We start from the raw sequence: 47231 nt of genomic DNA, 5'->3' as shown, positions 1-47231 counted from the left end.
TTTAAGTTTTGTGACTTAAAAATTTTTCAAAAAAATTTTTAAAAATAACTATTGACTTTCTTAGTTGGTCTATTAAAGTTATAAGCGTTAAGCGTGTATATAATTATTAATAATTATATCATACTTAAGTATTATTTTCCACTGTGCGTATTGACAAAAAGAAGATGAGTATATATAATGATAACTAAGTTATCATGGTTGGATTTTGTAGTAGGAAGAAGGTGAATGAGTGTTGAGTTTAAGTGGGTATGATGCTACTCATAGCAAAATTTTAGAAAGTGGTATAAAAAACTTTTTAAAAGATGGTTATGAGAAATCTAACTTAAGAAAGATTTGCAAAGAAGCTGGGGTAACTACAGGAGCTTTTTACCGTCATTTTGATGATAAGGAAAATTTGTTTACAAATTTGGTAGAACCTTTTGCAAGTCAGATTCTTGATATTTATAAAAATTATGAAGACAAAAGTCTTAAAACTTATGAATCTGATGAAGAGTTAAGTAAAAATAAGTTATTAGAAATACTGAAAATGAAAGAAGAAGCATCTGTAAAGTCCGTATCTTTCTTTTATGATAATAAAGATATTTTTGAGCTTTTGATTTTTTCTTCATATGGTACAAAATACGAGAACTTTATTGATGAAATTATAGGATTTGAAGATGAAAATCATAAAAAAATTTTAAATCTAATTTATAAGAATGGATATAGGAGCGTTATTACTGATGAGGGACTACATCTTATAAACCATGCTTACATTTATGCACTATCAGAATTAGTAGTACATTCTAATAGTAAGGAAGAAGCAGTTCATAATGCAAAGATTATAGCGGGATTTTTTAATGATGGTTGGAAAAAGATTAGGGGATTATAATCCTTAATTTTTTTAAAAATATGATAACTAAGTTATCATTTTATGGAGGTGGAAATTTTGAAAAAAGAAAATCAATTTAAAAAACTAATGAAATTGGCGAACAATCATAGGTCAAGTTTAAATCTGTCAGTGCTACTCGCAAGTCTTGGAGTTATTTTTGGAATACTTCCCTTTATAAGTGGAGGAAAAATTGCTGAAGGACTTATATCAAATGATACTGATAAAAATTACTATATCTTATGGTGTTTAACTGGACTACTAGGTTATGCTTTAAAAACTTTATTATATGCATGGTCTCTATCTATTTCCCACAAGGCTACTTTTTCTATACTTGCTGATATTAGGATAAAAATGATAGAGAAACTTCCTAAACTTTCTCTTGGAACAATAAGCGAAACTCCAAGTGGAGCTTTTAAGCAAAAAATAGTTGATCAGGTAGAAAGTATGGAGAGTCCACTTGCTCACATGTTCCCTGAAATGACAGCAAATTTACTAGGTCCTGTTTTTGTATTTTTATATCTTTTATTTGTAGACTGGAGAATGGGACTCTTATCCCTCGTATCATTTCCAATAGGTATGTTTTTTATGGCAAGTGTTTTTAAATCTTATGGAGATAATTTTGCTGGTGCGATGAAAATAGGAGGAGAAATGAATTCTTCTCTTGTAGAATACGTAAATGGGTTAGAAGTGATAAGGTCATATAATCAGACGGATAAAACTTATAAAAAAATCACCGACAAAGTTTATGCTAATGCTAAATATTATTATGACTGGATGACAAAAACTCAATTTGGAATGTCAATGTCAAAAGCAATCACCCCAACTACTCTTCTAGCTATACTTCCATTGGGATATATCTTTTATAAGAATGGATCTTTATCCTTAACAGGATATCTACTTTCCATAATTTTATCCTTTTCCTTACAAGGATTACTAAATACTATGATGAGATTTACAACTATAGGAGCTCAAGTAGGCACTTTAGTAGAAAATGTGGAGTCTGTTCTTAATTCGACTGAGCAAATTCACAGTGAAGAAAAAATTGTTATTAAAAATCATGATATAGAGCTTAATAATGTGAGTTTCGAGTACGAAGATGGTCAAGAAATTTTATCAGATATTTCCTTACAAATAAAAGAAGGAACTAAAAATGCTTTTGTAGGTTTGTCAGGTGGTGGAAAATCTACTATTGCAAAATTAATTGCAGGATTTTGGGATGTAAAGAAGGGTGTGATTAAGATGGGCGATATTCCTTATGAAAACATTCCTTTAGAAGAACTTTATGGTCAGGTTTCTTTTGTGTCCCAAGACAACTTTTTATTTGATGATACTATAAGGGAAAATATAAGAATGGGTGACCCTAAGGCGAGCGATAAAGAAGTTGAGGAGATATCAAAAAAAGCTGGCTGTCATGAATTTATATCTCATTTGGAAAATGCATATGAAACTAGGGTTGGAAAACAGGGAGAAAGTCTTTCTGGAGGCGAAAGGCAGCGAATCGTTATAGCTAGAGCAATGCTAAAAAACGCCCCTATAGTTATATTTGATGAAGCAACGGCCTATATGGATCCAGAAAATGAATATTTAATTCAAAATTCTTTAAATGAATTAATTAAAAATAAAACTGTAATCGTGATTGCACACAGATTATATACAATAAAAGATTCGGATAAGATTTTTGTAGTAAATAATGGAAAAATTGAAGACTCTGGTAAGCATGAAGATCTTCTAAATTCTTCAGAGACTTATAAGAAGCTTTGGAAAACAAGTATAGGAAAGGAGGATTAATATGTTAGAAACCTTAAGTAAAATTTGGAGGTTTTCAGCTAAGGAGAAGTCAAACTTAAATAAATCTTTAGTTATATCAGTAATTCATGCATTCTTTTATGTTTTGCAAATGGGAGCCGTTTATTTTATTTTGTTAAGTATTGTAAATAATGGAGAAAAATTAAGAACATCCTTAATGTCTTTTGCTATTATTCTTGCATCTATATTTGGACGAATGATAACAAATTATTACGCACAGTTAAGACAAACTCATGCAGGTTATTTTATGGTTGCAAATGCAAGAATTAAAATGACAGATAAGTTGAAAAAAATTCCAATGGGTTTACTAAATAATTCAAAAATGGAAAATATTTCAGGGATATTAACAACAGGGCTAAGCGAAACAGAAAACACTGTTCCTTCAATTCTCATAACCATGCTTACTGGATTTTTAACAGCCTTTGTTTTTACTATCATGGTTTTTATTTTTGATATTAGAATTGGGATTGTAGTTGCAATAGCAACATTAATATACCTTTATGTTAGTGATAGAATGCAAAAAGTTTCAGCTAAAGTTGCTCCCAAAAGAGCCAATGCCCAAATTAATTTATCTGATAGAGTTTTAGAACATATACAAGCCATGCCTGTTATTAAATCATTTAATTTAACGGGTAAGGGAGATAAAAACACAAGAGATGCTATTTTTGAGAGTAAAAAAACTAATTTAGAAGTAGAGAGAAGATTTACTCCTTTTACAATTTTTTCTTCTCTAATTTTAAATGTTGCATCATTTATATTGATGTATTTGGCTATTAGATTTTATTTTGATCAAACTATGAATTTAACAAACTCTTTGATGACATTGATTATGTCTTATATGATATTTTCTCAGATTCAGGAGGCAGGATCTTCAATGTCAGAGCTAAGAATAGTAGCAAGTTCTATTGATAAAGTTGATGATATTATGTCGCTTAGTGAGATGAAATCGAAGTCTGGTCTAAAGTTAACAAGTAAAAGAAATATTGAATTTAATAATGTTTCTTTTTCCTATGGAAATAAAAAAATAATCGATAAGGTATCTTTTAAAATTCCTGAAAAAACTACTGTGGCATTTATAGGACCATCAGGAGCTGGGAAAACAACCCTATCAAAGCTCATTGCTAGATTTTGGGATGTAGATAGTGGAGATATTACAATAGGTGGAGTAAATATAAAAGATATTAGTTTAGAAGAATTGATGGATAATATCTCCATAGTCTTTCAATCAGTATATCTTTTTAATGATACTATTGAAAACAATATAAAATTTGGAAATCCTAATGCAAGTCATGAGGAAGTCATAAATGCTGCAAAAAAAGCTGCGTGTCATGATTTTATTATGGCTTTGCCAAAGGGATATGACACAGTAATAGGAGAAGGGGGTGCTAATCTTTCGGGAGGTGAGAAACAAAGAATATCAATAGCAAGAGCAATTATTAAAGATGCACCAATTATAATTTTAGATGAGGCAACTGCAAATGTTGATCCAGAAAATGAGGACAAATTACAAATTGCGATTAACTCATTAATGAAAGAGAAGACGGTGATTATGATAGCCCATAAATTAAATACCATAAAAAACGCTGATCAAATCATCGTCTTAGAAAAGGGTCAAATTGTTCAAAAAGGTGAACATGATGAATTAATTAAAGAAGAAGGCATATATTCTGATTTCATTAAAATCAGAGAAAAAGCTGAAAATTGGAAAATTAAATAAGGAGGAGAAGATGAATTTAAAAAATATTGTAAAAATTGCTGTTTTTTCAGTTATAGGATTTGTGTTAACAATGGGACTTGGTTATGCTACAGGAGCTTTAGGTGTAATGCCTAGTTTATATTTGTCTTGTGCCTTTGCTACGATTGTAGTAGCACCAGTATTTGTAATTTTGGCAAGGAGTGTAAAGGTGAGGGGGACCGCATTTTTATATTTCTTTTTGATAGGACTATTCTACACTCTTATGGGGATGTGGCCTATTATAATTATAAATACCATTGCTGGAATATTAGCTGAACTTGTAGTGGGAAGTAGTGAAAATTATGATAGAGGCAATAGTAAGGTTGGTCTTGCTTTTGGAGCGGGTATGTTTGTATATTCACTTCATCCTATGATAATTGTGTTTTTCTTTTCAAAATCTAAGGCGATGCTTGAAATGATGGGAGCGGACTACTTTGACTTTTTAAGAAACTTTTACACACCTGCAAATATTGGAATTTGTTTTGTTATTTCCATAATTGCATCAATCATTGGTGCAAAATTTGGATCATATATCTATAATAAGTTTTTTGCTGGTAGGAATAAAAAAAGTGTTCTTGGTTAAAAGTAAAAAAGAGAAAAAGGAAGTAATTAGCCCAATTACTATAATTGGGCTAATTATAATCTTTTCTATAATACTCACAATAGGAGATGAAGCTTTTTATATTATATGTCTACTATTAAGCTTATTATCATTATCCATTTATTCACTAAAGTTAAGTTTTAAATTTACTTTATTTTTGATTGTAATTTTTATTTTAATAAGGATTTTAGAAAATTATTTGGGTGGTGTCTTTATTGGCTCGATATATCTCATGCTTAGAATTATATTTCTTTACGCTCCTATATTTATTATGGCAAGAGTCATGAGTCTATATTCGGCATCTTTTATTGTAGCTTCTTTTACTAATAGAGGAATGCCTACAAGCTTTGGACTTCCTATTGCTTTATTCTTTAGGTTTATACCTGAAATAAAAATAAGACTCCAAGAAATAAAAGATGGACAAAAGATAAGAGGATTTAAGACTAGTATATTTCACCCAATAAAGACTTTTGAGCTTTATTTTGTGCCTTTACTTTATAAATGTCTTGAAATAAGCGATGTATTAACCTGTTCAATTATTTTAAAGGGGATTGAAATAGATTGTAAAAAAACATCCATATATAATTTGCAATTTTCAAAATTTGATTATTTTATGTGGATTAGCACAGTTATTATGCTAGGAGCAAGTTTATGGAAAATGTGATTAGTGTTAATATTAAATCTTTTTCTTATGGAGAAAATGAGAATTTAAAAAATATTAAATTTAATATCAAAGATGGAGAGTTTATTGTATTAACAGGCAATTCTGGTTGTGGGAAGAGCACACTAATAAGAATAATTACGGGTCTTTTTCCAAGCTTTTATGAAGGAAAATTAGATGGAGAGGTTGAAATTTTAGGAAGAAATATAAATGAATATAAAAAAGGAGAACTTTCAAAAATTTTATCCATTGTTTTTCAAAATCCCAAAGATCAGTTTTTTTGTACAAATGTTTATGATGAAATTGCCTTAGGGGCAGAAAACTTGGGAATTAAAAGAGATTTGATTATAGAAAAGATAGAGTCTATAAGTAAATTGCTTAAAATAGAAAAACTGCTTGATAAATCTATTTTTTCACTATCAGGAGGAGAAAGACAGAGAGTAGCTATTGCTTCAGCTCTTATTCAAGATAGTAAAATTTTATTTTTTGATGAACCATCCTCTTCTCTAGATTATGCTTCTATTGAAAGCTTTAAAGAGATTTTAAAAGAATTAAAATCTATGGGTAAAACCATAATATTAGCCGAGCATAGACTTTATTATCTAAAAAACTTATTTGATAGAATTGTGTTTATGAAAGGTGCAACAATCAATGAAATTTTTACAAGAGAAAATTTTAATAATAATCTAGCCAAAGAATTAGGACTTAGGACTTTAGAAGAAAGAAACTTAAAAACTGAAAGAAATTTTTTTGAAAAAGATTCTGTAGAATTTTTTAATAATATATATGTAAGTGTTGGTAAGAAAAGCATTTTAGAAAACATTTCTTTTGATTTAAAGAAGGGAGAAGTTTTAGGAATACTTGGGAAAAATGGATCGGGTAAGACATCTCTATCAAGAATAATAACTGGACTTGTTGGAAAAAATCAAGATACAAGTATAGGTGTACGAGAAAAAGAAAGACTAAAAAATTCTTACCTAGTTCAGCAGGATGTAGATTCACAAATATTTTTAGATACAGTTGAAAATGAACTCCTGTCTATATCATCTGATAAAGAAGAAATTAAAAAACTTTTAAAGGAAATAAATCTCTGGGATAAAAGAACATCACATCCTCAAAAATTATCAGGAGGTCAGAAACAAAGGCTAGCTGTAATTACTGCTTTTCTATCAAATAGACGAGTAATCATATTAGATGAACCAACATCAGGACTTGATTATAAGAATATGGAAATCATGGCAAAGCTTATAAATGAGTATTCTAAAAAGAGTTCAATAGTTATTATAACTCATGATTTGGAATTTCTTTTTAAGTGTTGTAATTCTGCTTTAACTCTAGATAAAAATAATTATGATAGGTTTGTCTTATTTAATAATGAAGAAAAAATATTTGAATTTATTGAGCAAATGTAATATTTCAACTTATCATATATTAAAACAAGGAGAAAATAGACTTAAACATCGAAAGACGATATTTATATAATATATCTGTTAAAAATAATATAGCAAATCCAAAAAGAATCTTTATTAAAAATAGTTTCGTTCATTTTAGAGGACTAACCATGCCCAAGAGCAGGAGTCCTCCTTTTTTTGTCTGAAAACATAAAGACAAAAAAAGAATGGAGGAAACATAAATGACAAAAGAATATTACCTTTATGTTGGTGGGCAAAAAATCAAAGTAAGCGAACAGATATACAAAGTCTACTGGCAAGAAAGAGAACACGAAAAGTATTTAGAGCAGGTGGACAAGAAAAACCACTTGCTCTTTTTTTCGTCCCTAAATCATGATGGGAATTTCGAAGATAATCTAGAAGATAAAAATGTTGATGTTGAAAAAGTTGTAGCTACACAAATGATGATTGAAGCACTAAGAAATGCAATGTCAAAGTTAAATAAAGATGAACGGGAAATAATTGAAAGATTATATTTCAATGATGAAACACTTCGTGCAGTAGCAAAGGCTCAAAATATATCTCATCCTGCTTTAATAAAAAGACGAGATAAGATTTTAGAAAAACTAAAGAAATTTATAGAAGAGATATAATTTCTGGTTACCAAAGAGGGCAAATTTTCCTTTATAAAGTGAGGGGAGTTTTGTCCTCTTTCTATTTTAAAAGAAATTTAAACAATATTTGAACCATAACAATTAAATAGACCAAGACAAGACATTAATCATTTTTAGAGCGTGATAACCTATCCGCCAAGATCTTTCTGCTGAATAATTCGGCAAACAAGTACTGCTAAGCTAAAAGCAAGGGAAGAAGAAAGGGAGCGATAAGTAAGAGTTTGAATATAGGGAGGGATACCCTATTCGCTATGAAGAAAATGAGGATAATGATACTTCTAAGGTTGAAGCCGGCTCATCCTGAACAGAGGCGGAGGTGAGATTCCTATGTTGCTAATCCAAGGCACTTGTTAATGTCAAAAAACTTAAATTTACATAGGAGGTTATTATGAAAGCAATAAAAGTTTATAGCATTAGAGTTGCTATGCTCTGTAGACTTTATGAACCCAATTTAATAAAGGATAAAGAATTCACCAAAATAAAGACTAGAATAGAAAAAGATTACAAGAAAATTGATAGAAAACAATTAATTTTATGATGAAATAATACTGTAGAAAGACACAAAATGGGAAGGAGGTAAAATGAATACTAAAGTAAAATTAATAAAAGCTTCAAATACAGGAGCAAGAAATAGAAATGCACTAGATTTAGAATTAAAACGAGTTGCAGCATATTGTCGAGTTAGCACTGATAGTAAAGACCAACTTGAATCATATAAATCGCAAGTTGATTATTACACAAATCTAATAAAAAATAATAAGAACTGGACTTTAGCTGGTATATATGCAGATGAAGCAACAACAGGAACAACTGCTACTAAAAGAGCAGATTTCATGAGACTAATTAGCGATTGCCAAAATGGAGATATAGACATGATAATAACAAAATCTATATCAAGATTTGCTAGAAATACATTAGATACCTTAAAGTATGTAAGACTATTAAAGGAAAACAATGTTGGTGTAGTATTTGAAGAAGAAAATATAGATACTTTGACAATGGATGGAGAGTTACTATTAACAATATTAAGTTCAGTAGCTCAACAAGAAGTAGAAAATACCTCAGCCCATGTAAAAAAAGGACTAAAAATGAAAATGGAAAAAGGGGAGCTTATTGGCTTTCAAGGTTGCCTTGGATATGATTATGACCCTATAACAAAAAGCATCTCTATAAATGAAGAAGAAGCTAAAATTGTCAGATATATCTTTAAAAGATATTTAGAGGGCAATGGTGGCTCGGTCATTGGCAGGGAACTAGAAGAGCAAGGATATCTCACTCCTAGAGGTAAAACAAAATGGTCTGATACTACAGTGTTAGGAATAATTAAGAATGAAAAGTATATTGGCGATATACTAATGGGAAAGACCTTTACAGTTGATCCCATAACAAAAAGAAGATTAGCAAATTTTGGAGAATCTGATAAATATCACATTGAAAATCATCTTCCTAATTACTAGTTAAAGTTAAATCAAATTGTATTTTTTTTATTCAATTTATATCCTTATGTAAACTTTATTTGTATAAAAGGTTGACACTAACAAACAAATAGGATATTATACATGATAATAAAAAAGCAAGGAGGTCAAACATGTATTATAATCATTCAAATAACAAAATGATGGGTATGATGCACATGATGGATTCATGGGCAGGCTTTCTTGTACCCAAAAATTATTAATTTTGGGATTAGACCACGAGGAGCCTGATGGCTCCTTTTTTTATGGATTGTAGCTTTTTATGACATACAAAAAGAGATTAAGGAGCTTTAGATCTACCCTTTGGGATGAGCGAATGTATCTCCTTAATATTTAAAAATTAAAAAAAGAAAACATACATTTATTACCAAAAAATTATTAATAAATATTATATAAAAGACTTAAGGAGAAAATTATCATGACCAAAGAACTTAACCAAGTAAAATTTGAAACACTAGCCCTACATTCTAGACAAGAACAAGCAGACACTGCAACTGGGGCCCGTGCAGTTCCTATTTATCAGACTACTTCTTATGTATTTGAAGATACCGACCAAGCAACAGAACGTTTCGGACTTAAAGATGCGGGAAATATTTATGGAAGGTTGACTAATCCTACAGAAGAAGTTTTGGAAAAACGTCTTGCGGCCCTAGAAGGAGGAAGCTCCGCCTTGGCTGTTGCTAGTGGTGCAGCAGCTATAACTTATGTTTTTCAAGCATTGGCACAAAAAGGGGGACACATTGTATCAGCAAATACTATTTATGGAGGTACCTATAATTATCTATGCCATACTTTCCCTCTTTACGGAGTGGAAACTACCTTTGTAGATCCATCTCAATCGGAAAACTTTGAATCAGCAATCAAAGAGAATACAAAGCTTATATTTTTTGAAACTTTAGGCAATCCAAATAGCAATATAACAAATATTGAAGAAGTGGCTGCGATTGCCCATAAATATAATATTCCTCTAGTTATCGACAATACCTTTGCTACTCCTTACTTGCTTCGTCCTATAGATCACGGTGCAGATATTGTAGTTCACTCTGCTACTAAATTTATCGGTGGTCATGGGACTAGTTTAGGTGGCATAATTGTAGAAAGTGGAACTTTTGATTATACTTCTTATAATAAATTTAAAAATCTCTCTACACCTAACGAATCGTATCATGGAGTTTCCTTTACTAAAGATGCGGCACCAGCACCTTTGACCACATATATTCGTGCAATTCTCCTCAGAGACACAGGAGCATGCATATCTCCATTTAATGCTTTTTTACTTCTTCAAGGAGTAGAAACTCTATCTTTACGAGTAGAGCGCCATGTTGAAAATGCACTAAAAGTAGTATCCTATCTAGATAAGCACGAAAAAGTAGCTAAAGTAAATCATCCTTCTTTAAAAGATCATCCTGATTATGATCTTTACCAAAGATATTTTCCTCATGGGGCAGGTAGTATCTTTACTTTTGATATATATGGTGGAGAAGAAGAGGCGCGTACTTTTATTGATAATCTAAAAATATTTTCAAATTTAGCAAATGTAGCAGATGTAAAAAGTTTGGTAATCCATCCAGCTACTACAACTCACTCCCAATTAAGCGAACAAGATTTAGAGAGTCAGGGAATAGGTAAAGCAACTATACGTTTGTCTATAGGAACTGAGCATATTGATGATATCATTGGAGATATAGATCAAGCACTAGAAGCTATCTAGATATTAGAAAGTGAGATGTTTATAAACTTTGTTGGATTTAGTGATGTTGGAAATAAAAAAGCATCTAATTTATCTTTGATAATGTAGCATAGCTATGTCGCTTGGATGTGGGTATAGTTACATTGAAAAAATTATAAATTGTGGGAGGTTTCTATGGAATATAAAGAAATTAAATATTTCAAATGATAAAATTAGTGATTATAAAGTATTTAAAGGTATAAAACTATATTCTGAAATTTTTAAATCTGAAGATGAAAAGAAACTAATAAATAAAAGAGTATATATAACTCAAAAAGAAAATTATGTCTATTATGAAAGAACCGATATAAATTGGAACTATTGGTCAGATAAAACAAAATATGATTTAAGTTTTGACTTATCTGACATAAAACATGACATAATATTTAAAGTTTCGCCAGAACTAAATAATTTTTCAGAGTATTTAGATCAAGAAGTAATTAGAAAAATTGGGACTAAAGAAAAAAATGGAGAAATAGTAGAAATATTGGATATTTAATATATTATTCCGTATATTAATAATAGTAAAGTTTAAGACTTTAATCTATGAAAAAATAACAGATATAATAGATAGTTTGAAACGCCCCCATACACAAAGGCTATTTGTGTATGGGTATTTTTTTGTTTTCTTGCATGAAAGGAGAGTTCGTGAAAGAAAGTAAACTTAGCGAGGCTTTCTTTAAATATGTGACATTGAATATTTTAGGACAGATTTATACTCTTTTTGATACATTTTTTGTTTCTAAATCATTAGGTGCAGATGGATTAACTGCATTGAATTTAGCTTACCCTGTTTCTGTATACTTAATGGTATGGGGTTAATGCTTGGTATAGGTGGGGGGATTAAGTATTCTATATTTAAGAGTCGTGAAGATTATGAGGATGCAGATAAAATTTTTACAAATACTATTTATATTGTTATTATTTTTGGAATTTGGTTTGTTTTAATTGGACTGTTTTTCTCAAAAAAGTTGTGGCTTTATTGAAAGCAGATGAGTAAGTTTTTGATCTAGCATATACTTATGTAAAAGTTCTATTATTATTTGCTCCGTTTTTATAACTAATAATATTTTATAAGAAATGATGTTAATCCTAAATTATCAATGCTTATAATGATAATAGAGAGCTTATCAAATATTATTTTAGATTATATTTTTATTTTTACTATGAATAAGGGAATATTTGGAGCTATACTAGCGACTTGTTTTTCACTAATCATTCTCCTAATAATGGCGTTACATTATATATTTAAAAGGAAAAATAATTTTCATATACAGGATAAATTGGGTAAATAGCATTGTATAAAGGAAATAAAGGAGAAAAAATGCAAGATTTTATTTTTAATATATCAACTAAGATTTTATTTGGAAAAGATCAGCTTAAAAATCTGTCAGGAGAGATTAAAAATTATGGTAATAAGGTCCTATTAGTTTATGGGAGAAATAGCATAAAAAAAATTGGACTTTATGATGATATTATTAAACTATTTGAAAAAAGTTCAATCGAAATATTTGAACTTTCAGGTATAGTACCTAACCCAAGAATTGATAAAGTTCGTGAAGGTGCAAAAATTGTCAAAGAAAATGATGTTGATTTTATACTTGCAGTAGGTGGAGGATCAACTATTGATACTGCTAAGTTAATTGCAGTTTCTGCTAAAACTGATTCTGATCCTTGGGATATTGTCATAGGAAAAGAAAATCCTAAAGATGCAATTCCTCTAGCAAGTATATTAACTCTTGCTGCTACAGGTTCAGAGATGAATTCTGGTTCAGTAATTACAAATGAAGAAACTGGTCAAAAACTTGGCTGGGGATCAGAGTATGCTAGACCTAAATTTGCCCTCATAAATCCAGAATACACCTACAGTGTAAGTGAATATCAGACTGCTGCTGGTACTTGCGATATAATGAGCCATACAATGGAGAATTATTTTACACTAAATGATGGGGCTTATCTTGAAGATAGATTTGCTGAAAGTATCTTAAAAACTTGTATGAAATATGGTCCTATAGCTATTAAAGAACCTAATAATTATGAGGCACGTGCAAATCTTATCTGGGCAAATTCTTGGGCTATAAATGGTTTATTAAATGCTGGAAAATCTACAGCTTGGTCAGTACATCCCATGGAGCATGAACTTTCTGCATTAAGAGATATAACTCATGGAGTTGGTCTTGCAATACTTACTCCATACTGGTTAGAGTATTGCTTAGATAATGAAAGAAGTGAAAAAATCGCTGAATTTGGATATAATGTTTTTGATATAGAAAAAACAGAATCTACTTTTGAGGATGCGAAAAAGGCAATAGAATCTTTAAGAGAGTTTTTTATTTCATTAGGAATTCCTGAAAACTTACAAAAAGAGGGATTTAAGAAAGAAGATTTACCTATTATGGCAAGAAATTGTGTTAATAATAGACCAAAACCTGAAATAAATGGATTTAAAAACTTAAAAGAAGAAGATATTTTAAATATTTATAAAATGGCTTTTTGATGAAGGAATTTATGTTAGATTTAGAAAAAATAGCTAATGAGATAATTAATAAAGAAGATTCTGCTGAAAGTATAATTATATTTGATAATAAAACTGACCAATATATTGATTTTTCAAATGATAATGTATTTGATGTCAGGTCTATATCTAAAACAGTGTTAGCTTTAGCTTGTGGAATTTTAATAGAGAAATCTAATAATGATTTTAATGAAGAAACTTTAATTTATCCTATACTAAAAGATAAGATAAATCTTAGCAATACGAAGAATCTAAGGTATCTTAAAGAAGTAAAAATAAAGCATCTCTTAACTCATACTACAGGATACAGGGATTTAGTATTGATGAGTAAAAATATAGATCCTAAGGACTATGATGGTTTATTTGATTATATAATAAATTATCCAATATATTCTAAACCTGGTAGCTACTTTTTATATTCTAATGCAGGATTTTATTTATTAGCAGCAACAATGCAAGAATATTTGGGGTATAATCTTTTTGATTTTATAGATGAAAATTTATTTAATCAACTTAATATAAATGATGCTAAATGGGAAAGATATGGTGATTATCTAGCGGGAGCAACTAAGGTTAATCTTTGTGCTAATGATATGCTGAGCATAGGCAAATTATTAATAAATAATGGTAAATTCAACGGAAAACAAATTGTTAGTTGCAATTGGATAGAAAAAATGACAAGACCATTGTTTAAAAATCCTAATGAGACTAAAAGAAAATTTTTATCAGAAGATAATTATGGTTATGGTATCTGGATATCTGATAATGAAGTAGTATTTGCATCTGGAACTGGTGGACAGCTAATTGTTTTACTTAAAAAGTTAGGGATCTTAATAATAACAACAAACAGTGGGTCTGATAATAAAGGTTATGAGATTAAGGCTGATATTAATAAAATAATATCTATGATGTATGAAAGGAAATAAAATGAATTATGAACATATAAAAGAATATACCAAAATATATGAAGAACATCAAAAACTTTTAGAAGATCTTTCTAAATCCTTAAAAGACTTTAAAGATCATCAAAAAGAATTAGAAAAATTAGAGAAATATTATTATAGTGAAGATTTTATAAAAGATCATGATGCATCAAATAAAGGAGAAATTCCAGATGATATAAATCAAGGAATTTTAACTGAGGACGCTATATATGATTTACTAGGAGATAATTATTATATGGCGCGTGAGCTTTTAGATCTTGCAAATTATATGATTCAAGATAAGGATAATTAGTATGAGTGTAAAAACTCATACTATTTTTGTGCAAAAAAATAGAGAGTTAATAAACTCTCCATTTTAATTACTTGGTGCACCATCAGAGACTCGAACTCTGGACACCCTGATTAAGAGTCAGGTGCTCTACCAACTGAGCTAATGGTGCGAAGTGAATACTTATATAGTATACAACTTCATTTTGAACTTGTCAAATTAATATATTTGCCACATATGAACTATTTGATCACTTATCTCATCATATGTCCAAGGACGCATAGTATTTTTTACACTATTTGGATCATTTATAAGGAATTTTCCATCTTTATAAGAATCTATTACAAAAATATGACCAAATAGCGTAAAGTAACCCTTTTTTACTGAAACTATTATAGGACCATTTTTTAGAGCTTCTTTCATTTCATTTTCATCTAAGTTTATATCTTTAACAGCATAGTTATATTTTTGTGCTTCTTGAGAAAAAAATTTCCAAGCTATACCTTCACTTGTCATATAATTTTTTGCATCTTTTGCTATTATGTCAGGTGTTATATTAGGATCATCTTTTAATCTCGATAATACCATTGATACAGAAGTTGGACCACATCCAGATATACCTATGTTTCTATCTCCAAGATCTAAATAAGCCCATCTATTATCCCATTGTATGTAATAAGGAGTTTTTCGATTTAATTTTATAGATTCACCTGGGGTACTTATAAAGTCTGTTTCTCCATGATTCATATTATAAACGAATTCTATGGTGTCTGTGTCATTACCTGTAAGATAAGCTTCTACATTAGTTATATTGTAATAGTTATCATAAACCCATTTAGCTTTAGGGTCGGTAGCAGCTTGTTTCTCAACATTTTTAATTATTTCTTCTTTTACATCTGATTTTACTTTTGGAGTAAAATTTATATTTTCATTTTCTATTGCAGTATCTATATTTTTTACGATAGTTGATTTGTCTCGGTTTATAAAAGTATTTATCGCAAGTTCATTAATATCAGATATTATATTCATATTTTCTTGATCAATTAGTTCTTCATCATTACTTTTAAAGCTTGTTGAACAAGAAGTTAGAAGTAAAGTCAAAGGCACTAATAAAATTTGCTTTTTCATATCAATACTTTACTCAAACTTTGCTAAGCTTCAATAATCGTTTGGAGTGTTTTAAAATTAAGGTATATTTACAAGGTAATGTTTCTTGGCACCCATTATTAAAAAAATATCAAGGAGAAAAAATGAATAAAGACAAAAGTAAACTTACAAATGATACTAGATATCTAGTTGGATCAGCAGTAGTAGCTGCCTTGTATGCAGTATTAACCTTAGTTATTCCTATGCCGCAATATGGACCTATTCAATTTAGATTTTCGGAAATCTTAGTTTTATTGGTATTTTACAATAAAAGATTTATACCAGGTCTTGTTTTAGGATGTGCAATTGCAAATTTATTTAGCCCTATGGTATGGTTTGACTTAATATTTGGAACGCTTTCTTCTTATGTAGCTTTTAAACTTATGGAGAAAACAGATAAATTATTTATAGCATCTCTATTTCCAGTATTAATGGTATCTGTTCCTGCTATTGGAACATATATAATTTTAGATAATACTGGCGCTTTTATAACAATGCTATTTTCTTTTATGGCTAGTGAATTTATTATGGTAAGTATTATAGCTGTGATAACTTTTAAAATATTAGAAGATAATAAAGGATTTATGAAATATATTAAAGAGTTTTGATATATTTGAAAATAATACTTTTTGATGTGAATCTTTAAAACTGATAAGTACCATCTTGCTGTTTTTTACAGTAAAGATGGTACTTATTCATTATATTATATAAAAAAAGGGGGAGACTTTAAAGTCTATTGAGCTTATTAATGATACTCTCAATTTCTGCTAATTTTTCTTTAGCATCGTCGGGATCATTATTTTCTAAAGTTTCATATACACAATGGCTGAGGTGTGCTGATAATACATCTTTATTAATATTTTTAAGTATAGATATAGATGCCATAATTTGGTTACTTACATCTATACAATATCGATCATCTTCAACCATTTTTATTAAACCATCGATTTGTCCACCAACGGTTTTGAGCTTTCTTATTGTCTTTGCCTTATCAGCATGCATTATTTGTATTCAATACCCTTATATTCATATCCAGCATCTATGATTGCATTTTTTATAGCATCTTCATCTGCTGTGCCAAAATAATCTACAGTAGCATTGTTATTTTCAAGGCTTACGTCAACTTTTTCAACAAATGCTAATTCTTCAAGTGCTTTTGTTACATGAGCTTTACAGTGCTCACAGCTCATTCCATCTACATTAACTATTAATTTATTTGTTGTTGCCATTTTTTCTTCTCCTTTAATATATTCTTTATTTTCATTTGGTAGGTTTTCTATATTTTTATTAATACTTTTTTTATTTAATTTATCTATTGCCTCTTTATTTTTAAAATTAGGGCTAAATCCTTTAAGCCTTAAAGAGTTAAGGCAAACAAAGATAGATGACATACTCATTGCAAAAGCTGCAAACATTGGATTAAGCATTATTCCTTTTAAAGGATATAGCAATCCAGCAGCTACTGGAATTAGTATTATATTATAAAAGAAAGCCCAGAATAGATTTTGCTTTATAGTTTTAATTGTTGATTTAGAAAGTTCTAATGCACTTACTATATCGAGTAGTGAATTTCTCATTAGTACAACATCTGCAGAATCTATAGCGACATCTGTTCCATTTCCTATTGCAATACCTATATCACTTCTTGCAAGAGCAGGCGCATCATTAATACCATCACCTACCATGGTTACTTTTTTACCCATATCTTGCAATTGTTTTACAACTTTATCTTTATCTTGAGGTAGGACATCAGCAAATTTTTTATCAATACCTAAGTCAGATCTGATTGCTTCTGCTGTTTTTTCGTTATCTCCAGTTACCATAGTTACTTCATACCCTAGATTTTTAAGCTCATCTATGGCAACTTTTGAAGTTGCTTTTGGTAAGTCTTTAGCAGCTATTAGACCAATTACTTTATTTTCATCAGCAAAGTACATAGAAGTCTTGCCTTCATTTGCATAAGTATCAGCTATTTCAATATAGTTTTTAAGATCTATATTGTTTTCTTTCATTAGTCTTAAGTTACCTGCTAGGTATCTTTGCCCATTATATGTTGCGCTTATTCCTTTACCAGAAATAGCGTTAAAGTCTGATACATTTTCTGAAGCTATATTATTTTCCTCAGCATAGGTAACTATTGCATTACTTAATGGGTGTTCAGATGATTTTTCTATAGAAGCTGCAAGTTTTATAAACTCATTATGGTCTATATCAGTTTTTACATCTGTAACTTGAGGTCTACCTTCAGTAATAGTTCCTGTTTTATCTAGTAATATAGTATCAACTTTACTTAAGTTTTCTAAACTTTCTGCGTTTTTAAATAATAAACCTAGTTCTGCGGATTTTCCAGTAGAAACCATTATTGCCATCGGTGTAGCTAGACCTAAGGCACATGGACAGGATATAACTAAAACTGAAATCATTAGATTTAATGCAAATTCAAAATTGTAACCTAGTGCCATCCATACTATGAATGTAACAATAGAAATTAAAATTACAGCTGGTACAAATATAGCTGAAATTTCATCTGCCATTTTAGCGATTGGAGCCTTGGTTTCATTTGCTTCATTTACTAGATTTATAATTTGGGCAAGAGTTGTATCTTCTCCAACTTTGGTAGCTTTAAATTTAAATGAACCTTCTTTGTTAATAGTTGCAGTGATTACTTCATCACCAACACCCTTATTAACAGGAATAGATTCACCAGTTAAAGCTGCTTCATCAAGTAGGGAAGAGCCTTCTATAATCTCACCATCCACTGGAATAGAATCTCCAGGTCTAATTAAGATTATATCTCCTTTTTCTATCTCAGAAACATCTACGCTTTTTTCCTTACCATCAACAAGAATTGTTGCTTTTTTGGGTGCTAGATTTATTAAATTTTCTAGGGATGCTTTAGTTTGACCCTTTGATCTAGCTTCAAAATATTTACCAAGAGTTATTAAAGTTAGAATCATAGCAGCAGACTCAAAATATAGGTTATGCATATATTGATCTATAATTTCTGGTTGGTTAAATCCAAAACCATAGGCCATTCGCATTATAGCAAAAATCCCATAAAGTGTTGCTGCACTTGCACCTAAAGCTACTAGGGTATCCATGTTCGGAGCTTTATTAAATAATCCTTTAAATCCATTTATAAAAAATTTTCTATTTACTACTAATACTGGAATAGTTAGTATAAATTGTATAAAGGCATTATTTATAGAGCCTTCTCTTCCTTGTATAAAAGTAGGAACTGGCAAACCAATCATTGGTCCCATAGCTATATACAAAAGTGGGATTAAGAAAGCTAAGGATACTTTTAACCTAAATTTAGTATGACTTTCCTCTTGGTCTTTTTCTTTAGGTTTGTCAGCTGTGGCTGATTTTTCTTTATCTTTTAAGCTAGCTCCATAACCTATTTTTTCTACAGCATGGATTATATCATCATCGCTTAATTTATCTTCATCATAATCTACACTCATAGATTCATTGATAAGATTTACATTTACATCATTAACGCCAAGTTTTTCAACTGCTCTTGTAACATTGGCTTGGCAAGACGCACAAGTCATACCTGTTACATCGTAGCGTTTTTTCATATAACCTCCTTCCACACCCTGTGGGGGTGTTAATATCATTTAACGATTGCTTATATACATTGTCAAGCAAAGGGTATATATTACAAGCAAAAGGAGCAAATATGAAAACATATCATTTAATATTCAAAGGTAGAGTACAAGGGGTAGGTTTTAGATATACTTCAAAAATGATAGCCGATAAGCTTAAGTTAGTTGGTACTGTAAAAAATTTATCCAATGGAGATGTTGAGGTGTATGTAAAAGGAGAAGAAACAAATATAGAAAAATTTATTGAAGAGATCAAAAATCAGAGATTTATCAGGATAGATTCTATAGATAAAAATGAAGTGAATAAATCAATAGATTGTCTAAGCTTTAACATAGTGCATTAATAATTGATTAATTTAGTTTTTAAGATATATTTATCTTATGACAATAAAAAGTAAATTTACAAAAGAAATAGCAAAAATAGTACGAGCTGGTCTAAGACTTACTCGTCACAACGCTACAGCACTTCCAGGTTATGTAGCTTATAAACTTGATAAAAATATATTGGATGAGTTATCAAAAAATACAAAATTTGTTTTTGTAACAGGTACAAACGGAAAAACAATGACAACCCATTTTTTAGCAAATATATTAAGGCAACACTACGATAAGGTTTATACTAACGAATCAGGCTCTAATATGGTTCAAGGTATTATTACTACACTTCTAGATAATCCAAAAAGAGAAGAAACTATAGCAGTCTTAGAGGTAGATGAGGCAAATCTTGTTCGTATTGGCAGAAATATAAAGCCTGATTATGTTATATTTACAAATATTTTTAGAGATCAAATGGATAGGTTTGGAGAAATCTATAATATATTTAATAAACTTATGCAAGGTATGGAAGTAATGCCAAATGCAAAAATTATTGCAAATGGTGATTTGCCAATATTTTCATATGATCAAATGGATAAATATAATAAGTCTTACTTTGCTATAAGAGATAAAAGGGAAGAGAAAGATGATTATATTTTAGAAGCAGATGCCAATTCTGATGGTATACTTTGTCCTCATTGCAATCACATCTTAAAGTACAAATTAAATAATTATTCTTCTCTAGGAGATTTTGCTTGTACAAGCTGTGACTTTAGCTCTCCTGAAATAACTTATAAACTTGATAAAATAAAAAAGCTTGAAGCCAACTATTCCTCATTCTATGTAGGCGATGAATTTTACGAAGTAAATGTTGGAGGTTTATATAATGTATACAATGCCTTAGCTGCTTTAAGTGTTGCAAAAGAATTAGGCTTAAGTTATGAAGAGATTTATGAAGGTTTAGCTAGTCAAAAAAATGTATTTGGTCGACAAGAAAATATTAAAATCTATGATAAAAATGTTACTATTAATCTCGTAAAGAACCCTACTGGTCTTAATCAAATAATAGATTTAATGCTTTTAGAAAAAGAGCCAATATCCTTAATCTGTCTTTTAAATGATAATTATGCTGATGGGACAGATGTAAGCTGGATATATGATTCCTACTATGAAAATCTTTCTAACTTAACTATAAAAGACATATATGTATCAGGTATGCGTAAGAAAGATATGAAAAGACGCCTAGAAATAGCTGAGATATTTGATGGAGAAATAAAAGAATTTGATTACGAAAATGAGATAAAAAAAGTAATAAAAGATACAAAAACTGATAATATTTATATTCTTTCTACTTATACTGCTATGTTAAGGCTAAGGGAGGTTCTTGATTTATGAAAAAACTTATAATTTGTCATCTTTATGGCAATTTATTAAATACTTATGGGGATATAGGAAATATCATGGCCTTTTCCCACGAAGCAAGAAAGAGAGGTTATGAAGTAGAAACAGAGATAATTAGTTTAGGAGATGAGTTTGTCCCAGAAAAATATGATTTTGTATTTTTTGGGGGTGGACAAGATTATGAACAAAAAATTGTTCAAGAAGACTTATTAGGAAAAAGAGATGAACTGGCTAATTACATAGAAGAATCAGGTGTTTTTCTTGCCATTTGTGGTGGATATCAATTATTGGGCAAATATTATTATGATGCTTATAATAACAAGATTAATGGGTTAAATATTTTTGATCATTATACTGAAAATCAACAAGATGGAGCTAGATTTACAGGTCAGATTAAAATTAAGGATAATTTATCTAAGAAAATTTATGAAGGATTTGAAAATCATGGCGGAGTAACCTACTTATCTAAGGATCAAAAAGCTTTGGGAATGGTTATTGAGGGAAATGGCAATAATGGAAAAGATAAAACTGAAGGTTTTAGATATAAAAACACCATAGGTACATATTTACATGGACCACTTTTGGCAAGAAACAATAATTTATGTAATGATCTACTAAACAAAATTGAAGAAAGGAATTAATAAATAATGAAGACTGATATAGAAATTTCTCAAGAAGCAAATTTAGAAGACATTGACCAAATCTGTGAAAAAATAGGTTTAGAAGATTATGAGAAACTAGGCAAATATAAAGCTAAAATAGATTTATCCTATTTACAAAAAGATAAAAAAGATTCAAAGTTAGTTTTAGTTACCGCAACTAATCCTACACCAAGTGGTGAAGGAAAGACAACTGTTAATATTGGACTTTCAATGGCTTTAAATAAAGTTGGTAAAAACGCAATTTCAGTATTAAGAGAACCATCACTTGGACCATCTTTTGGTAGAAAAGGTGGAGCAACAGGTGGTGGATACTCCCAAGTTTTACCAATGGATGAAATTAATCTACATTTCACTGGAGATTTTCACGCTATAACATCTTCTGTAAATCTTGTTGCAGCTATTATTGATAATCATATATACCAAGGAAATGAAAAGAACATTGATCCAAAACAAATTGTTTGGAGAAGATGCGTAGATTTAAATGATAGAGCATTAAGAAATGTTGTAATAGGCATGGGCAATAAGACTGATGGGGTTATTCGTGAAGATAAATTCGATATAACTGTTGCTACAGAAATGATGGCAGTTTTATGTTTAGCAACAAGCCTTGATGATTTTAAGAGGCGTGTAGGCAAAATGATTGTAGCATATGATATTTATAATAATCCAGTTACTGTTGATGATATTAAAGCAACTGGATCTGTAGCTGTGCTAATGAAAGATGCATTAAAACCGAATCTTGTTCAAACAATAGAAAATACTCCAGCCATAATACATGGTGGGCCATTTGCGAATATTGCACATGGTTGTAATTCCTTAATAGCTACAAAAACGGCTTTAGCTATATCTGATTATGTAGTAACAGAAGCTGGATTTGGAGCTGACTTAGGTGCAGAAAAGTTTAACGATATAAAATGTAGATTAGGTGATATAAAACCTGATGCAACAGTAATAGTTACATCTATTAGATCTTTAAAATATCAAGCGGGTATGCCTTCAGATGCTCTTCAAGAAGAAAACTTAGACTACTTAAATAAGGGATTTGAGAACTTAAAGATACATATTGAGAATATGAAAAAATTTGGAACTAATATAGTAGTAGCTATTAATAAGTTTGATACAGATACTGATGAAGAAATAAGCCAACTTAAATCTCTTACAAAATCTATGGAAGTAAATGCCATAGAAACAACCGTATTCGCCAACGGATCACAAGGAGGAATAGATCTTGCAAATGAAGTTGTAGATTTATGTGAAAAAGATAATGGGTTTGAGTTTTTATACGATGTTAACTTAACTATTAAAGAAAAACTTGAAAAGATATCAAAGGATATATATAGGGCAAAAGATGTTGTTTATACAAAAAAAGCAAATAAAGATATAAAAAGAATTGAAGATCTAGGTTATGATAATCTTCCAATATGTGTCGCAAAAACACCTTACTCTTTTTCTGATGATCCTAATATTAGAATAACAGATAAAGATTATGATATAACAATAAGAGAAGCTAGAATTAATGCAGGTGCAGGATTTATAGTAGCTTATACTTCTAATATTTTAACTATGCCAGGATTGCCAAAAACACCTAATGCTTATGAAATAGATATAGATTCTAACAATAAAATAGTAGGTTTATCATAATATCTATTTTTATTAAAAAATTGTAATTAATTATATTAAGGGAATGCAAGTTAATAAAAAGTATGTTATAATAATATTGTAAAAATATACCTAAATTGGGGGAACAATGACAGATTCAAAATTAAAAAATAAACAAACAGACGAATTATTTGAAGCAATTCTTATGCTAAAAGATGTGGAAGAATGCTACAGATTTTTTACAGATATATGTACAGCACGAGAAATCCAATCTATTGCGCAAAGACTCCATGTAGCTAGATTACTTAAAATAAGAAAAACTTATAATGTAATAGAAGAAGAAACGGGCGCTTCTACGGCTACTATTTCTCGAGTTAATAGATCACTTAACTATGGATCAAATGGTTATGATTTAGTTTTAGATAAACTAATTGAGAAAGATTTAAAAAAACAAAGAGAAGAAGATAATAATTAATAATCTTTGAATTTAAAGAGTTGGCATTTATGCCCACTCTTTTTTCGTGTGGTATAATATTTAGATAAGGGGGATGTGGTTATGAATCTAGAAGGATTAAATGAAAAACAAAAAGAGGCAGTATTACATAATAAAGGACCTCTTTTAGTATTAGCTGGTGCAGGAAGTGGAAAAACAAGGGTTCTTACTACAAGTATAGCTAATCTTATTGAAAATGAAAAAGTGGATCCCAGAAATATTCTAGCAATCACATTTACCAATAAAGCAGCAAATGAAATGAAAGATAGAGTTTCTAACTTACTTAATATAGATGTTAGTCGTCTTTGGATAGGAACATTCCATTCCATTTGCGCTAGAATCTTAAGGATGAATATTGAGAAAATAGGTTATAATTCAAATTTCACTATCTATGATACAAACGACCAAAGAACTCTGATTAAAGAGATTATAAATGATTTAGGCTATAAGGATGAAATTAGTCCACGAGATGCACAAAATTTAATAAGCTCTTTAAAGAATAAATCTATTAGTCCAAAAGAATTTTTAGATATAGACGGATATTATAGATATCATAATGAATACTATGAAATTTATAGACAATATGAAAAAAGAAAATTTGAATATAATTCCTTAGACTTTGATGATTTAATAGAAAAAGTTCTTCTTTTATTTTCAAAAGATAAAGATGTATTAAAGTACTATCAAAATAAATTTGAATATGTATTTGTGGATGAATATCAAGATACAAATATATCACAATATGAGCTTGTAAAAAACTTTGCTGGAATTCATCAAAATGTATTCGTTGTGGGTGATGCTGACCAATCAATTTATAGTTTTAGAGGAGCAGATATTAATAATATATTAAACTTTGAAAAAGACTTTAAAGATGCAATAGTAATTAAACTTGAGCAAAATTATAGATCGACATCTAATATATTAGATACTGCTAACTCTTTAATCGTAAATAATGTTGAAAGAAAAGATAAAGAATTATGGACAGCTAATGGAATTGGTGATGAGGTTCTTTATAAGAATAATTCTGTAGAAAGTGAAGAAAGTAAGTTTGTAGTTGATGAAATAAAGATGTTAATAAATGAGGGATATTCTTATAGCGATATAGCTATCCTTTATAGAACAAATGCCCAATCAAGACCTTTTGAAGAAGCGTTGATGAAAAGTTTAATTGATTATAAAGTTGTAGGAGGTCTCAAGTTTTATGATAGAAAAGAAATTAAAGATCTTGTTTCTTATTTGAAAGTTATAGTCAATCCCAAAGATGATGTTGCTCTTAAACGAATTATTAATGAGCCTAAAAGAGGAATTGGAAATAAATCAGTAGAACAATTAAGTAAGATTGCTACAGATAATAATATATCAATTTTGGATTTGATAAGAAGTCATGAATATAGCGTGCTTTTGACAGACAGATTAAAAAATCTTTCAAATAAATTCTATAATCCTTTATCAGAAATTTTTGAAAATATAGATAAATACACTATAACGGATTTAATTAATGAAGTTTTAGACAAGTCAGGATATCTTAAATCACTTGAATCTAGCTATTCAGTGGAAGATAGAGCAAGGATTGATAACTTAAATGAGTTTATATCTGCTGCTAGTGAATATGAAGAGAATAACCCTGATGATACTATATATGACTATTTAGAGAATCTAAGCCTTATATCAGATATGGAAAAAACTGAAGATAAAGATAATTCTATATTACTGATGACTATGCATTCTGCTAAAGGTTTGGAATTTCCTGTAGTATTTGTAGTAGGTATGGATGAAGGACTATTTCCAGGGAAAAGATCCATTGATGAGGGCAATATTGAAGAAGAACGTAGATTATTTTATGTAGCTATAACTAGAGCACGTGAAAAACTATATTTAACAAGTAGCCAATTAAGGCGTTCTTATGGTAAGCCTATATACTATAAAACATCAAGATTTGTAGATGAGATTAGAGAAAATATAAAAGAGTTAGAAAATAAGACATTTAACTCTTTTTCTTCTAAAAGTTATGAAAAATCTTCAAATGAAGATTATATGAGAGAAAAAACTAGACAATCAGTCTTAAATACTAAACTTAGAAAAAATGAAAATAGTGATGAGACTTATCAAGTAGGTGACAAGATAATGCATTCTAAGTGGGGTGAAGGAATGATAGTTCAAGTAAAAGAAAGCAATGAGGGAAATGAGCTAGTGGTAGCTTTTGATAAAAAAGGTCTAAAAAAGTTAAACCAAGATTATGCTCCAATTTATAAGGTGTAAAATGGATAAGAAAGAACAAATAATTGAATTGATAGAAAAAATAGAAGAGTTAAATTATCATTATTACACCCTAGATAGTCCCTTGGTTTCTGATGGAGAGTATGATAAACTTTATGATAAATTAAAAGCATTAGAAAAAGAATCAGGCTATATACCAAATAATTCTCCTACTCAAAAAGTTGGTGGAGAAGTTTTAGAAAAATTTGAAAAACACTTTCACATATCTAGGTTATATTCACAAGATAAGGCACAGACTTATGAAGATCTGAACGATTGGATTAAAAGAGTAGGAAGACTTAGAAAGGCTTACAATGATTCTCATAAAGATAGCTTACCAGAAATAGAATTTATTATGGAGTATAAGTTTGATGGGCTGACTATTAATTTAACTTATGAAAATGGTATACTTAAAAATGCGTCAACTCGTGGTAATGGTATAGTTGGAGAAGAAATATCAGCTCAAGCTAAAACAATAAAATCTATACCTTTAAATATTGATGAGAAATCAATTCTAGAAATTCAAGGTGAAGCTTTAATGCCTTTATCTGAACTAGAAAAATATAATAAAAAGAATGACATTCAGCTAAAAAATGCCAGAAATGCTGCGGCAGGAGCTATACGTAATCTAAATCCAAATGAGACACGTAAAAGAAATTTGATAGCATTTTTTTATAATATATCTACTACAGATCTAGATTTTGCAAGCGAAGAAGATATGTTGGAGTTTTTAAAAATAGAGAACTTTAATGTTCATTCCTATCATAAAAAAGTAAAATCTTATGATGAAATAATCTCAGAGTTACAAAAAATAGAGGAAGAAAGAAAAACTCTAGACATATTAACAGATGGGGTAGTTATAAAGATAAATGACAAAAAAACCCAGAAAGCTTTAGGTTATACAAATAAATTTCCAAGGTGGTCAGTAGCTTTTAAATTTGAAGCAGAGGAATATACTACCACTCTTCTAGATGTAGTACGGAATGTAGGAAGAACTGGAAAGGTTACACCATCAGCCTTACTCGAACCTGTAGATTTTTCAGGTGTAACTGTTTCTCGTGCTACCCTTAATAATTATGATGATATAGAAAGAAAAAAAATAAAGATTGGCTCAAAAGTCTTTATAAGAAGGTCTAATGATGTTATACCGGAAATATTAGGTGTAGTAGATGAAGATCAGCCAGATACTAAAGTTATTGAAAAGCCTACATACTGCCCTTATTGTGGATCGGAGCTTATAGAGGGTAATGTCCATATAATGTGTCCTAATTCTATATCTTGTACTCCTCAATTATTGGCACGTATGGAGCATTTTGCTTCACGAAATGCTATGGATATAGAGGGCTTATCAGAAAAAACTATAGCTCAGCTTATGAATGAGCTTAATATTAAAGATATATATGAAATATACGATTTAACTTATGAAGACTTGATAAATTTAGATAGATTTGGTGATAAGAAAACTAAAAATCTTTTAAATTCAATAGAAGATAGTAAAGATCGTGATTTAAATAGATTTATTTATGCAATAGGCATACCAAATGTTGGAGAAAGAACAGCTCGTGATTTAGCTAATAGGTTTGAAAGTTTTGATAATTTAAGGAATGCTAATGTAGATCAGTTAGTTGATATAGAAGATATTGGTTTAATTATAGCAGAAAATATAGTAGAATTTTTTCATGACGATAATATAAATGGTGCAATAGATACGCTATTATCTAAGGGTATTAAAATAAATGAAAAAGTGAATGATAATGTGTCTAATAAACTTGATGGAAAAACTTTTGTCATAACTGGAACTATTAATAACTATAAAAGAGATGATATAAAAGAATTAATAGAAAATAATGGTGGGATAGTTACAACTTCTGTTTCAAAAAATACAGATGTATTAATTTGCGGTCAGAAAGCCGGATCGAAGCTTACAAAAGCGCGTGATTTAGGCATAGAAATTTATGAAAATGAGAAACTTTATGAATTTCTAAGTCAATTGGAAGGGAAATAATATGGAAGCTAAAGAAGTAGAAAAAATTTATAAACTTGCAAATATAAGTTTAGAAGGCAAAGATGTAGATGATTTGTCTAATAAATTTAATATAGTAATTGATTTTATTGATGAAATTTTTGATGTAGATACAAAAGATGTTGAATTTACTGAAGCAATATATACTCATGATGCAGTTTTTAGAAATGACTCTAATTCTAAGTCAGTAGAAAGAGAAGAAGCACTAAAGAATGCTAGTGATAAAGAATTTGGATATTTCAGATTAGATTGGAAATTATAGGAGGGTTTATGAAAATTGAAAGCTTAGTAGATAAATTAAAATCTGGAGACCTTTCTGTAATAGATTACACTAAGGAAACTCTTGAAAAATTAAAAGCAAACGAGCATAACGCATATATATCATATAACGAAGAGGATTCTCTAAAAAGAGCTGAATATTTAGAAAAAAAGCGTAAAAATGGAGAAAGATTAGGAAAATTATTTGGTTTACCTATAGCTGTTAAAGACAATATTTCATATAAAAATATGAAAATGACATGTGCTTCTAAAATGTTAGAGAACTTTACTCCTATTTATAATGCAACGGTAGTAGAAAATCTATTAAAGGAAGATGCTATAATTATCGGTAAAACCAATATGGATGAATTTGCTATGGGAGCAAGTTCTAAAACATCTTATTATGGTGTTGTAACTAATAACTTAGATAAGGAAAAGATAGCTGGGGGTTCTTCATCTGGTTCTGCAGTGTCAGTTTCTAATGAAGATGTACTAGTAGCACTAGGAACAGATACAGGTGGGTCAGTAAGAGGTCCAGCTTCATATACAAATATAATAGGATATAAGCCTACATACTCACTTATTAGTAGATATGGTGTAGTATCTATGGCTAATACGCTTGATCAAGTAGGGCTTTTTGCAAAAGATATTGATGATTTGAGATTATTTGCATCAGTTAGTTCGTCACCTGATAAAAATGATATGACATCTATTTTAGATCCTTACGAATTTATAGAGGAAGATTATGATTTTAATGGTAAAAAAATAGCTGTAATTAGTACAAATAGTGTACTTAATGAAGGTATCGAACAAGAAGTTAAAGAAGATTATAGAAAAGCTTTAGAGAGACTAAAAAGTCTTGGTGCAAATCTGTGTGAAGTGGATTTAGAATACGCAAAATTTGCAAATCCTGTCTATAATATAGTAATGAGTTCTGAGGTTTCATCAAATATGAGTAGATTTGATGGAGTAAGATTTGGGCATCAAACTGAATCTTATGAAGATATTAATGACTTGTATATAAAATCTAGGTCAGAAGGATTAGGTGAAGAAGTTCAAAGAAGAATAGCGTTAGGAACTATGTATTTATCTAGCAATGATGATCAAAGAATATATAAAAAAGGACTGCAACTAAGAACATTAATAAAAAATGAACTAGAAGAACTATTTGAAGATTTTGACTTGATAGTAACTCCTACTACTACTAATCTACCACCTCGAATTGATGAAAATACAGTAGCAGATCCATTAAGTGATTTTAAGGCAGATGGATTTAATGTTATAGTAAATCTTGCTGGCATGTGTGGATTATCTGTTCCAGTACGTCAAGGCATCTCTGGTTCCGTTCAATTTATAGGTAATAGGTTTGATGACTATAATGTTATAAATGCAGCAGCTAAGTTTTTAGAGGAGGAATAATGAATACAAAAACAATAATAGGACTAGAAATCCACGTAGAACTAGCTACAAATACAAAAATGTTTTGCTCCTGTAAAAATGAATTTGGAGCTGTACCAAATACAAATGTTTGCCCAGTTTGCTTAGGTCATCCTGGCGCTTTACCTGTAATGAATGAAAAAGCAGTTGAACTTGCACTAAGAGCAGGTTTGGCATTTAATTGTGATATTGCAAAAGATCAAAAAATGGATAGAAAGAAATATTTTTATCCGGATCTTACTAAAGGATATCAAATAACTCAATTTGACAGACCATATGCAAGAAATGGTTATGTTGAACTTCCAAGTGATAAAAAAGTTGGTCTAATAGAAATCCATATGGAAGAAGATACTGGTAAATCAAACCATGATGAAGAAGGTAGAACTCTTATGGATTATAATAGAGCAGGTGTACCTCTTATTGAAATAGTAACAAAACCTGATATAAATAGTCCAGAAGAAGCTCGTGAATTTGTGGAAACTTTAGCCAGCACTTTAAGGTTCTTAGAGATTTCTGATTGTATAATGGCTCAAGGATCTATGCGTTGTGATGTTAATATCAATATGATAGATTTAGATACTGATAGAAGAACAAACATATCAGAAATAAAAAATATAAATTCTATAAAGGCAATAGAACAGGCTTTAGCTTTTGAGGAAAAGCGTCATAATAATCTTCTAGAAAATGATGAGTTAGGAATCAAAGAAACAAGAAGATGGGATGATGAGAAATTAGAGACAATTCATATGCGTCATAAAGAAGAAGGTAATGATTATAGATTTTCAGTTGATGGAGATATACCTAAAATTAGTATTTCTGATGAATTTATAGATAATATAGATAATAGTTTACCAGAGCTCCCAGCAGATAAAGAAAAAAGATATATAAATGAATTCGATATGTCAAAATACGACGCTAGTTTACTAGCAAATGATAGACAATTAGCTAATCTATTTGAAGAAACTAATAAATTAGTTAATGAACCAAAGATTACTGCTAACTGGATATTATCTGAACTATCAAGACGTCTTAATGAGACTGAGCAAAGACCCGATACTATGAATCTTTCAGTAAAAAACTTTGCTAGATTAATAAATCTTGCAAAAGAAGATAAAGTTAATAATAATGTAGCTAAAAAGTTACTTCGTGAAATTTATGAAACAGATGAGAATCCAGAAAAATTAGCAGAAGAAAGAAACTTATTACAAATAAGTGATAGTGGTTTCTTAGAAGAAGTTGTTAATGAAGTTTTAAGTGAAAATCCTGAATCTATTGAAGATATTAAAAATGGTAAGGATCGTGCTTTTGGTTTCCTTGTTGGACAAGCTATGAAAAAAACTAAGGGCAAGGGAAATCCAGCTGAGATCAATAAATTTTTAAAAGAAAAGTTAGGAGAATAATTAAGGAGTGGTAACACTCCTTTTTTGCCATGAATATAGAAATTAAAGATACATCTATTTTATCTATGGTAGATGATAAAGTTATAAAAAATAGTATTTACATAAAAGATGATAAAATTATACATATAGGAAAGCTAGATGATTTTAATGCTGATAGAATAATTGAAGGTGAAAATTATCTTACTATGCCTGGATTTATAAATGCACATACTCATGTAGGAATGAGTTATTTTAGGAACTATGGGAATGATAATGATTTGATGACTTGGCTAAATGATTACATATTTCCAGCTGAAGAAAAGTTAACAGAGGAAATAGTTTATAACGCATCTCTTTTATCATTTGCTGAGATGATTGCAACTGGTACTACTTCTTTTGCAGATATGTATTTCTATGAGCAAGCTACCATAAAAGCTTTAGAAAAAGCTAAGCTTCGTGCTCAGCTTGCTCGTGGACTCTCATCACCTGATGCTAATTATTATAGATTAAAAGAAAATATAGAATTATTCGATAAGTATAATGGTTTAAATAATAAGTTAGAAATTGCATTAGGTCCTCATGCAATTTATACTACTGATAAAGAATACTTAAAAAAAATATCAGATAAATCAAAAGAATATGCAATCCCTATACATATTCATTTATCTGAAACAGAGTATGAGAATAAACATTGCTACGAAAAGTATGGACAAAGTCCTAGTGAAGTTTTTGATGAATGTGGCATATTTGATAATAGAGTTATAGCAGCCCATGGTGTGCATCTATCAGATAATGATTTAGATATATTAAAAGAAAAAAATATATCTATCATTCATAACCCTTCTAGTAATTTAAAACTATCTTCAGGTATATGTGATGTAAGTAGATTATTAGATTATGGAATAAATGTTTGTCTTGGAACAGACTCTGCATCAAGTAATAATAAGCAATCTATGCTTAAAGAAATTGAAATAGCATCATTAATTTCTAAACTAAAAGCTGCAAATAACTTAAAATCCTATGATGTATTAAAAATGGCCACTGTCAATGGAGCAAAAGCTTTGGGTATAGATGATAAAGTAGGCACTATAGAAGTTGGAAAAAAAGCTGATATTATAATGATAGATATAGATAATATTAATCACTTGCCTTGCAATGATTTAATAGCATCTCTATGCTATTCAACATATGATTCTGATATATCATATGTAATTATTGATGGAGATATAGTCTATGAAAATGGTACTTATAATTACTTAGATATTGATGAAATTAAATATATGGCAAATAAGTTAAGCAAAGAATTATTATGATAGGTATAGATATAGTTAGTATAAGTAAATTTATAGATAAGTCCAAGAGTGAATATTTTATAAAAAGAATTTTTACAGAGAATGAATTATTATACGCATACTCAAAAACTGATATTAATAAAACATTAGCTGGAATATTTGCAGCAAAGGAAGCTACAGTTAAGGCTTTTAATTTAAATTTAGCTTATATTTTAAGAAAAAAAATTGAAATATTACATATAAACTCTATTCCTGTACTTAGTATAAACCAAAGTATTATCAATTCTGATTTATCTATTAGCCATGATGAAGACTATGCTATTGCTATTTGCTATAAAAAGAATGATGATATAAATAAAAAAATTGATGAAAAGATGCAAAAGATTTTTCCACAACGAGAGAAAGTTTCTCATAAGGGTGATTATGGGAAAATTGGAATTCTTGGTGGAAGTTCGGGTATGGCTGGTTCTGTTTTTATGTCCTCAATGGCAAGTATGCGTGCAGGAGCTGGATTATCTTATATAATAGCTCCACAATCAATTTCAAAGATTTTACAAATAAAGGCCAATGAGCAAATAATAAAAGAAATTAATTGTAAAAATTTTTATTACAACAATGAAATTAGTAATCAGATTTTAGATGAAGTTAAAAACTTAGATGTGCTAATAATTGGTCCAGGTATGGGTAAGGGTAATAATCTTAATGAATTAATAAATGAAATTATTAAAAATATAAATATGCCAGTTTTGATTGATGCTGATGGATTGAATGCTGTAAGTAAGGATTTAAGTATACTTAACACAGATAATAATATTATATTAACGCCACATATTGGAGAATTCTCTAGGTTAACTGGTTTATCAATAGAAGAAATAAAAAAAGATAAAATAAAATTAGCGGAAAAATTTGCTAGAGATAACAGTTTAATTTTAGTCTTGAAGTCAGATGAAACAATAGTTACTGATGGAGAAAATACTTACATAAATAAAATTGGTAATCCTGGTATGGCTACTGCAGGTTCAGGTGATGTGCTAACAGGCATAATTGCTGCCTTAATTAATAGGATAGATATTTATGATGCTGCAAAGTTAGGGGTTTATTTGCATTCTTTAGCGGGAGATATAGCTAAGGAAAAATTTGGTGAAGATTCTCTGATTTCTACAGATATAATTGACTGCTTACCTTATGCTATAAAACGATTGAGGAACTTATGATTGAAACATATGTAGAAGTTGACATTGATAAGATAATAAAAAATATTAATAATATACAAAGTATAGATGAGGAATCCATGTTTTGTGCTGTAATTAAGGCTAATGGATATGGTCTTGGAGCAGTAAGGATTGCCCGAGAAATTGAAGAATTTGTAGACTATTTTGCAGTTGCTAGGCTAGAAGAAGCTATATCTTTAAGAAAATCAGGAATTACAAAGCCGGTTATGGTTCTTGCTTATGTTAATTTTGAAGAAATTGATAAATGTGTTAAATATGATATAGATTTACCTATTTATGATCTAGAATATGCAAAAAAAATTAATGATAGTATTAGTGGTAAGCTGAAAGTACACATTGCACTTGATACTGGTCACGGAAGAATTGGGTTTAGAGAAAGCGAATTAGATGATATAAAAAAATTAAAAAATTTAGATAATCTAGATGTGATTTCAGCTTTTTCTCATTTTTCAACCGCAGATGAAAAAGATACTTCTTTTACAATGATTCAAAAAGAAAGGTTTTATAACATATTAAATCAAATAAAAGATTATTATAAATTTAAATTTATTCATCTAGCTAATAGTGCAGGAGCTATAAAACATAATATTACTAAGGATATGATGAGAATAGGTATTTCTTTATATGGTATCTACCCTTCAATTGAAGTAAAAAATGAAAAACTTATTGATTTAGAACAATGTTTTAAATATATAAGTCATGTATCTTATGTAAAAGATATACCAGCAAACACCCCTATTAGTTATGGAAGAACTTTTATAAGCAAAGAACCTATGAAGATTGCAACTATACCTTTAGGATATGCTGATGGTTATATGAGAGCTTTTTCTAATAAGGGTGAGGTCTTAATTAATAATAAGCTCTGTAAAGTTTTAGGCTTGGTTTGCATGGATCAATTGATGGTAGATGTTAGTGGTATGGAAGTTTATATGGACGATGAAGTTATAATTTATCCTAATATATATAAAGAATCTAATAAAATTAATACAATTCCTTATGAATTAATGACTTCTATTGCTATGAGAGTGCCTAGAATTTATAAGAAAAATGGTAAAATAATTGATATAGATAATTATTTAGGAGAAATCTATGAAGATTAAAAGAGGAGATTTGTTCTATGCAGATTTATCTCCCGTTGTTGGTAGTGAGCAGGGGGGGGTAAGACCTGTAATAGTCGTTCAGAATGATGTGGGTAATAAGTATTCACCTACAATAATAGTAGCCCCCATAACAAGTCAACTAAATAAAGCAAAACTACCCACTCATGTAAAAATAAAGGGTAGTGAGTTTGGTTTGCCAAAAAATTCCGTAGCTCTTTTAGAGCAATTAAGGACTATAGATAAGAGAAGACTTCGTGAGAGAATAGGAAACTTTGATAATAGAGTCATGCTAAAAATAAATGAGGCTATGGCTATATCACTTGACTTGTCAAATGATTTTTAATGTACATAAAGACTGACCCCTTACAGAGGTCAGTTTTAATTTACGCACTTACTTTTACTTGATCATCTACTATCATATGAGCTAAGACATCAGGATTACCACAACCAGTAGTGATAATTAAATCTCCTGGTTCTGCTATTTCGTAGACGTAGTCCCTTGCTTGTTCAAAAGTTCCAAGATATTTTGCTTTGATTCCCTTTTTTACTAAAGCATCTACTACATCTTTAGAGTGAATGGTAGGATCTAGTTTTTCCCTGGCAGCATATATATCTGTTATTATAACCTCATCAGCTGCATCAAAACAATTTAAAAATTCATCGAATAATATTTTTGTTCTGCTATAAGTGTGTGGTTGCCAGATACATACAAGTCTTCCTTCTGTGTGTTCTTTTAGTGCCTTAAGAGTAACATCTATTTCAGAAGGATGGTGACCGTAGTCAGTCATTATAGTTGCATCATTTACATGTCCTATAATTTCCATTCTACGTTTAAGGCCAGTATATGATCTAAGATTTTCTTTTATTGTTTCAAGATCAATACCATTTTCATATGTTGCAATTATTGCAGCCATGGCGTTATTTATATTGTGTCTACCTATAACTCCAAGTTCGAAATGCTCTATCATTCCATTTTTCATTTTCAAATCAAAGTTAGGATGTCCGATTTCATCAAAATTTATATTATGTGCCACATAATCAGCTTCATAATTTTCTTGAGCATAAGTAATGAGCTCTCCTTGAACAGAATCTAAAATCAATTTATTGTTTTCTTCATTCAGATTAAGTATAGTTTTAGAATTTTCATCTTGATTTCTAAGGTAAGTTTTAAAGGTTTCAACTATATCATTCAAATCTTTATAATAATCTAGATGATCTTCATCAATATTTAATACTATCAATGTCTGAGGGAAGTAATACCTTATATTTCCCTTGTATTCACAAGCTTCAGTAACTAAATATTTTTGATCTCCTACATGGACATTCCCATCCATTTCATCTAATTCACCACCTAATAGTATAGTAGCTTCTTCTTTTGAATTGAGTAGTATTTTTGAGATCATACTAGTAGCTGTTGATTTTCCGTGAGAACCTGAAACAGCAATAGAATTCTCATAGTTTCTCATAAGAGCTCCTAGAAAAACTCCTCTAGTTACTACAGGTATATCAAGTTTGCGAGCTGCAATTAGTTCTTCATTATCATCTAAAATTGCATCTGTATAAACAACGAGGTCTGGATTTTTTATATTGTCCCTAGATTGGCCTATAAAAATTTCAGCCCCGTTTTCTTTTAAGTTTTTTATAATATCAGAAAGTGACCTATCAGATCCTGATACTCTATAACCTTTATTTAACAACAAAGAAGCGATACCACTCATAGAAATACCGCCTATTCCAATAAAATGAACATAAGAAATATTATGTTCATCTAAATTAAATTCAAACATTTTTTCTCCTAGTCTAAGTATAACATTAATATATTACAATATATCATATGCTTTTTTACGAACTTGTAAAGATTTATTTCCTATGATACCATTTTATTATAAGGAAATTTTTGGAGGAAATTATGAAGTATGTTATAGGAAATGATCATGGTGGAATAGATTTATATCAACCAGTAAAAGAAGTTTTAGAAAATCTAGGCCATGAAGTTATACATGTAGGTACAGATAGTCGTGAAAGTGTAGATTATTCAGATTATGCATCTTTAGCTTGTGAAAAAGTATTAAATGGGAAAGCTGATTTTGCTATTTTAATTTGTGGGACAGGACTTGGTATGAGTATGTCTGCTAATAAAATAGATGGTATAAGAGCAGCTGCTGTATCAGAATGCTATTCCGCAAAAATGAGTCGAGCTCATAATAACGCTAATTGTTTATGTATAGGAGCTAGAGTTATTGGAAACGAAACTGCAAAGATGATAGTAAGTGAATTCGCTAGTACAGAATTTGAAGCTGGACGACATCAAAGAAGGATAGATAAAATAACAGAGCTTGAAAAAAGATAGGTTTATACACATCTATCTTTTTTAGTTTAAAAAAAATAGCAAAAATGTTATTATAATATTATGAAAAATTTAATAAGGAGATATTAATGAATATACCTACACCACATATATCAGCTACTAGTGCTGATGAAATAGCAAAAACTGTTTTGATGCCTGGTGATCCACTCCGTGCGAAATTCATAGCAGAAAATTTCTTAGAAGACGTGACTCAATTTAATGAGACACGTGGTATGCTTGGATTTACCGGATATTATAATGGAAAAAGAGTGTCAGTTATGGGATCAGGAATGGGTATTCCTTCATCAATGATTTATTATAATGAATTATTTGGTGGCTATGATGTCGATACCATTATAAGAATAGGAACTGCAGGATCTATGCAAGAAAATATAAAACTTCATGATATAGTTATAGCAACTAGCGCTTGCTCTGAAAGTTCAATTAATGATAACTTATTCGCAAATATAAATTTTTCTCCTACTCCAGATTTTGATTTATTATTTAAAACTTACAATAAATCTATGGAATTAGGATATACAACTCATTGTGGTCAAGTTCATAGTTCTGATCAATTCTATAATAATTTGCCAAAAGAAGTTTTTGAAAATCTTCGTAAATATGGAGTATTATGTGTAGAAATGGAGAGCTATGGCTTGTTTATGACTGCTAGAAAATATAGTAAAAAAGGACTTGGTATATTTACTATAAGTGATTCTTTGATAGAAGATGTTTCAGATAGTGCAGAAAATAGGGAAAAATCATATACGAATATGATGAAATTAGCTCTCGAAGTAGTAGGTGAATAATTTATGCTAAAAACAATAATAATGGCCGCAGGTGAAGGTACTAGGATGAAGTCATCCACTTCCAAGGTCTTACATAAACTTTTAAATAGAGAAATAATAAGATACGTAGTAGATGCATCAAAATTTGATAATTCAGAAACAATAGTAATTGGTGGTAAGAATAAGGTTGATTTAGAAAATTTATTAAATGATGTAACTATCATAGAGCAAAAAATAGGCGATGAATATCCATATGGAACAGGATATGCAGCATCTCTTGCTTTGGATAATATTGAAGATGATGACCAAGTTCTAGTTTTAAATGGGGATATTCCATTAATAACTAAAGCTTCATTAGAAGAATTTGTAGATAACCATATATCTTATGATAATAGCGCATCTGTATTATCCACTAAAGTTGTTAATCCTATAGGCTACGGAAGAATAATTAGGGATGAAAATAGTGATTTTATAGGGATTGTTGAGCATAAAGATTTAGAAATCAACCAACATATAATAGATGAGATCAACACTGGAATTTATATATTTAAAGGTTCTGATTTAAAAACAGCTATTGAAGATATAGATACAGATAATACTCAAAATGAACTTTATCTTACAGATTGTATAGAAATACTTTATAACCAAGGTAAAAAAGTTATGGCTTTTACGGCTAGCGATCCAAATGAGTTCTATGGGATTAACACTAAAAAAGAGTTAGCAGAAGCAAAAAAAATCCTACAAAAACGTATTAATGAAAATCATATGATTAATGGTGTAATAATAGATGATCCTGATTTAGCTTATATTGCTCCAGAAGTTGAAATAGGACAAGATACAATTATATCAGGTCCCGTAAAACTTTTAGGTAAGACAGTTATAGGTAGAGAGTGTATATTAGAAGGTTCAACTAGGATTGAAGATTCAATAATACATGACAATGTTAAAATTGATAATTCTGTAATAGAAAAATCAGAAGTAGGAGAAGGTACAGATATAGGACCTTTTTCACACTTAAGACCTAAAGCAAAGCTTGGTAAAAATGTTCATATAGGTAATTTTGTTGAAGTTAAAAATTCAAATGTAGGAGATGGCAGTAAGGCTGGACATTTAGCTTATATAGGTGATGCTGATTTAGGATCTAATATTAATGTTGGCTGTGGTGTTATATTTGTTAATTATGATGGCAAATTTAAACATAGAAGCAATGTTGGTAATGATGCATTTATAGGATCAAATTCAAACATAGTTGCGCCAGTTAATATAGAAAATGAAGGATATATTGCTGCAGGTTCTACTATTACACAAGATGTTAAAGAAGGGTATCTATCTATTGAAAGAGCTGAGCAAAAAAATATAGAAGGTTACGTAGAGAGAAAGAAAAAAAGAGATTTAGAAAAAGAAAAGGAGAGAAAATGACATCTGATAATTCGCAAGCATTTGTTCAAAGAGGGGAACTAAAATTGATAAGTGGAAATGCAAATTTACCACTTGCTAAATGTATAGCTGATAATTTAAATACTCCATTGGGAGCATCTGAAATAGAAAAATTCAGTGATGGCGAAATAAAGATAATGATTAATGAATCCATAAGAGGAAAGGATGTTTATATAATACAACCAACTTCATTCCCAACAAATGATAATCTTATGGAATTACTAATTATGATAGATGCTTGCAGACGTGCTTCAGCAGGTTATGTTAATGCAATTATTCCTTATTATGGATATGCAAGACAGGATAGAAAAACTAGGGGTCGTGAACCAATAACTGCTAAACTCGTAGCAAATCTTATTACTCAGGCTGGAGCTGATAGAGTAATTACCATGGATTTACATGCTGGACAAATCCAAGGTTATTTTGATATACCAGTAGATCATTTTTCAGCTATTAGGCTACTTGCAGAATATTTCAATGATATTGCTTATGACAAACCAGATGAATTTGTGGTAGTTAGTCCAGATTTAGGTGGAGTAAGACGTGCTAGACAATTTTCGGATTATCTAAAACTTCCTATAGCTATTATTGAAAAAAGAAGACCTATGCCAAATGTTTCGGAAGTAATGAGTGTTATAGGTGATTTTAAAGGAAAATATGCAATACTCGTTGATGATATGGTTGATACAGCTGGAACAATTACAAATGCTGCCAATTATTTAATGGAAAATGGAGCGAAAGGCGTTTATATAACAGCAACTCATGGAGTTTTATCAGGACAGGCAATAGAAAAATTACAAGATTCAAGCGTAAAAGAAGTAGTTATTACAAATACTATAGAATTACCAGAATATAAAAAAATAGATAAAATTAAACAACTAAATGTAGGTCCATTACTAGCAGAAGCAATTCATAGAATAAATACTTATGAATCAATTAGTGGTTTATTTGAGGATGCTGAATAAATGTATGTTATAGTAGGATTAGGTAATCCAGGCTTACAATACGAAAATACTAGACATAACGTTGGATTTTTGACTATAGACTATTTAGCTCAAAAACATAATATTCCTGTGAAAAAACTTAAATTTAAATCTCTATATGGTCAGGGAGAAATCTCTGGCCAAAAAGTTATGCTTGTAAAACCACAAACTTACATGAATAATTCTGGTGAAGCAGTTAGAGAGATTAAAAATTATTTTAAATTTGATGAAGATAAACTAATAGTCATAGTTGATGACATAGATATTGATTTTGGAAGAATAAGACTTAAGAAAAAAGGTTCTGCTGGCACACATAATGGTATGAAATCAATAATATATCAAATTAAAAATGATAAATTTCCTAGAATAAAGATAGCAGTTGGCAAAAAGCCAGATTATATGGATTTAGCAAATTTTGTATTAAGTGGTTTTAACGAAAAAGAAGTGGACATAGTTAGGGAAGAAATAATAATGTCTGCTGAAGCTATAGAAATGATGCTAGATACTAATATAGATAAGGCTATGAATAAATACAACTCTATAAATTTGTTAGAAGATGATAATTAATGAATTCACTTATTAAAAATTTAGAAAATCTAGAACAATTAAATACAATTGAGGCGAATTACAAAGATAATTCTCCTATATATTTGCATGGACTTAGTGAAGGGATAAAAGCACATTTGGTTTTATCTCTTTTTAATCGCTTAGACAAAAACCTAATTCTCATTGCTGAAGATGAAAAAAAGGCAAACGATTATATAAATTCAATAAATAATTTAGAAGAAACTGCCTACCTATATCCATCCTATGATATTAATTTTTATAATATAAAATCCTTGGATGAAAATAAAAGTTCTCTTAGAATGGAAGTCTTAATAAAGCAAAGAAATAAGGAAAAATTTATAACTGTTACAACTTTATCTGCTTTGAGAAATAAGCTAACACCTTTAAACAAATTTAACAATAGCTTTGTTAAAATCACTGGTGAAGATGTAGTGAATATTGATGATTTATTAAATAAACTTACATCTTTAAATTATGATGCAAATAGTTTAGTAGAAAAGAAAGGTGAGTATGCTAAACGTGGATCTATTATAGATTTTTGGCCTAGTGAATATGAACATCCAATAAGGCTAGAACTTTTTGATGATGAAGTTGATTCTATAAGAGTTTTTAATGAAAAAAACCAAAGGACTATAGAAAAGATAACTGAAGTAGTAATTTCACCAATAAATGAACTTATATATGATAAAGCTGATATTGGGAAAGCAATAGAATCCATAGATAAAGATATAAATAAGCTTTCTAAAAGTAAAGAAAATAGCAATGATCAAAAGCTTGTAGACAAATATAAGCAAATACTAAGTTTCGTTAAAGAAAGGGCTTATGTAGCAAATTGGGATTTAATAAATTCTTATAGAGATTCTAACTATGCAGATTTTATTGATTATCTTACAGAAGATACACTATTTATATTTGATGATATATCAAGAATCTATGAAAATGAAATTGACATTGATAGAAAATTTTTAGAAGATGTGACTTATCAAAGAGAAAAAGGTGAGGTTTTTAATAGTTTTGCTGATTTACTTATCAAAAAAGAAATAATTTACGAAAAATTAGAAAGCTATTCAATTATAAACTTAACGTCTATATTAAAAAGATCAAAATTATTTAATCCAAAACTATTATTAGAGCTAAAGTCATTAGAAGCTGAAAACTATAATAAAAATATTATAGAATTTATTAAAAATTTAGATAAGTTAGATGATAAATCTAAGATTTATATTTTAAGTGGAAATGAAGAAAACAAAGATAGACTTTTAGAAAATTTTAGTCAAAATGCTATACCCAATGTCTCTGATACTGGTAATGAAAAAATTACTATAAGCTCAGATTATGCTAAAGAAGGATATTTTATTCCTTCGGAAAAATTATACGTATATACTCAAAAAGAAATATATGGTACAAGTAAGAAAAACCAAAAAAGAAAGTCTAAAAATAAGCTATCCTCTTCAGATATAATTAATTATTCTGATTTAGATATAGGGGATTATGTAGTTCATGAGAATAATGGTATTGGAGTTTATAGCGGACTTGAGAAAATAGAAGTAAACAATATACAAAAAGACTTTATTGTAATCAAGTATAAGGGTAATGATAAAGTTTATGTACCTATAGATCAAATGAATCTGGTTAGTAAATATATAGGTAATAAAGGCGAAAAACCAAAATTATCAACTCTTGGATCTCCAACTTGGTCAAAGGCTAAACAAAGAGCTAAAAAAGCTGTAGATGAAATCGCAGACGATTTAGTAAAACTTTATGCAAAAAGATCAAAAGAAGTCGGTCATGCATTTACTCCTGATACACCTTGGCAAAAAGAATTTGAAGAATCATTTCCTTATGAAGAAACTTATAGCCAGCTTAGAAGTATAGAAGAAATTAAAGCTGACATGCAAATAGATAAACCTATGGATAGGCTTCTGACAGGGGATGTAGGTTATGGAAAAACTGAAGTAGCTTTAAGAGCAGCTTTTAAAGCTATAGTAGATGGTTATCAAGTAGCATTTTTAGTACCCACAACTATTCTCGCAAGTCAACATTTTGAGACTATGCAAGAAAGATTTAAAGGTTTTCCTATAGAGGCAAGACTTCTATCAAGGTTTAATTCGAAAAAAGAACAGGATGAAATAATAAAAGATCTTAAATCGGGTAAAGTAGACATAGTAGTCGGTACCCATAGAGTTCTATCTAAAGATGTTGAGTTTAAAAAATTGGGACTACTCATAATAGACGAAGAGCAAAGATTTGGAGTAAAACATAAAGAAAAATTAAAACAACTAAAAACAAGTCTAGATGTTTTAACTTTATCTGCAACTCCGATTCCAAGAACCCTTCAAATGTCATTAGCTGGAATAAGGGATCTTTCTACTCTAGATGAACCACCTAGTGAGAGACTACCTGTAAATACCTATGTTATAGAATATGATGAAAATATTATAAAATCAGCTATTGATAGGGAACTTAGTAGGAATGGACAAGTATATTTTGTATACAATAGAGTTCATAATATAGATTTATTATATAATCATATAGTTGAACTTCTCCCAGAAGCAAGAGTAGAAATTATCCATGGAAAACTTACACCTAAGCATATAGAAACTATTATGCAAGACTTCATTAATGGTGAAATAGATATCTTATTGTCAACTACAATAATAGAAACAGGTATGGATATAGCAAATGTTAACACTATTATAATATATGATTCAGATATGATGGGATTATCACAACTTTATCAATTAAAGGGTAGAATAGGTAGAGGGAATAGATCCTCATATGCTTACTTTACTTATAGAAAAGGTAAAGTATTAAGTGAGATTAGTGAAAAAAGGTTAAAATCAATTAGGGACTTTTCTGATTTTGGTAGCGGCTATAAAATAGCAATGAAAGATTTAGAGCTTCGAGGTGCTGGAAATCTCTTGGGAGAGAGTCAGAGTGGCCATGTTGAAGCAGTGGGTTATGATCTTTATGTAAAGTTTTTACAAGAAGCTGTAGAAAAAGCTTCAGGTAAAAAAGTTGATATTAAGAAGAAATCAGATGTATATATTGACATAAAAGTAGATGCTTATATACCTAGTACCTACATTAACGATCAATCTCAAAAAATAGAGATGTATACTAGAATATCTAATATAAATAATAAAGACGACTATAATTTATTAGTTGAAGATTTAATTGATGTTTATGGAGATATACCTGTAATGGTGGATAATATTATGTATGTATCCCTTATAAAAACTCTTGCTGAAATGATAGGTTTTAAGGAGATAAGGGAACAAAAAGATTATGTTAATCTTAAGTTTAGCGACAGAGAATTATTTAGTCTTGATGAGCTAAAGGAAATTAGTGAGTCATACAAAGGAGAAATGAAGCTTGATTTATCAAATAATCCAGCATTTAAATTACCTAGTACATCTACTAAACTAATAGATACATACGATTTATTAGAAATAATTTATAATATAAGGAGTAATAATAATGAAGAAGACAAATAAACTATTAACAATAATGCTTGCAAGTTCTATGCTTTTTGCTGCTTGTGATAACAACTCAGCTAAGAATGGTAACAATGATACTAATAAGACTGAAGCTGTAGAAAGCAAAGATTCTGATAAGAAAAAAGAGTCAAAACTTCCAGATGATACTGTAGCTACAATCAATGGAGATAAAATAAGCAAAGATGATTATAAAAAAGAAATTTCATTTTATGGATCTATGCTCGCTAGCCAACAAGGATTAAAGTCATCTATAGTTCAAATGATGGTTCAAGATAGATTAATATCAGATGACTTAGATAAAAATGACATAAAAGTAAGCGATAAAGAAGTCTCTGATGCTTTTATGGAAACAGTTAATAGAATGGGTGGAGAAAGTAAATTTGATAAAATGCTTGATGACTATAATATGGATGTCGATAAGTTTAAGGATACTGTAAAAAAAGATTTAATGTACCAAAAACATAAAGAATGGTTTGATGAAAATCATAAAGTTACAGATGATGAAATTAAAAAATACTATGATGAAAATAAAGATGATTTTAGTAAAATAGATGCATCTCATATATTAGTAGAAGATGAAAAAACTGCAAAGGAAGTAAAAGCAAAGCTTGATAATGGAGAAGATTTTGCAGCTCTTGCTAAAGAATACTCTAAAGATACAGCTAACGCTTCTGAAGGTGGAAAATTAGGTGAATTTGGTAAAGGACAAATGGTTGCTGAATTTGAAGATAAAGCATTTTCTATGAAAGAAGGAGAAATTAGCGATCCTGTTAAAACACAATTTGGATGGCATATTATTAAGGTTAATAAGGTAATTAATTCTTTTGAAGATTCTAAAGATGAAATAAAATCCACTTTACAAGAGAAAAAATACAAAGATTATATTACAGAATTAAATGATAATGCTGATATAGTAACTGAAGATGCAGATAAAGAAGAAAAAAGTGATGAACCTACATCAGATAAAACAAAAGAAGATTCTAAAGAAAAAGCAACCGATAAAGAAAAATCTGATAAAAAAGATGATTCTGAAGAAAAAGTAATTGATGAAGAAAAATCTGATAAAGATGAAGTAAAAGAAAATGAGAGCAAAGATAATTAAAACTAGCTTAATTTTAAGCTTAGTTTTAACTTTAAATGCTTGCGGTAAAAAAGATAATTATACAAATAATATAGCTATTGTCGATGGTAATCCCATAAGCAAAGAAACTTATACTGAAGAGCTGGAATTTTATCAAAAGTTTTATACTCAGGAGTATGGCGAAGATTATTTAGAAAAAGAAGTGCAAAGAGGCAAAAGCAATAATGACATTCTTCAAAAAGAACTTGTAGATTCCTTGATAAAAGATCAAGTGATGATAAATGATTTAAAACAAAATAAAATAAAAGTGGATGATAATATAGCAAGTTCTATAAGAAATGATTTAGAGAAAAGCCTTGGAGGAAAAGAATCATTAAAAGCAAATGTAGCTGCTCTAGAAGTAAGTGAAAGTAATTTTAATGATATTTTGTATAATGATTCAATTAGAAAGCAACACTATGACTACTTTTTGAGTAATAATGATATAAAAGATAGTGATATACTTGAATTTTATAAAAGTAATGATAAATATCAAAGACAATATAAATATAACGTGTTAGTATTTGATGATGAAAATTTAGCTAATAAAATTAGAAAACAAATTAATTCTTCTGAAGATTTTAAAGGATTTTTAAATAAATCTATTAAAAATTATGATATAATCAACTCTGATTTTGTATATGAAGATGATCATTTATTAAAAGAATCAAAAATAAAAGAGAAAAATAATGTTAGTAATGTATTTTCATTTGATAATAAATATATGATATTAATGGTTAATTCCTATAACGATAATGAAAATGAACTATTATTAAAAACTAAGGATATATATTTAAAAGAAAAGTATGAAGAATATCTTAATAAGCTGGTAAAGAAGTCTAAAATCAGGGTTTTTATTTAACAAATGCTTGAAAAACCTAAAATTATTTTGTATAATCAAGATTAGAGTTAAACAGAATTAATTATTGATTTATAGGAGGAAATATGAATAAATCAGAATTATTAGTTAGTATTTCAGAAAAAAGTGGACTTAAAAAAAGCGATTCTGAAAAAGCACTAAATGCAATGATAGAGACAATTACAGAAACTTTAACTGAAGGGGAAAAAGTTCAATTAGTAGGTTTTGGTACTTTCGAAACAAGAGATAGAAAAGCTCGTGAAGGAAGAAACCCAAGAAAACCTGATGAAGTTATAAAAATACCTGCAAGCAAAGCACCAGTATTCAAAGCTGGAAAAACTTTAAAAGAAGCAGTTAATAAATAATTTAATGAAAATAAAACCGGAACTTGAAATAAAGGTCCGGTTTTTATATTTCTTTGTATTTATCACTTACTTTTAAATTAGTGTCAATAGTTATAGTTGAGAAATTTTCATAATATACCATGCCTGGTTTTGCGCCCTTAGCTTTATTCACATTCTTTTTTTCTGTGTAGTCAATATTAATTTTATTATCGGAGGATATTGATGAATTTACAGCTGCTAAATATGATGCTATATTTATATCTTCATCATTTATATTATCACTTCTTAGTATAACATGACTTCCAGGAACATCCTTTACATGAAACCATAAGTCATCTTTGTTGGCTAATTTAAGTGTTATATAGTCATTTTGCTTACTATTTTTACCAACATAGATATCAGAACCGTTTTTTGT

General features: G+C 29.4%; 43 protein-coding genes, 1 tRNA gene and 1 pseudogene (1 of these 45 cut by a window edge). 39 read left to right on the top strand and 6 right to left on the bottom strand.

The window, feature by feature from the left end:
- Positions 1-229 precede the first annotated feature (229 nt).
- The 15 genes and pseudogenes from J2Z39_RS04780 (at position 230) to J2Z39_RS04705 (ending at position 14691) form a co-directional block, all read left to right on the top strand.
- Positions 230-868 (top strand): TetR/AcrR family transcriptional regulator, encoded by a 639-nt coding sequence (locus tag J2Z39_RS04780; RefSeq protein WP_019118521.1) that lies wholly within the window; start codon positions 230-232, stop codon positions 866-868.
- A 57-nt stretch (positions 869-925) separates the two neighbouring features.
- A complete protein-coding gene (locus J2Z39_RS04775; protein WP_209814034.1) occupies positions 926-2656 on the top strand; it encodes an ABC transporter ATP-binding protein in 1731 nt (576 codons plus the stop codon).
- A 1-nt stretch (position 2657) separates the two neighbouring features.
- The gene (locus J2Z39_RS04770; protein WP_019118519.1) at positions 2658-4391 is read left to right on the top strand and encodes an ABC transporter ATP-binding protein; all 1734 of its coding nucleotides are present in this window, start codon (positions 2658-2660) and stop codon (positions 4389-4391) included.
- A gap of 10 nt (positions 4392-4401) precedes the next feature.
- On the top strand, positions 4402-4992 hold the full coding sequence (locus J2Z39_RS04765; protein ID WP_019118518.1) for an MptD family putative ECF transporter S component: 591 nt from the start codon (positions 4402-4404) through the stop codon (positions 4990-4992).
- Positions 4922-5674 carry an energy-coupling factor transporter transmembrane component T gene (locus J2Z39_RS04760; protein WP_316122147.1) on the top strand — a complete coding sequence of 251 codons (753 nt, stop codon included), beginning with the start codon at positions 4922-4924 and terminating at the stop codon, positions 5672-5674. The genes J2Z39_RS04765 and J2Z39_RS04760 overlap by 71 nt, the downstream gene beginning before the upstream one ends.
- Positions 5662-7083, top strand: coding sequence for an ABC transporter ATP-binding protein (locus tag J2Z39_RS04755; protein WP_209814033.1), 1422 nt, complete (start codon positions 5662-5664; stop codon positions 7081-7083). The genes J2Z39_RS04760 and J2Z39_RS04755 overlap by 13 nt, the downstream gene beginning before the upstream one ends.
- Before the next feature lie 221 nt (positions 7084-7304).
- Complete coding sequence (locus J2Z39_RS04750) at positions 7305-7715, top strand: sigma-70 RNA polymerase sigma factor region 4 domain-containing protein (protein ID WP_005956580.1); 411 nt, start codon at positions 7305-7307, stop codon at positions 7713-7715.
- A gap of 409 nt (positions 7716-8124) precedes the next feature.
- The gene (locus J2Z39_RS04745; RefSeq protein WP_209814031.1) at positions 8125-8274 is read left to right on the top strand and encodes a hypothetical protein; all 150 of its coding nucleotides are present in this window, start codon (positions 8125-8127) and stop codon (positions 8272-8274) included.
- 43 nt (positions 8275-8317) lie between these two features.
- A pseudogene (locus J2Z39_RS04740) lies at positions 8318-9178 on the top strand (recombinase family protein); the annotation flags it as partial.
- 451 nt (positions 9179-9629) lie between these two features.
- Positions 9630-10922: an O-acetylhomoserine aminocarboxypropyltransferase/cysteine synthase family protein gene (locus J2Z39_RS04735; protein WP_209814030.1), complete on the top strand. Its 1293-nt coding sequence runs from the start codon at positions 9630-9632 to the stop codon at positions 10920-10922.
- A gap of 94 nt (positions 10923-11016) precedes the next feature.
- Positions 11017-11439, top strand: coding sequence for an EXLDI protein (locus tag J2Z39_RS04730; protein WP_209814028.1), 423 nt, complete (start codon positions 11017-11019; stop codon positions 11437-11439).
- A 149-nt stretch (positions 11440-11588) separates the two neighbouring features.
- Complete coding sequence (locus J2Z39_RS04725; protein ID WP_209814026.1) at positions 11589-11762, top strand: hypothetical protein; 174 nt, start codon at positions 11589-11591, stop codon at positions 11760-11762.
- A gap of 502 nt (positions 11763-12264) precedes the next feature.
- Entirely contained in the window at positions 12265-13437 is a 1173-nt protein-coding gene (locus J2Z39_RS04715; RefSeq protein WP_209814022.1) for an iron-containing alcohol dehydrogenase, read from the top strand.
- An 11-nt stretch (positions 13438-13448) separates the two neighbouring features.
- Positions 13449-14381 carry a serine hydrolase domain-containing protein gene (locus J2Z39_RS04710; RefSeq protein ID WP_209814020.1) on the top strand — a complete coding sequence of 311 codons (933 nt, stop codon included), beginning with the start codon at positions 13449-13451 and terminating at the stop codon, positions 14379-14381.
- A gap of 1 nt (position 14382) precedes the next feature.
- Positions 14383-14691, top strand: a complete 309-nt coding sequence (locus tag J2Z39_RS04705; RefSeq protein ID WP_209814019.1) for a DUF4298 domain-containing protein — start codon at positions 14383-14385, stop codon at positions 14689-14691.
- 72 nt (positions 14692-14763) lie between these two features.
- On the opposite strand, the gene J2Z39_RS04700 is transcribed toward J2Z39_RS04705, so the two are convergent.
- Both J2Z39_RS04700 and J2Z39_RS04695 read right to left on the bottom strand, forming a co-directional pair.
- Positions 14764-14839 (bottom strand) — tRNA-Lys (locus J2Z39_RS04700).
- Between the two features lie 47 nt (positions 14840-14886).
- Positions 14887-15795 carry a C39 family peptidase gene (locus J2Z39_RS04695; protein WP_117521699.1) on the bottom strand — a complete coding sequence of 303 codons (909 nt, stop codon included), beginning with the start codon at positions 15793-15795 and terminating at the stop codon, positions 14887-14889.
- Positions 15796-15917: 122 nt separating this feature from the next.
- Between J2Z39_RS04695 and J2Z39_RS04690 the strand changes: the two genes are divergently transcribed.
- A complete protein-coding gene (locus J2Z39_RS04690) occupies positions 15918-16421 on the top strand; it encodes a QueT transporter family protein (protein ID WP_209814017.1) in 504 nt (167 codons plus the stop codon).
- A gap of 118 nt (positions 16422-16539) precedes the next feature.
- On the opposite strand, the gene J2Z39_RS04685 is transcribed toward J2Z39_RS04690, so the two are convergent.
- Both J2Z39_RS04685 and J2Z39_RS04680 read right to left on the bottom strand, forming a co-directional pair.
- A complete protein-coding gene (locus J2Z39_RS04685) occupies positions 16540-16815 on the bottom strand; it encodes a metal-sensing transcriptional repressor (RefSeq protein WP_209814015.1) in 276 nt (91 codons plus the stop codon).
- Complete coding sequence (locus J2Z39_RS04680; protein ID WP_209814013.1) at positions 16815-19397, bottom strand: heavy metal translocating P-type ATPase; 2583 nt, start codon at positions 19395-19397, stop codon at positions 16815-16817. The genes J2Z39_RS04685 and J2Z39_RS04680 overlap by 1 nt, the downstream gene beginning before the upstream one ends.
- Positions 19398-19498: 101 nt before the next feature.
- Between J2Z39_RS04680 and J2Z39_RS04675 the strand changes: the two genes are divergently transcribed.
- The 14 genes from J2Z39_RS04675 to J2Z39_RS04610 all read left to right on the top strand — a co-directional run bounded on the left by J2Z39_RS04675 (position 19499) and on the right by J2Z39_RS04610 (position 35214).
- Positions 19499-19768, top strand: a complete 270-nt coding sequence (locus J2Z39_RS04675; protein WP_117521695.1) for an acylphosphatase — start codon at positions 19499-19501, stop codon at positions 19766-19768.
- A gap of 37 nt (positions 19769-19805) precedes the next feature.
- Positions 19806-21134 carry a Mur ligase family protein gene (locus J2Z39_RS04670; RefSeq protein WP_117521694.1) on the top strand — a complete coding sequence of 443 codons (1329 nt, stop codon included), beginning with the start codon at positions 19806-19808 and terminating at the stop codon, positions 21132-21134.
- Positions 21131-21781 (top strand): type 1 glutamine amidotransferase, encoded by a 651-nt coding sequence (locus tag J2Z39_RS04665; protein ID WP_117521693.1) that lies wholly within the window; start codon positions 21131-21133, stop codon positions 21779-21781. Before J2Z39_RS04670 ends, J2Z39_RS04665 begins: the two co-directional genes overlap by 4 nt.
- Positions 21782-21787: 6 nt before the next feature.
- Positions 21788-23443: a formate--tetrahydrofolate ligase gene (locus J2Z39_RS04660; protein ID WP_209814011.1), complete on the top strand. Its 1656-nt coding sequence runs from the start codon at positions 21788-21790 to the stop codon at positions 23441-23443.
- 106 nt (positions 23444-23549) lie between these two features.
- The gene (locus J2Z39_RS04655) at positions 23550-23876 is read left to right on the top strand and encodes a YerC/YecD family TrpR-related protein (protein ID WP_117521691.1); all 327 of its coding nucleotides are present in this window, start codon (positions 23550-23552) and stop codon (positions 23874-23876) included.
- An 81-nt stretch (positions 23877-23957) separates the two neighbouring features.
- The gene (locus J2Z39_RS04650) at positions 23958-26153 is read left to right on the top strand and encodes an ATP-dependent helicase (protein WP_209814010.1); all 2196 of its coding nucleotides are present in this window, start codon (positions 23958-23960) and stop codon (positions 26151-26153) included.
- Position 26154: 1 nt separating this feature from the next.
- The gene (gene ligA, locus J2Z39_RS04645) at positions 26155-28155 is read left to right on the top strand and encodes an NAD-dependent DNA ligase LigA (RefSeq protein WP_209814008.1); all 2001 of its coding nucleotides are present in this window, start codon (positions 26155-26157) and stop codon (positions 28153-28155) included.
- Between the two features lies 1 nt (position 28156).
- Entirely contained in the window at positions 28157-28435 is a 279-nt protein-coding gene (gene gatC, locus J2Z39_RS04640; protein WP_117521688.1) for an Asp-tRNA(Asn)/Glu-tRNA(Gln) amidotransferase subunit GatC, read from the top strand.
- An 8-nt stretch (positions 28436-28443) separates the two neighbouring features.
- A complete protein-coding gene (gene gatA, locus J2Z39_RS04635) occupies positions 28444-29850 on the top strand; it encodes an Asp-tRNA(Asn)/Glu-tRNA(Gln) amidotransferase subunit GatA (RefSeq protein WP_117521687.1) in 1407 nt (468 codons plus the stop codon).
- Positions 29850-31268 carry an Asp-tRNA(Asn)/Glu-tRNA(Gln) amidotransferase subunit GatB gene (gene gatB, locus J2Z39_RS04630; RefSeq protein ID WP_117521686.1) on the top strand — a complete coding sequence of 473 codons (1419 nt, stop codon included), beginning with the start codon at positions 29850-29852 and terminating at the stop codon, positions 31266-31268. The genes gatA and gatB overlap by 1 nt, the downstream gene beginning before the upstream one ends.
- Before the next feature lie 29 nt (positions 31269-31297).
- Positions 31298-32560 (top strand): amidohydrolase, encoded by a 1263-nt coding sequence (locus tag J2Z39_RS04625; RefSeq protein WP_117521685.1) that lies wholly within the window; start codon positions 31298-31300, stop codon positions 32558-32560.
- Positions 32557-33753, top strand: coding sequence for an NAD(P)H-hydrate dehydratase (locus J2Z39_RS04620; RefSeq protein WP_117521684.1), 1197 nt, complete (start codon positions 32557-32559; stop codon positions 33751-33753). Before J2Z39_RS04625 ends, J2Z39_RS04620 begins: the two co-directional genes overlap by 4 nt.
- A complete protein-coding gene (gene alr, locus J2Z39_RS04615) occupies positions 33750-34871 on the top strand; it encodes an alanine racemase (RefSeq protein ID WP_209814006.1) in 1122 nt (373 codons plus the stop codon). Before J2Z39_RS04620 ends, alr begins: the two co-directional genes overlap by 4 nt.
- Entirely contained in the window at positions 34861-35214 is a 354-nt protein-coding gene (locus J2Z39_RS04610; RefSeq protein WP_117521682.1) for a type II toxin-antitoxin system PemK/MazF family toxin, read from the top strand. Before alr ends, J2Z39_RS04610 begins: the two co-directional genes overlap by 11 nt.
- A 40-nt stretch (positions 35215-35254) precedes the next feature.
- Here the strand turns inward: J2Z39_RS04610 and murC are convergent, their stop codons facing one another.
- Entirely contained in the window at positions 35255-36658 is a 1404-nt protein-coding gene (gene murC, locus J2Z39_RS04605; protein ID WP_117521681.1) for a UDP-N-acetylmuramate--L-alanine ligase, read from the bottom strand.
- A gap of 122 nt (positions 36659-36780) precedes the next feature.
- Here murC and rpiB point away from each other — a divergent pair, with 122 nt between their 5' ends.
- The 9 genes from rpiB to J2Z39_RS04560 all read left to right on the top strand — a co-directional run bounded on the left by rpiB (position 36781) and on the right by J2Z39_RS04560 (position 46837).
- The gene (gene rpiB, locus J2Z39_RS04600; protein WP_117521680.1) at positions 36781-37221 is read left to right on the top strand and encodes a ribose 5-phosphate isomerase B; all 441 of its coding nucleotides are present in this window, start codon (positions 36781-36783) and stop codon (positions 37219-37221) included.
- 86 nt (positions 37222-37307) lie between these two features.
- A complete protein-coding gene (gene deoD, locus J2Z39_RS04595; RefSeq protein ID WP_117521679.1) occupies positions 37308-38027 on the top strand; it encodes a purine-nucleoside phosphorylase in 720 nt (239 codons plus the stop codon).
- Positions 38028-38030: 3 nt separating this feature from the next.
- Entirely contained in the window at positions 38031-39425 is a 1395-nt protein-coding gene (gene glmU / locus J2Z39_RS04590) for a bifunctional UDP-N-acetylglucosamine diphosphorylase/glucosamine-1-phosphate N-acetyltransferase GlmU (protein WP_117521678.1), read from the top strand.
- Positions 39422-40408 carry a ribose-phosphate diphosphokinase gene (locus J2Z39_RS04585; RefSeq protein WP_117521677.1) on the top strand — a complete coding sequence of 329 codons (987 nt, stop codon included), beginning with the start codon at positions 39422-39424 and terminating at the stop codon, positions 40406-40408. The genes glmU and J2Z39_RS04585 overlap by 4 nt, the downstream gene beginning before the upstream one ends.
- On the top strand, positions 40409-40993 hold the full coding sequence (gene pth / locus J2Z39_RS04580) for an aminoacyl-tRNA hydrolase (RefSeq protein WP_117521676.1): 585 nt from the start codon (positions 40409-40411) through the stop codon (positions 40991-40993).
- Positions 40993-44490, top strand: coding sequence for a transcription-repair coupling factor (gene mfd / locus J2Z39_RS04575; protein ID WP_209814004.1), 3498 nt, complete (start codon positions 40993-40995; stop codon positions 44488-44490). Before pth ends, mfd begins: the two co-directional genes overlap by 1 nt.
- On the top strand, positions 44474-45595 hold the full coding sequence (locus J2Z39_RS04570) for a peptidylprolyl isomerase (RefSeq protein ID WP_117521674.1): 1122 nt from the start codon (positions 44474-44476) through the stop codon (positions 45593-45595). Before mfd ends, J2Z39_RS04570 begins: the two co-directional genes overlap by 17 nt.
- Positions 45576-46475: a SurA N-terminal domain-containing protein gene (locus J2Z39_RS04565; RefSeq protein ID WP_117521673.1), complete on the top strand. Its 900-nt coding sequence runs from the start codon at positions 45576-45578 to the stop codon at positions 46473-46475. The genes J2Z39_RS04570 and J2Z39_RS04565 overlap by 20 nt, the downstream gene beginning before the upstream one ends.
- Before the next feature lie 83 nt (positions 46476-46558).
- The gene (locus tag J2Z39_RS04560; protein WP_117521672.1) at positions 46559-46837 is read left to right on the top strand and encodes an HU family DNA-binding protein; all 279 of its coding nucleotides are present in this window, start codon (positions 46559-46561) and stop codon (positions 46835-46837) included.
- 43 nt (positions 46838-46880) lie between these two features.
- Here J2Z39_RS04560 and J2Z39_RS04555 read toward each other — a convergent pair whose 3' ends face one another.
- A protein-coding gene (locus J2Z39_RS04555; protein WP_209814002.1) for an Rqc2 family fibronectin-binding protein crosses the window boundary here: on the bottom strand, positions 46881-47231 show its end. The gene runs 1392 nt beyond the window's last position; only the last 351 of its 1743 coding nucleotides appear in the window; its start codon lies off the right edge, out of view — the gene reads right to left on this strand; the stop codon is at positions 46881-46883.

Source organism: Anaerococcus nagyae, from assembly GCF_017874535.1.
Classification (GTDB): Bacteria; Bacillota; Clostridia; order Tissierellales; family Peptoniphilaceae; genus Anaerococcus; species Anaerococcus nagyae.
Note: the sequence above shows the minus strand (reverse complement) of the source record. Positions and strands in the feature narration are given on the sequence as shown.

What these genes read in the sequence shown, in the direction of transcription:
- J2Z39_RS04770 (WP_019118519.1), top strand. Translation starts at nt 2,658, where the DNA reads ATGTTAGAAACCTTAAGTAAAATTTGGAGGTTTTCAGCTAAGGAGAAG.
- J2Z39_RS04765 (WP_019118518.1), top strand. Translation starts at nt 4,402, where the DNA reads ATGAATTTAAAAAATATTGTAAAAATTGCTGTTTTTTCAGTTATAGGA.
- J2Z39_RS04755 (WP_209814033.1), top strand. Translation starts at nt 5,662, where the DNA reads ATGGAAAATGTGATTAGTGTTAATATTAAATCTTTTTCTTATGGAGAA.
- J2Z39_RS04750 (WP_005956580.1), top strand. Translation starts at nt 7,305, where the DNA reads ATGACAAAAGAATATTACCTTTATGTTGGTGGGCAAAAAATCAAAGTA.
- J2Z39_RS04745 (WP_209814031.1), top strand. Translation starts at nt 8,125, where the DNA reads ATGAAAGCAATAAAAGTTTATAGCATTAGAGTTGCTATGCTCTGTAGA.
- J2Z39_RS04735 (WP_209814030.1), top strand. Translation starts at nt 9,630, where the DNA reads ATGACCAAAGAACTTAACCAAGTAAAATTTGAAACACTAGCCCTACAT.
- J2Z39_RS04730 (WP_209814028.1), top strand. Translation starts at nt 11,017, where the DNA reads ATGTCGCTTGGATGTGGGTATAGTTACATTGAAAAAATTATAAATTGT.
- J2Z39_RS04715 (WP_209814022.1), top strand. Translation starts at nt 12,265, where the DNA reads ATGCAAGATTTTATTTTTAATATATCAACTAAGATTTTATTTGGAAAA.
- J2Z39_RS04710 (WP_209814020.1), top strand. Translation starts at nt 13,449, where the DNA reads ATGTTAGATTTAGAAAAAATAGCTAATGAGATAATTAATAAAGAAGAT.
- J2Z39_RS04705 (WP_209814019.1), top strand. Translation starts at nt 14,383, where the DNA reads ATGAATTATGAACATATAAAAGAATATACCAAAATATATGAAGAACAT.
- J2Z39_RS04695 (WP_117521699.1), bottom strand. Translation starts at nt 15,795, where the DNA reads ATGAAAAAGCAAATTTTATTAGTGCCTTTGACTTTACTTCTAACTTCT.
- J2Z39_RS04690 (WP_209814017.1), top strand. Translation starts at nt 15,918, where the DNA reads ATGAATAAAGACAAAAGTAAACTTACAAATGATACTAGATATCTAGTT.
- J2Z39_RS04685 (WP_209814015.1), bottom strand. Translation starts at nt 16,815, where the DNA reads ATGCATGCTGATAAGGCAAAGACAATAAGAAAGCTCAAAACCGTTGGT.
- J2Z39_RS04680 (WP_209814013.1), bottom strand. Translation starts at nt 19,397, where the DNA reads ATGAAAAAACGCTACGATGTAACAGGTATGACTTGTGCGTCTTGCCAA.
- J2Z39_RS04675 (WP_117521695.1), top strand. Translation starts at nt 19,499, where the DNA reads ATGAAAACATATCATTTAATATTCAAAGGTAGAGTACAAGGGGTAGGT.
- J2Z39_RS04670 (WP_117521694.1), top strand. Translation starts at nt 19,806, where the DNA reads ATGACAATAAAAAGTAAATTTACAAAAGAAATAGCAAAAATAGTACGA.
- J2Z39_RS04665 (WP_117521693.1), top strand. Translation starts at nt 21,131, where the DNA reads ATGAAAAAACTTATAATTTGTCATCTTTATGGCAATTTATTAAATACT.
- J2Z39_RS04660 (WP_209814011.1), top strand. Translation starts at nt 21,788, where the DNA reads ATGAAGACTGATATAGAAATTTCTCAAGAAGCAAATTTAGAAGACATT.
- J2Z39_RS04655 (WP_117521691.1), top strand. Translation starts at nt 23,550, where the DNA reads ATGACAGATTCAAAATTAAAAAATAAACAAACAGACGAATTATTTGAA.
- J2Z39_RS04650 (WP_209814010.1), top strand. Translation starts at nt 23,958, where the DNA reads ATGAATCTAGAAGGATTAAATGAAAAACAAAAAGAGGCAGTATTACAT.
- ligA (WP_209814008.1), top strand. Translation starts at nt 26,155, where the DNA reads ATGGATAAGAAAGAACAAATAATTGAATTGATAGAAAAAATAGAAGAG.
- gatC (WP_117521688.1), top strand. Translation starts at nt 28,157, where the DNA reads ATGGAAGCTAAAGAAGTAGAAAAAATTTATAAACTTGCAAATATAAGT.
- gatA (WP_117521687.1), top strand. Translation starts at nt 28,444, where the DNA reads ATGAAAATTGAAAGCTTAGTAGATAAATTAAAATCTGGAGACCTTTCT.
- gatB (WP_117521686.1), top strand. Translation starts at nt 29,850, where the DNA reads ATGAATACAAAAACAATAATAGGACTAGAAATCCACGTAGAACTAGCT.
- J2Z39_RS04625 (WP_117521685.1), top strand. Translation starts at nt 31,298, where the DNA reads ATGAATATAGAAATTAAAGATACATCTATTTTATCTATGGTAGATGAT.
- J2Z39_RS04620 (WP_117521684.1), top strand. Translation starts at nt 32,557, where the DNA reads ATGATAGGTATAGATATAGTTAGTATAAGTAAATTTATAGATAAGTCC.
- alr (WP_209814006.1), top strand. Translation starts at nt 33,750, where the DNA reads ATGATTGAAACATATGTAGAAGTTGACATTGATAAGATAATAAAAAAT.
- J2Z39_RS04610 (WP_117521682.1), top strand. Translation starts at nt 34,861, where the DNA reads ATGAAGATTAAAAGAGGAGATTTGTTCTATGCAGATTTATCTCCCGTT.
- murC (WP_117521681.1), bottom strand. Translation starts at nt 36,658, where the DNA reads ATGTTTGAATTTAATTTAGATGAACATAATATTTCTTATGTTCATTTT.
- rpiB (WP_117521680.1), top strand. Translation starts at nt 36,781, where the DNA reads ATGAAGTATGTTATAGGAAATGATCATGGTGGAATAGATTTATATCAA.
- deoD (WP_117521679.1), top strand. Translation starts at nt 37,308, where the DNA reads ATGAATATACCTACACCACATATATCAGCTACTAGTGCTGATGAAATA.
- glmU (WP_117521678.1), top strand. Translation starts at nt 38,031, where the DNA reads ATGCTAAAAACAATAATAATGGCCGCAGGTGAAGGTACTAGGATGAAG.
- J2Z39_RS04585 (WP_117521677.1), top strand. Translation starts at nt 39,422, where the DNA reads ATGACATCTGATAATTCGCAAGCATTTGTTCAAAGAGGGGAACTAAAA.
- pth (WP_117521676.1), top strand. Translation starts at nt 40,409, where the DNA reads ATGTATGTTATAGTAGGATTAGGTAATCCAGGCTTACAATACGAAAAT.
- mfd (WP_209814004.1), top strand. Translation starts at nt 40,993, where the DNA reads ATGAATTCACTTATTAAAAATTTAGAAAATCTAGAACAATTAAATACA.
- J2Z39_RS04570 (WP_117521674.1), top strand. Translation starts at nt 44,474, where the DNA reads ATGAAGAAGACAAATAAACTATTAACAATAATGCTTGCAAGTTCTATG.
- J2Z39_RS04565 (WP_117521673.1), top strand. Translation starts at nt 45,576, where the DNA reads ATGAGAGCAAAGATAATTAAAACTAGCTTAATTTTAAGCTTAGTTTTA.
- J2Z39_RS04560 (WP_117521672.1), top strand. Translation starts at nt 46,559, where the DNA reads ATGAATAAATCAGAATTATTAGTTAGTATTTCAGAAAAAAGTGGACTT.